54 protein-coding genes (2 of these 54 running past the window's edge) are annotated in these 55690 nt (G+C 67.8%); 29 read left to right on the top strand and 25 right to left on the bottom strand.

Annotated features, from left to right (window positions below; genetic code table 11):
* The 9 genes from RXV88_RS07790 to ftsA all read left to right on the top strand — a co-directional run.
* Positions 1 to 1146 carry the 3' portion of a UDP-N-acetylmuramoyl-tripeptide--D-alanyl-D-alanine ligase gene (locus RXV88_RS07790; RefSeq protein WP_316291733.1) on the top strand. It extends 288 nt beyond the left edge of the window, so only the last 1146 of its 1434 coding nucleotides appear in the window; its start codon lies off the left edge, out of view; the stop codon is at positions 1144 to 1146.
* Between the two features lie 12 nt (positions 1147 to 1158).
* Positions 1159 to 2241: a phospho-N-acetylmuramoyl-pentapeptide-transferase gene (gene mraY, locus RXV88_RS07785; protein WP_316291730.1), complete on the top strand. Its 1083-nt coding sequence runs from the start codon at positions 1159 to 1161 to the stop codon at positions 2239 to 2241.
* A gap of 238 nt (positions 2242 to 2479) precedes the next feature.
* On the top strand, positions 2480 to 3703 hold the full coding sequence (locus RXV88_RS07780; RefSeq protein ID WP_316291728.1) for a Coenzyme F420 hydrogenase/dehydrogenase, beta subunit C-terminal domain: 1224 nt from the start codon (positions 2480 to 2482) through the stop codon (positions 3701 to 3703).
* A gap of 68 nt (positions 3704 to 3771) precedes the next feature.
* Entirely contained in the window at positions 3772 to 4206 is a 435-nt protein-coding gene (locus RXV88_RS07775) for a hypothetical protein (RefSeq protein ID WP_316291726.1), read from the top strand.
* A 60-nt stretch (positions 4207 to 4266) separates the two neighbouring features.
* Positions 4267 to 5673 (top strand): UDP-N-acetylmuramoyl-L-alanine--D-glutamate ligase, encoded by a 1407-nt coding sequence (gene murD, locus RXV88_RS07770; protein ID WP_316291723.1) that lies wholly within the window; start codon positions 4267 to 4269, stop codon positions 5671 to 5673.
* Positions 5674 to 6038: 365 nt separating this feature from the next.
* A complete protein-coding gene (gene murB, locus RXV88_RS07765) occupies positions 6039 to 6968 on the top strand; it encodes a UDP-N-acetylmuramate dehydrogenase (RefSeq protein WP_316291721.1) in 930 nt (309 codons plus the stop codon).
* A gap of 87 nt (positions 6969 to 7055) precedes the next feature.
* A complete protein-coding gene (locus RXV88_RS07760) occupies positions 7056 to 7970 on the top strand; it encodes a D-alanine--D-alanine ligase (RefSeq protein ID WP_316291719.1) in 915 nt (304 codons plus the stop codon).
* Positions 7958 to 8866, top strand: a complete 909-nt coding sequence (locus tag RXV88_RS07755; RefSeq protein WP_316291717.1) for a cell division protein FtsQ/DivIB — start codon at positions 7958 to 7960, stop codon at positions 8864 to 8866. The genes RXV88_RS07760 and RXV88_RS07755 overlap by 13 nt, the downstream gene beginning before the upstream one ends.
* Entirely contained in the window at positions 8866 to 10197 is a 1332-nt protein-coding gene (gene ftsA / locus RXV88_RS07750; RefSeq protein WP_316291715.1) for a cell division protein FtsA, read from the top strand. The genes RXV88_RS07755 and ftsA overlap by 1 nt, the downstream gene beginning before the upstream one ends.
* 3 nt (positions 10198 to 10200) lie before the next feature.
* Here ftsA and RXV88_RS07745 read toward each other — a convergent pair whose 3' ends face one another.
* Positions 10201 to 11079 (bottom strand): LysR family transcriptional regulator, encoded by an 879-nt coding sequence (locus RXV88_RS07745; protein WP_316291714.1) that lies wholly within the window; start codon positions 11077 to 11079, stop codon positions 10201 to 10203.
* Between the two features lie 156 nt (positions 11080 to 11235).
* Between RXV88_RS07745 and RXV88_RS07740 the strand changes: the two genes are divergently transcribed.
* The 6 genes from RXV88_RS07740 to RXV88_RS07715 all read left to right on the top strand — a co-directional run bounded on the left by RXV88_RS07740 (position 11236) and on the right by RXV88_RS07715 (position 19139).
* On the top strand, positions 11236 to 11499 hold the full coding sequence (locus RXV88_RS07740; protein ID WP_316291713.1) for a DUF4242 domain-containing protein: 264 nt from the start codon (positions 11236 to 11238) through the stop codon (positions 11497 to 11499).
* A gap of 372 nt (positions 11500 to 11871) precedes the next feature.
* Positions 11872 to 13494, top strand: a complete 1623-nt coding sequence (gene ftsZ, locus RXV88_RS07735) for a cell division protein FtsZ (RefSeq protein ID WP_316291712.1) — start codon at positions 11872 to 11874, stop codon at positions 13492 to 13494.
* Between the two features lie 223 nt (positions 13495 to 13717).
* Positions 13718 to 14647 carry a UDP-3-O-acyl-N-acetylglucosamine deacetylase gene (gene lpxC, locus RXV88_RS07730; RefSeq protein ID WP_316291711.1) on the top strand — a complete coding sequence of 310 codons (930 nt, stop codon included), beginning with the start codon at positions 13718 to 13720 and terminating at the stop codon, positions 14645 to 14647.
* A 131-nt stretch (positions 14648 to 14778) separates the two neighbouring features.
* Complete coding sequence (locus RXV88_RS07725) at positions 14779 to 15639, top strand: outer membrane protein assembly factor BamD (RefSeq protein ID WP_316291709.1); 861 nt, start codon at positions 14779 to 14781, stop codon at positions 15637 to 15639.
* 42 nt (positions 15640 to 15681) lie between these two features.
* Positions 15682 to 17334, top strand: a complete 1653-nt coding sequence (recN, locus tag RXV88_RS07720) for a DNA repair protein RecN (RefSeq protein WP_316291708.1) — start codon at positions 15682 to 15684, stop codon at positions 17332 to 17334.
* A gap of 131 nt (positions 17335 to 17465) precedes the next feature.
* Positions 17466 to 19139 (top strand): chloride channel protein, encoded by a 1674-nt coding sequence (locus RXV88_RS07715; protein ID WP_316291705.1) that lies wholly within the window; start codon positions 17466 to 17468, stop codon positions 19137 to 19139.
* Positions 19140 to 19191: 52 nt separating this feature from the next.
* Here RXV88_RS07715 and RXV88_RS07710 read toward each other — a convergent pair whose 3' ends face one another.
* From RXV88_RS07710 to RXV88_RS07690, 5 genes are all read right to left on the bottom strand, one after another.
* Positions 19192 to 19356, bottom strand: a complete 165-nt coding sequence (locus tag RXV88_RS07710; protein WP_316291704.1) for a hypothetical protein — start codon at positions 19354 to 19356, stop codon at positions 19192 to 19194.
* A 169-nt stretch (positions 19357 to 19525) separates the two neighbouring features.
* Positions 19526 to 20212 (bottom strand): hypothetical protein, encoded by a 687-nt coding sequence (locus RXV88_RS07705; RefSeq protein ID WP_316291702.1) that lies wholly within the window; start codon positions 20210 to 20212, stop codon positions 19526 to 19528.
* 18 nt (positions 20213 to 20230) lie between these two features.
* Entirely contained in the window at positions 20231 to 20575 is a 345-nt protein-coding gene (locus RXV88_RS07700) for a DUF427 domain-containing protein (protein ID WP_316291700.1), read from the bottom strand.
* A 61-nt stretch (positions 20576 to 20636) separates the two neighbouring features.
* Complete coding sequence (locus RXV88_RS07695) at positions 20637 to 22412, bottom strand: aminopeptidase P family protein (RefSeq protein ID WP_316291698.1); 1776 nt, start codon at positions 22410 to 22412, stop codon at positions 20637 to 20639.
* Between the two features lie 78 nt (positions 22413 to 22490).
* Positions 22491 to 23687, bottom strand: coding sequence for an alpha/beta fold hydrolase (locus RXV88_RS07690; protein ID WP_316291695.1), 1197 nt, complete (start codon positions 23685 to 23687; stop codon positions 22491 to 22493).
* Positions 23688 to 23828: 141 nt separating this feature from the next.
* Here RXV88_RS07690 and RXV88_RS07685 point away from each other — a divergent pair, with 141 nt between their 5' ends.
* Positions 23829 to 24005 carry a hypothetical protein gene (locus RXV88_RS07685; protein ID WP_316291693.1) on the top strand — a complete coding sequence of 59 codons (177 nt, stop codon included), beginning with the start codon at positions 23829 to 23831 and terminating at the stop codon, positions 24003 to 24005.
* Here the strand turns inward: RXV88_RS07685 and cobT are convergent.
* The 3 genes from cobT to cobS form a co-directional block, all read right to left on the bottom strand.
* Positions 23989 to 25866 carry a cobaltochelatase subunit CobT gene (cobT, locus tag RXV88_RS07680; protein WP_316291691.1) on the bottom strand — a complete coding sequence of 626 codons (1878 nt, stop codon included), beginning with the start codon at positions 25864 to 25866 and terminating at the stop codon, positions 23989 to 23991. The genes RXV88_RS07685 and cobT overlap by 17 nt on opposite strands.
* Positions 25867 to 25927: 61 nt before the next feature.
* Positions 25928 to 26308 (bottom strand): hypothetical protein, encoded by a 381-nt coding sequence (locus RXV88_RS07675; protein ID WP_316291689.1) that lies wholly within the window; start codon positions 26306 to 26308, stop codon positions 25928 to 25930.
* 230 nt (positions 26309 to 26538) lie between these two features.
* Positions 26539 to 27525 carry a cobaltochelatase subunit CobS gene (gene cobS / locus RXV88_RS07670; RefSeq protein ID WP_316291687.1) on the bottom strand — a complete coding sequence of 329 codons (987 nt, stop codon included), beginning with the start codon at positions 27523 to 27525 and terminating at the stop codon, positions 26539 to 26541.
* A gap of 217 nt (positions 27526 to 27742) precedes the next feature.
* On the opposite strand from cobS, the gene RXV88_RS07665 reads away from it, so the two are divergent.
* From RXV88_RS07665 to msrB, 4 genes are all read left to right on the top strand, one after another.
* The gene (locus RXV88_RS07665; RefSeq protein ID WP_316291685.1) at positions 27743 to 28291 is read left to right on the top strand and encodes a sigma-70 family RNA polymerase sigma factor; all 549 of its coding nucleotides are present in this window, start codon (positions 27743 to 27745) and stop codon (positions 28289 to 28291) included.
* Complete coding sequence (locus tag RXV88_RS07660; RefSeq protein ID WP_316291684.1) at positions 28288 to 28983, top strand: anti-sigma factor domain-containing protein; 696 nt, start codon at positions 28288 to 28290, stop codon at positions 28981 to 28983. The genes RXV88_RS07665 and RXV88_RS07660 overlap by 4 nt, the downstream gene beginning before the upstream one ends.
* Positions 28984 to 29107: 124 nt before the next feature.
* Complete coding sequence (locus tag RXV88_RS07655; protein WP_316291683.1) at positions 29108 to 29677, top strand: fasciclin domain-containing protein; 570 nt, start codon at positions 29108 to 29110, stop codon at positions 29675 to 29677.
* Between the two features lie 123 nt (positions 29678 to 29800).
* Complete coding sequence (msrB, locus tag RXV88_RS07650) at positions 29801 to 30259, top strand: peptide-methionine (R)-S-oxide reductase MsrB (protein ID WP_316291681.1); 459 nt, start codon at positions 29801 to 29803, stop codon at positions 30257 to 30259.
* Between the two features lie 307 nt (positions 30260 to 30566).
* On the opposite strand, the gene RXV88_RS07645 is transcribed toward msrB, so the two are convergent.
* The 5 genes from RXV88_RS07645 to RXV88_RS07625 form a co-directional block, all read right to left on the bottom strand.
* Positions 30567 to 31337 carry a fumarylacetoacetate hydrolase family protein gene (locus RXV88_RS07645; protein ID WP_316291680.1) on the bottom strand — a complete coding sequence of 257 codons (771 nt, stop codon included), beginning with the start codon at positions 31335 to 31337 and terminating at the stop codon, positions 30567 to 30569.
* An 87-nt stretch (positions 31338 to 31424) separates the two neighbouring features.
* Entirely contained in the window at positions 31425 to 31727 is a 303-nt protein-coding gene (locus tag RXV88_RS07640; RefSeq protein WP_316291678.1) for a hypothetical protein, read from the bottom strand.
* Positions 31724 to 32410, bottom strand: coding sequence for a helix-turn-helix domain-containing protein (locus RXV88_RS07635; protein ID WP_316291676.1), 687 nt, complete (start codon positions 32408 to 32410; stop codon positions 31724 to 31726). Before RXV88_RS07635 ends, RXV88_RS07640 begins: the two co-directional genes overlap by 4 nt.
* The gene (locus RXV88_RS07630) at positions 32403 to 32768 is read right to left on the bottom strand and encodes a hypothetical protein (protein WP_316291675.1); all 366 of its coding nucleotides are present in this window, start codon (positions 32766 to 32768) and stop codon (positions 32403 to 32405) included. The genes RXV88_RS07635 and RXV88_RS07630 overlap by 8 nt, the downstream gene beginning before the upstream one ends.
* A gap of 146 nt (positions 32769 to 32914) precedes the next feature.
* On the bottom strand, positions 32915 to 33538 hold the full coding sequence (locus tag RXV88_RS07625; protein WP_316291674.1) for a J domain-containing protein: 624 nt from the start codon (positions 33536 to 33538) through the stop codon (positions 32915 to 32917).
* 73 nt (positions 33539 to 33611) lie between these two features.
* On the opposite strand from RXV88_RS07625, the gene RXV88_RS07620 reads away from it, so the two are divergent.
* Positions 33612 to 33869 carry a BolA family protein gene (locus RXV88_RS07620; RefSeq protein WP_316291673.1) on the top strand — a complete coding sequence of 86 codons (258 nt, stop codon included), beginning with the start codon at positions 33612 to 33614 and terminating at the stop codon, positions 33867 to 33869.
* A 24-nt stretch (positions 33870 to 33893) separates the two neighbouring features.
* Here RXV88_RS07620 and RXV88_RS07615 read toward each other — a convergent pair whose 3' ends face one another.
* The 3 genes from RXV88_RS07615 to RXV88_RS07605 form a co-directional block, all read right to left on the bottom strand.
* Positions 33894 to 34280 (bottom strand): hypothetical protein, encoded by a 387-nt coding sequence (locus RXV88_RS07615; protein ID WP_316291671.1) that lies wholly within the window; start codon positions 34278 to 34280, stop codon positions 33894 to 33896.
* Positions 34281 to 34690: 410 nt separating this feature from the next.
* Positions 34691 to 36205, bottom strand: a complete 1515-nt coding sequence (gene gatB, locus RXV88_RS07610; protein ID WP_316291670.1) for an Asp-tRNA(Asn)/Glu-tRNA(Gln) amidotransferase subunit GatB — start codon at positions 36203 to 36205, stop codon at positions 34691 to 34693.
* A 68-nt stretch (positions 36206 to 36273) separates the two neighbouring features.
* Positions 36274 to 37506 (bottom strand): hypothetical protein, encoded by a 1233-nt coding sequence (locus RXV88_RS07605; RefSeq protein WP_316291668.1) that lies wholly within the window; start codon positions 37504 to 37506, stop codon positions 36274 to 36276.
* 198 nt (positions 37507 to 37704) lie between these two features.
* Between RXV88_RS07605 and RXV88_RS07600 the strand changes: the two genes are divergently transcribed.
* Positions 37705 to 38400 (top strand): transglycosylase SLT domain-containing protein, encoded by a 696-nt coding sequence (locus RXV88_RS07600; RefSeq protein WP_316291667.1) that lies wholly within the window; start codon positions 37705 to 37707, stop codon positions 38398 to 38400.
* A gap of 84 nt (positions 38401 to 38484) precedes the next feature.
* On the opposite strand, the gene RXV88_RS07595 is transcribed toward RXV88_RS07600, so the two are convergent.
* The 4 genes from RXV88_RS07595 to pepN all read right to left on the bottom strand — a co-directional run bounded on the left by RXV88_RS07595 (position 38485) and on the right by pepN (position 43220).
* Entirely contained in the window at positions 38485 to 39348 is an 864-nt protein-coding gene (locus tag RXV88_RS07595; protein WP_316291665.1) for a lysophospholipid acyltransferase family protein, read from the bottom strand.
* Positions 39349 to 39488: 140 nt separating this feature from the next.
* Positions 39489 to 39908 carry a hypothetical protein gene (locus RXV88_RS07590; protein WP_316291664.1) on the bottom strand — a complete coding sequence of 140 codons (420 nt, stop codon included), beginning with the start codon at positions 39906 to 39908 and terminating at the stop codon, positions 39489 to 39491.
* 1 nt (position 39909) lies between these two features.
* Positions 39910 to 40650, bottom strand: coding sequence for an SDR family oxidoreductase (locus tag RXV88_RS07585; protein WP_316291662.1), 741 nt, complete (start codon positions 40648 to 40650; stop codon positions 39910 to 39912).
* Positions 40647 to 43220, bottom strand: a complete 2574-nt coding sequence (gene pepN / locus RXV88_RS07580; RefSeq protein ID WP_316291661.1) for an aminopeptidase N — start codon at positions 43218 to 43220, stop codon at positions 40647 to 40649. Before pepN ends, RXV88_RS07585 begins: the two co-directional genes overlap by 4 nt.
* Before the next feature lie 129 nt (positions 43221 to 43349).
* On the opposite strand from pepN, the gene RXV88_RS07575 reads away from it, so the two are divergent.
* The 4 genes from RXV88_RS07575 (at position 43350) to RXV88_RS07560 (ending at position 45574) form a co-directional block, all read left to right on the top strand.
* Positions 43350 to 43478, top strand: a complete 129-nt coding sequence (locus RXV88_RS07575) for a hypothetical protein (protein ID WP_316291659.1) — start codon at positions 43350 to 43352, stop codon at positions 43476 to 43478.
* Positions 43479 to 43553: 75 nt separating this feature from the next.
* Positions 43554 to 45071: an FAD-binding domain-containing protein gene (locus RXV88_RS07570; RefSeq protein WP_316291657.1), complete on the top strand. Its 1518-nt coding sequence runs from the start codon at positions 43554 to 43556 to the stop codon at positions 45069 to 45071.
* 81 nt (positions 45072 to 45152) lie between these two features.
* Positions 45153 to 45299 (top strand): DUF2256 domain-containing protein, encoded by a 147-nt coding sequence (locus RXV88_RS07565; RefSeq protein ID WP_316291655.1) that lies wholly within the window; start codon positions 45153 to 45155, stop codon positions 45297 to 45299.
* 83 nt (positions 45300 to 45382) lie between these two features.
* Positions 45383 to 45574: a hypothetical protein gene (locus tag RXV88_RS07560; RefSeq protein WP_316291653.1), complete on the top strand. Its 192-nt coding sequence runs from the start codon at positions 45383 to 45385 to the stop codon at positions 45572 to 45574.
* Positions 45575 to 45628: 54 nt separating this feature from the next.
* Here the strand turns inward: RXV88_RS07560 and RXV88_RS07555 are convergent, their stop codons facing one another.
* Both RXV88_RS07555 and RXV88_RS07550 read right to left on the bottom strand, forming a co-directional pair.
* Positions 45629 to 49378: an efflux RND transporter permease subunit gene (locus tag RXV88_RS07555; protein WP_316291652.1), complete on the bottom strand. Its 3750-nt coding sequence runs from the start codon at positions 49376 to 49378 to the stop codon at positions 45629 to 45631.
* Positions 49375 to 50703: an efflux RND transporter periplasmic adaptor subunit gene (locus tag RXV88_RS07550; RefSeq protein ID WP_316291650.1), complete on the bottom strand. Its 1329-nt coding sequence runs from the start codon at positions 50701 to 50703 to the stop codon at positions 49375 to 49377. Before RXV88_RS07550 ends, RXV88_RS07555 begins: the two co-directional genes overlap by 4 nt.
* A 269-nt stretch (positions 50704 to 50972) precedes the next feature.
* Between RXV88_RS07550 and RXV88_RS07545 the strand changes: the two genes are divergently transcribed.
* From RXV88_RS07545 to der, 3 genes are all read left to right on the top strand, one after another.
* The gene (locus RXV88_RS07545) at positions 50973 to 51623 is read left to right on the top strand and encodes a hypothetical protein (RefSeq protein ID WP_316291649.1); all 651 of its coding nucleotides are present in this window, start codon (positions 50973 to 50975) and stop codon (positions 51621 to 51623) included.
* A 48-nt stretch (positions 51624 to 51671) separates the two neighbouring features.
* Positions 51672 to 52997, top strand: a complete 1326-nt coding sequence (locus RXV88_RS07540; protein WP_316291646.1) for a PQQ-binding-like beta-propeller repeat protein — start codon at positions 51672 to 51674, stop codon at positions 52995 to 52997.
* A 317-nt stretch (positions 52998 to 53314) separates the two neighbouring features.
* Entirely contained in the window at positions 53315 to 54769 is a 1455-nt protein-coding gene (der, locus tag RXV88_RS07535) for a ribosome biogenesis GTPase Der (RefSeq protein WP_316291644.1), read from the top strand.
* A gap of 168 nt (positions 54770 to 54937) precedes the next feature.
* On the opposite strand, the gene RXV88_RS07530 is transcribed toward der, so the two are convergent.
* Together RXV88_RS07530 and RXV88_RS07525 are read right to left on the bottom strand one after the other, a co-directional pair.
* Positions 54938 to 55276, bottom strand: coding sequence for a hypothetical protein (locus tag RXV88_RS07530; RefSeq protein WP_316291643.1), 339 nt, complete (start codon positions 55274 to 55276; stop codon positions 54938 to 54940).
* Positions 55277 to 55338: 62 nt separating this feature from the next.
* Positions 55339 to 55690: the 3' portion of a hypothetical protein gene (locus RXV88_RS07525; protein ID WP_316291641.1), read on the bottom strand. It continues 350 nt past the right edge of the window; 352 of the gene's 702 nt are visible here — the last part of the coding sequence; the start codon falls outside the window, past its right edge; it ends in the stop codon at positions 55339 to 55341.

Genomic DNA, 55690 nt, shown 5'->3' with positions numbered 1-55690 from the left:
GCCCGCGCGGCGGCACAGGTGGTGGCGGTGACCGGGTCGGTCGGCAAGACCTCGACCAAGGAGATGCTGCGCACGCTGCTGGGCGCGCATGGCAGCGTGCACGCCGCCGAGAAAAGCTACAACAACCATTGGGGCGTGCCGCTGACGCTGGCGCGGATGCCGGCGGAGGCGGAATTCGCGGTGATCGAGATCGGCATGAACCACCCCGGCGAGATCGCGCCGCTGGCGCGCATGGCCGCGCCCGATGTGGCGATGGTGACCATCGTGGCCCCGGCGCATCTGGCGGCCTTCGAGAGCATCGAGGGGATCGCGCGCGAGAAAGGCTCGATCTTCGAGGGGCTGGGGCCGGAGGGCGTTGCGGTGCTGAACGCCGATCTGCCGGTCAGCGGCATTCTGCGCGAGGCGGCGCGGGGGGCGGCGCGGACGATCGGCTTCGGCGCGTCCGAGGCGGCGGAGTACCGGCTGACGAACGTGCAGGTGGGTGACGCCACGACGGTGGCGCGCGGGCTGATCGGGGAGGAAAAGGTGCTTTTCAAGGTCTCGGTGCCGGGGCGGCATTTTGCGCAGAACGCCATGGGCGCGCTGGCGGTGGCCGATGCGCTGGGGCTCGACCGGGCGCTCAGCGTGGCGGCGCTGGGGCGCTGGTCGCCCGGCGCGGGACGCGGCGCGCGCGAGGTGATCCACCTCGACGCGGTCGAGACCGACCTGACCATCGAACTGATCGACGACGCCTACAACGCCAACCCCGCCTCGGTCGCGGCGGCGCTCGAGGTGCTGGCGGGGGCCGAGCCCAAGCACGACATCGGCCGTGTCAGCAAGGGCCGCCGCATCGCCTATCTGGGCGACATGAAGGAGCTGGGCCGCACCGAGGCCGCGCTGCACGCCGCATTGGCCGCGCATCCCGGCATGGACCGGATCGACGTGGTGCATTGCGTGGGCCCGCTGATGCGGCACCTCTGGGAGGCGCTGCCCGAGGCGCAGCGCGGCCGCTGGTGCGACAACAGCGCCGAAATGGCAGAGCGCGTGGTGCACGATTTGGATGCCGGCGACGTGGTGCTGGCCAAGGGCTCGTTGTCGATGGGGCTGGCGCGCGTGGTTGAGGCGATCCGCAAAATGGGGCAAACGCCGCTGGAAGGCGACGGATAGAGAGGAAAGACGATGCTGTACTGGCTGACCGAGCTGTCGGACGGGGGCGATGTGTTCAACCTCTTTCGCTATATCACCTTCCGCGCGGGCGGGGCGTTTCTGACCGCGCTGGTCTTTGGCTTCATCTTCGGGCTGCCGCTGATCAACGTGCTGCGCCGCCGCCAGGGCAAGGGTCAGCCCATTCGCGACGACGGCCCCGAGGGGCATTTCGTCAAGGCGGGTACGCCGACCATGGGGGGGTTGCTGATCGTGGGGGCGCTTTTGACGTCGACGCTGCTCTGGGCGCGGCTGGACAACCCGTTTGTGTGGATGGTGCTTTTCGTCACCGTGTCCTATGCCGCCATCGGCTTTGCCGACGATTACGCCAAGGTCAAAAAGCAGAACACCGCCGGCGTGTCGGGCAAGGTGCGGCTTTTGCTGGGATTTCTCATCGCCGGGATCGCGGGGTTCTGGGCGGCACAGTTCCATCCGCCCGAGCTGAGCTATCAGCTGGCCTTTCCGATCTTCAAGGACACGCTGCTGAACCTTGGTGTGCTTTTCGTGCCTTTCGCCATCATCGTCATCGTCGGCGCGGCCAATGCGGTGAACCTGACCGACGGGCTCGACGGGCTGGCGATCATGCCTGTGATGATCGCCACCTCGGCGCTGGGGGTGATCGCCTATGCGGTGGGGCGGGTCGACTTTACCGAATATCTCGACGTGCATTACGTGCCCGGCACCGGCGAGATCCTGATCTTTGCCGCCGGGGTCGTGGGTGGGGGCCTGGGGTTTCTGTGGTACAACGCCCCGCCTGCCGCGGTTTTCATGGGCGACACCGGGTCGCTGGCGCTGGGTGGTGCGTTGGGGGCGATCGCGGTGGCCACCAAGCACGAGCTGGTGCTGGCCATCATCGGCGGGCTTTTCGTGGTCGAGGCGCTTTCGGTGATCATCCAGGTGCTCTATTTCAAGCGCACCGGCAAGAGGGTCTTTCTGATGGCGCCGATCCATCACCATTACGAGAAGAAAGGCTGGGCCGAGCCGCAGATCGTGATCCGGTTCTGGATCATCTCGCTGATCCTGGCGATCATCGGGCTGGCGACGCTGAAGGTGCGCTGAACCGACCGTGAGGCTGGTATGATGTGCGCGTTCCGCGCGCTTTATATCTCGTCCTCTGCGCTGCGCGCGCCGTCCTCGGGTTTGCTTGTGCGCGGGTTCGGGCCCCGGTTTTCGGGTCCGCGGCGCGGGTGGCGGGTGAGGGAGCCTCCGGCGGGAGTATTTTTGCCAAGAAGAAGATGTGGTCTGTTCGGGCAGGATGTGTCAGTCTGGGTTGACATGTCAACCTGGAGTGACGGCTATGGATGGATCGCGCGTGGGATTGGCGGCGCCCCGGATCGGGGGGGCGCCGAGGCCCGGGCTCTGCACCGATTGCGGTCTTTCGCGGATCGGCGATGGCAAGGCGTGCGGGCGCGCCTGTCAGTTCATCCAGCCGGATTACGATGGGCTCGAGCGCGCGGTGCATGGGCGGGTCGCCGGTGAGGGCGACGAGGCGTTCTTTGGTGTCACAAGGGCGATGCTGCGGGCGCGGCTGGAGCCGGCGGCGGAGGGGGCGCAATGGAGCGGGCTGACCACGGCGCTGGCGGCGGAGCTTTTGCGCAGCGGGGCGGTGGAGGCGGTGCTGGCGACCGCGCCCGACCCGGAGGACCGCTGGAAGCCCATGCCGGTGATCGTGACCGACCCCGACGACATGGCGCGCTGCCGAGGCATGCGCATGGGGTTTTCGCCGCTTTTGGCGCTGCTGGAGCCGGCGCGGGCGGCGGGGTATCGGCGCATCGCGGTGGTGGGTATCCCCTGCCAGGTCCATGCGCTGCGGGCGCTGGAGGCGGAGCTGGGGTTCGAGGCGATCACGGTGATCGGCACGCCCTGTTCGGACAACACCACCACGGACCGGTTTCACCGGTTTCTGGAGCGGCTGGACCCGCGGCCCGAGACGATTTCCTATCTGGAGTTCCGGGCCGATTACCGGGTCGAGCTGCGCTTTGACGACGGGCGCAAGCCGCGTTTCATCCCGTTCCTTAAGCTGCCGCTGAGCGATCTGCCGGCGGATTTCTTTCCGATGACCTGCAAGACTTGCGTCGATTACACCAACCGGCTGGCGGATATCACGGTGGGCTATATGGGTGGCGACGGGGATCAGTGGCTGATCGTTCGCAATGCGCGCGGGGCCGAAGTGCTGGGGCGGCTGGGCGACAGGGTGGCGGTGCGGGCGCTGACCGACAAGGGGCGGCGCGACGCGGCGGTGAAGGGGTTTCTGGCCAATACCGAGCGTGCGGCGGGCGGGCTGCCGTTGCGGCGGATGCCGGATTGGGTGCGGCCCATCGTGGCCTGGCTGCAGCCGCGCACGGGGCCGCGGGGGCTGGAGTTCGCCCGGGCGAGGGTCGAGATGAAGGCGATCGAGACGGTGCTGCATCTGCGGCGCGCCCATCCGGCGCGGATCAAGAACATGGTGCCGGGGCATGTCTGGAGGCTGGCGGCGCGCTATGGTCTGCGCCCGGGCGAGGGCGAAAACCGCGGCTCTTGACCCGGCGCAAGGCGCCCGATCTTTGAAAGTGGCATCCTTTCGGACAGAAGATCGCAAGAGGGCGCGCCATGGCAGAATTCGGATTTTGGCTGATACAGGGGCCGGGATGGGCGCTTGTGCTGTATCTGATCTGGGCGCAATGCCTGCCGGCATTGCGCTACGACCTGGGCGTGCGGTGGGGCACGCAAGAGCCCGCATCGCAGATCACCGAGGTGGGGGTGGCCTTTTGGTGGGCCTTCGCCTTTGCCGATCTGGTGCTCTATACGCCGCTGCTGGCCCTGGGGCTTTGGGGCCACGCGTTCGGGTTCGGCTGGGGCGCGCTTGTGCTGGCCGCGGCGCTGGGGATCACCTGCTATTGGCCGCTGACCTCTCTGGCCGCCGTCTGGGCGGCGCGGTCGGCTGACGGGTGGGAGCTGAGAAAAGAGCGCGATTACTGGATCGTGCTGCCGCTGTTGTCGTTTTGGGGGCTGGCCGGACTGATCGTGCTGCTGCTGGCGGCCTGAGCCCCTTGCTCCGGCGGCAGGATGCGCTAATCCTGAGCGCCAGCGGCAAGGGGGCGGCGGATGATCGAGGTTCGGGGATACGAAGGCCGCACGGTGGCTGTGCTGGGGCTTGGCCGGTCGGGGTTGTCTGCGGCGCGGGCCTTGGGCGCGGGCGGCGCGGATGTGGTCGTCTGGGACGACACGCCGCGGGCCCGGGACGCCGCCGAGGCCGAGGGTTTCGCGGTAAGGGACCTGAGCCGGGCCGGGGCCTTTGACGAGGTGGCGGCGCTGATCGTGAGCCCAGGGATCCCGCATCTTTATCCCGCGCCCAACCCGGTGGTCGCCGCCGCGCAGGCGGCCGGGGTGCCCGTGGACAACGACATCGGGCTTTTCTTCCGCTCGCTGGGTGATGGCGCGTGGGAGCGGTTCGACGTCGCGCCCAAGGTGATTGCGGTGACGGGGTCGAACGGCAAGTCGACCACCTCGGCGCTGATCCATCACGTGCTGACGGCGGCGGGCCGCGAGAGCCAGCTGGCGGGCAATATCGGGCGCGGGGTGCTGGATATCGACCCGCCGGGGGACGGCGGGGTGGTGGTGCTGGAGCTGTCGTCCTATCAGACCGAGTTGGCGCGCAGCCTGACGCCGGATGTGGCGGTCTTTACCAACCTCAGCCCCGATCATCTGGACCGGCACGGCGGGCTGGGGGGGTATTTCGCGGCGAAACGGCGGCTCTTTGCCGAGGGCGGGCCGGATCGCGCTGTGATCGGCGTGGACGAGCCCGAGGGGCGGTTCCTGGCCGGCCAGCTAAGCGAGGGGCCGGGGGACGACCGGGTGATCCGGGTGTCCTCGGGGCAGAAGCTGGGCGGACCGGGCTGGGTGGTCTTTGCGCGCAAGGGGTTCCTGAGCGAATGGCGCAAGGGGCGGCAGGTGGCGTCGATCGACCTGCGCGAGATCGCCGGGCTGCCGGGGGCGCACAACCATCAGAACGCCTGTGCGGCCTATGCCGCGTGCCGGGCGCTGGGGCTGGCGCCGCGGCAGATCGAGGCGGGGTTGCGCAGTTTCCAGGGCCTGCCGCACCGCAGCCAGATCGTCGCCGTGCGGGATGGGGTGAGCTTTGTCAACGACAGCAAGGCGACGAATGTGGATTCGGCGCTCAAGGCGCTTTTGGCCTTCCCGCGCATCCGCTGGATCTGCGGCGGGCTGATGAAGGAGGGCGGGCTGGGCGCGCTGGCGCCGGGGCTGGGCCACGTGGCGCGGGCCTATGTGATCGGGCGCGAGGCGCAGGGCTTTGCGCTGGAACTGGGCGCGGGGGTCGAGGCCGAGATCTGCACCGACATGGCCACGGCGGTGGCGCGCGCGGCGGCGGATGCCGAGCCCGGGGACACGGTGCTGCTGGCCCCGGCAGCGGCGAGCTTCGATCAATACGACAATTTCGAAGAGCGGGGACTGGATTTCATGGCCGCGGTGGAGAAATGTCAGCAAGGCTGACGCAATGTTTCGCGCGCGAAACAATTGGGCAGTGGTTATGACGTTTAAGATGTTGTTTAGGTTGGTTTAAATTTGATTTCGGCATAGTCAGTTCGAGTCGCCCCCAAGTCGCGGAATCAAGGCCGAAGGCCGCCGCGACCAGCGCCTGCCCGTCCCGGCGGGCTGGCGCTTTGGCTGGTGTTGGCGCGCCGATCGTTCATTGCGATGACTTGGTGGGGATAAAGCGCACTGAACACAGGTAGCTGCGCCACCCCACGGGCAGGCGCCGGTCGCGGCGGCCTTTATTCCGGGACTTGCGGGCGCGGAATTGCCTGCCACAGCACCGGCCCCTTGCCTCCACCGCCCCCGCGCAATAGCAGAGGCCCATGACCTATGACCTTCCTCAGGTGCGCGGGCGGTTGACGCCGGACCGGGCGCTGTCCGATCTGACCTGGCTCAGGGTGGGCGGGCCGGCGGACTGGCTGTTCCAGCCGGCCGACGTGGCCGATCTGCAGGCCTTCATGGCGGCGCTTAACCCGGCGGTGCCGGTCTTTCCGATGGGTGTGGGCAGCAACCTCATCGTGCGCGATGGCGGCATCCGCGCGGTGGTGATCCGCATGGGGCGCGGGTTCAACCATATCTCGGTCGAGGGCACGAAGGTCACCGCCGGTGTTGCCGCGCTGGATGCGCATGTGGCGCGGCGTGCGGCGGAGGCGGGGGTGGACCTGACCTTTCTGCGCACCATCCCCGGCAGCATCGGCGGCGCGGTGCGCATGAACGCAGGCTGCTATGGCGCCTATGTGGCGGATGTCTTTGTCAGCGCCCGTGCGGTCACGCGGGCGGGCGAGCTGGTGGAGCTGAAAGCCGAGGACCTGAATTTTCGCTACCGTCAGAGCGATCTGCCCGAAGGCTGGGTTCTGGTCGAGGCCACCTTCGAGGGTGCGCCGGGCGATCCGCAGGCGCTGGCCGACCGGATGGAGGCGCAGCTGAAAAAGCGCGACGAAACCCAGCCCACCAAGGACCGCACGGCGGGCAGCACCTTTCGCAATCCGGCGGGCTTTTCCAGCACCGGACGGGCCGACGACAGCCACGAGCTGAAGGCCTGGAAGGTGATCGACGACGCCGGGATGCGAGGGGCCACGCGCGGCGGCGCGCAGATGAGCCCCAAGCATTCCAACTTTCTGGTGAACACCGGGCAGGCCACCGCCGACGATCTGGAACAACTGGGCGAATCGGTGCGAAAAAAGGTTTTCCAACACAGCGGAATAACGTTAGAGTGGGAAATTATGCGCGTGGGGGAACCCGCCGCAGAATGAGGGCGGAAAACGCCCCTCCGCGGCCACAGGCAGGCCGCATCCAATAACAAGGGGCCTCAGCCCCGGCACATGATAGGCGGTTTTGGGATGTCGAGCAGGGCAGCCCAAAAAGTGGCGGTTTTGATGGGCGGCGCCTCGGCCGAGCGAGAGGTGTCGCTGAGCTCTGGGCGTGAATGCGCCGCTGCTTTGAGGGATCAGGGATTTGACGTGACCGAGGTCGATGCCGGCCCGGATCTGGCGCAGGTGCTGACCGCGCTGGCGCCCGATGTGGTGTTCAACGCGCTGCATGGCCGCTGGGGCGAGGATGGCTGCGTGCAGGGGCTGCTGGAATGGCTGCGCCTGCCGTACACGCATTCGGGGGTTCTGGCCTCGGCGCTGGCGATGGACAAGGAACGCTCTAAACAGGTGTACCGCGCGGCGGGGCTGCCGGTGGTCGAAAGCGTGCTGGCCCCGCGTGATCATGTGCGCGCGCGGCATGTGATGCCGCCGCCCTATGTGGTCAAACCCAACAACGAAGGATCGAGCGTCGGGGTCTACCTGGTGCAGGAGGCCGCGAACGGGCCGCCGCAGCTGTCGGACGACATGCCCGAGATCGTGATGGTCGAGACCTACGCGCCGGGGCGCGAGCTGACCACGACCGTCATGGGCGACCGGGCGCTGGGAGTGACGGATATCCTGACCACGGGCTGGTACGATTACGACGCGAAATACAAGCCCGGCGGGTCGCGCCACGTGATCCCGGCCGAACTGCCCGAAGAGATCACCGCCGCCTGTCTGGATTACGCGCTGCGCGCGCATCACGCGCTGGGCTGCCGGGGCGTGTCGCGCACCGATTTCCGCTGGGACGAGGCGCGCGGGCTGGACGGGCTGATCCTGCTCGAGACCAACACCCAGCCGGGCATGACGCCCACGTCGCTGTCGCCCGAGCAGGGCGAACACGCCGGCATTCCCTTCGGCGAGATGTGCGCCTGGATGGTGGAGGACGCCTCATGCGACCGCTGACGCGCGCGGGCCGGACCCCGGACGAGACTGTCGCGACGATGCGGGCCGATCCCGCGCCCTCGAGGCTGAAATACCGGCTGGAGCGGCTGATGCTGACGCCGCTTTTCCGGCTGGCGCTGCGGGTGGGTCTGCCCTGCGCGCTGGGTTTCGGGGCGGTGACCTGGTGGGCCTCGGTGCCCGAGAACCGAGAAGCCTTTAACCTGATGCTGTCGGACATGCGCGCGCAGATCGAGCAGCGCCCGGAATTCATGGTCAACATGATGGCGATCGAGGGTGCGGGCGTCGGCGTGTCCGAGGACATCCGCGAGATCCTGTCGGTGGATTTCCCGATCAGCTCGTTCGATCTGGATCTCGACGCCATGCGCGAGACGGTGGTGGGGCTCGACGCGGTGCGGACCGCGTCGCTCAAGATCCGGCAGGGCGGGGTTTTGCAGGTCGATGTGGCCGAGCGGGTGCCGGTGCTGCTCTGGCGGCACGAGGCGGGTCTGGAACTGCTGGACCGCGAGGGCGTGCGGGTGGGCCCGGCCGCGCGCCGGACGGATCATCCCAAGCTGCCGGTGGTGGCCGGGGACGGCGCCGACCTTGCGGTGCCCGAGGCGCTGGCGCTCTTGCGGGCGGTGCGGCCCTTGCAGCCGCGGCTGCGCGGGCTGGTGCGGATGGGCGAGCGGCGCTGGGACGTGGTGCTGGACCGAGGTCAGCGCATTCTGCTGCCCACCGACGGCGCGGTGCAGGCGCTGGAGCGCGCCATCGCCATGGATCAGGCGGTGGACATGCTGGCGCGCGATCTGGTGAGGGTCGATCTGCGTCTGCCGCAGCGGCCGACCATTCGGCTGACGGATCACGCGGTGCAGGAATTGTGGCGTATCAAGGCGATAGAGGTTGGAGAAGAAGAATAATGATCGAGCTCTACGAATCCCAGCGCGCGATGCGCAACATGCGCCGCGCGGCGATGCAACGGGGGGTCATCGCGATCCTGGATGTGGGCAGTTCCAAGATCGCCTGCCTGGTGCTGCGCTTCGACGGCACCGACGGCGGCTTTGACGACGGCGTCGGGTCGCTGGCCGGGCAATCGGGCTTTCGGGTGATCGGGGCCGCGACCACGCGGTCGCGCGGCGTGCGCTTTGGCGAGATCGAGGCCATGGGCGAGACCGAGCGCGCGATCCGCACCGCGGTGCAGGCGGCCCAGAAGATGGCCGGCATCCGGGTCGACCACGTGATCGCCTGTTTCTCGGGCGCCGGCCCGCGCAGTTACGGTCTGGCGGGGCAGGTGGATATCGCGGGCGTCACGGTCGACGAACAGGACGTGGCACGGGTGCTGTCGGCCTGCGACGTGCCGGATTTCGGCGAGGGGCGCGAGGTGCTGCACGCGCAGCCGGTGAACTTCGCGCTGGATCACCGGTCGGGGCTGAGCGATCCGCGCGGGCAGATCGGCCAGACGCTGGCGACCGACATGCACATGCTGACGGTCGACCACATGGCGATCCAGAATCTGGCGCATTGCGTGAAGCGCTGCGATCTTGAACTCGCGGGGATCGCCAGCAGCGCCTATGTCAGCGGCATCTCGGCGCTGGTCGAGGACGAGCAGGAACTGGGCGCGGCCTGCATCGACATGGGCGGCGGCGCGACCGGCGTGTCGATCTTCATGAAAAAGCACATGATCTATGCCGATGCGGTGCGCCTGGGCGGCGATCACGTGACCGGCGACATCTCGATGGGCCTGCAGGTGCCCATGGCGATGGCCGAACGGATCAAGACATTCTATGGCGGCGTCGTTGCCACCGGCATGGACGACCGCGAAATGATCGAGATCGGCGGCGACACCGGCGATTGGCACCACGACCGCCGCACCGTCAGCCGGGCCGAGCTGATCGGCATCATGCGCCCCCGGGTCGAGGAGATCCTCGAAGACGTGCGCGCGCGGCTCGACGCGGCGGGGTTCGAACATCTGCCGAGCCAGCAGATCGTGCTGACGGGCGGGGGCTCGCAAATTCCCGGGCTGGACGGGCTGGCGTCGAAGATCCTGGGCCAGCAGGTGCGGCTGGGGCGGCCCTTGCGGGTGCACGGCCTGCCGCAGGCGGCCACCGGGCCGGGCTTTGCCAGCGCCGTTGGGCTTTGCCTTTTCGCCGCGCATCCGCAGGACGAATGGTGGGATTTCGAGATCCCGGTCGACCGCTATCCGGCGCGGTCCTTGCGCCGCGCGGTCAAGTGGTTCCGCGACAACTGGTAAGCCTCAGCCCGGCCAGGCGAAGCTGCGCGTGGCGCGCATCATCGCGTCGACCGCCGGGGGAAACTTGCGCCCCGGCATGGTCACTGCGGCGACCTGGCGGGTGACCTCTGGCTCGATCAGCGGGCGCTGGATCAGGCCGGGCAGGGTGACGGAATATTCGGGCATGAAGGCGCAGCCGATCCCGGCCAGCACCATGGCCTGCACCCAATCCTCGCGTTCCGACCGGAAGCGGGCGTAAAGTTCGACGTTCCGCGCCTCGCAGACCGCCATCACCGTATCGCGCATCTCGCAGGCCAGCCGGTCGACGTAAGGTTCACCCGAGAGGTCCGCCAGCGGCACCGCGTTGGTGGCCCCCAGCCGGTGATCGGGCGGAAAGACGACCACGTAACGTTCCGAATAGAGCGGATGGACGCGGAACCGCTCGGCGGTGTCGTCGTCCACCGTCATCACCACCACGTCCAGCGCATCGTCCTCAAGCAGGCGCTTGAGCTCGGCCGCCGGGGCTTCGCGCACGGCCAGTTCCATCCCCTTGTGCGCGCGCTCGAACGCAGCCAGGAACCGCGCCAGCCGCAGGTGGCCGATGGTCGACAGCACCCCCAGCCGGATCGGCACCTTTTCCAGCAGGCGAAAGTTCTGCGCCAGCGCGCGGGTCGCAGCGGCCTCGTCGAGGATATGTTCCAGATGCGGCAGCATCGACCGGCCGAATTCGCTGAGCAGGATGCGCCGGCCTTCGCGGTGAAAGACCTCTGCGCCCAGCTCTTTTTCCAGCGCCTTGATGCCCTTGGTCAGGGCGGGCTGCGAGACGTCGCATTCCTGCGCGGCCTTGGTGAAATTGAGGTGCTGCGCGGTGGCCAGCACATAGCGAATCTGGGACATTTCCATCTGAAAACCCCGCTTATCAATGCGGCCAGTATAGCAAGACCGAGCCAAACCGTGGGTTATGAATCGATAACGCCGCCCGGCTTTTCCGGGGCGGGCGGGACGTGCTTCAATCGAGACTGTTGGAGGGACCAACGCATACAACCAGGAGGATGAACGATGCCGGTCTACATGGTCGAACGGGAACTGAAGGGAATCAGCATGGAGGATCTGGCGGGCGCGCAGCAGGCCGCCATCGCCACGGCCGCGGACATGCGCGGCAAGGGCGAGGACGTGCGCTATATCCGATCGACCTTTGCACCCGAGGACGGGCGCTGCATGTGCCTCTTCGAGGGCACCTCGGCGGCGCAGGTGCAGGGGCTGAACGACACCGCCGGGCTGCCCTATACCCGCGTGGTCGAGGCGCTGGATCTGACGCCCTGAGCGGCCGCGGCGAAGGGCGGCAGGCCTGCCGCCTTTCGCGAATTCTGGCGGTGACAGGCCTGATTTCCTTTGATATTGTCTTGGCATCGCCCCGCAAGAGGGCGCGCAAACCGAGGGTCGAGCAGGGACCCCGACATCAAAAGCCCCCAACGCAGCCGCCCGCGCGGTCTGCGCTTTTGCCGTTTGTGTGCGCTTTGGCCCATTTCCGCTATATCTGGAGAGCTCGGCGAAATCCCGCGTGCCAAGCCCGCGAATTTGCCATATTTGGTGGTTTTTTGCGTGACGCCGGGGTGGGGATTCGGTAATACTCCGGTAATCAGGCGCAAAAAACGGCCCCAAATCGGGCGGCATAAAAGACAGGCGGACAGATCCATGACATTGAACCTTTCGGTGCCCGGACAGGAAGAGCTGAAACCCCGTATCACGGTGTTCGGCGTGGGCGGTGCAGGCGGCAACGCGGTCAACAACATGATCGAGAAAGAGTTGGAGGGCGTTGACTTTGTCACCGCCAACACCGACGCGCAGGCGCTGCAGCAAAGCCTGGCCAACAACAAGGTGCAGCTGGGCGTGAAGGTGACCGAGGGTCTGGGCGCGGGCGCGCGGGCCACGGTTGGCGCCGCCGCCGCCGAGGAAAGCATCGAACAGATCGTCGATCATCTGGCAGGGGCGCATATGTGCTTCATCACCGCCGGGATGGGTGGCGGCACCGGCACCGGCGCGGCCCCGATCATCGCGCAGGCCGCGCGCGAGCTGGGCGTGCTGACCGTGGGCGTCGTGACCAAACCGTTCCAGTTCGAGGGCGCCAAGCGGATGCGCCAGGCCGAGGACGGCGTGGATGCGCTGCAAAAGGTCGTCGACACGCTGATCATCATTCCGAACCAGAACCTCTTCCGTCTGGCCAACGAAAAGACCACCTTTACCGAGGCGTTCAGCCTTGCGGACGACGTGCTTTACCAGGGGGTCAAGGGCGTGACCGACCTGATGGTGCGCCCGGGTCTGATCAACCTCGACTTCGCCGACGTGCGCGCGGTGATGGACGAGATGGGCAAGGCCATGATGGGCACCGGCGAGGCAGAGGGCGAGGATCGCGCCATCCAGGCCGCCGAAAAGGCCATCGCCAACCCGCTGCTGGACGAAATCAGCCTGCGCGGCGCCAAGGGCGTGCTGATCAACATCACCGGCGGGCACGACCTGACGCTGTTCGAGCTGGACGAGGCCGCCAACCGCATCCGCGAAGAGGTGGACGCCGACGCCAACATCATCGTGGGCAGCACGCTGGACGACGGCATGGCGGGCGTCATGCGCGTGTCGGTCGTGGCCACCGGCATCGACGCCTCGGATGTGCACAGCGACATCCCGGTTCCGCGCCGGTCGCTGGCTCAACCGCTGAGCCAGTACGTTTCGGCCGAAGAGCACGCGCCGGAGCCGGCCCCCGCGCCCGTGGCCGCCCGCGCGGCCGAGCCGGAATACGAAGACCAGGAGCCGTCGCTCTTTGAAAGCATGGAAGCCGAGCGCGCCGCCGCCGAGGACCAGATGGAAACCATCTTCGAGGACGAGGCCGCCGAGGCCCAGAGCGACGACGGTCTGCCGCCCCCGGCCTATCAGCCGCAGGTGGCGCAGTTCCAGCCGCGCCCCGATGCGATCGAGGCCGATGCGGAAAGCTTTGTCGCCCCGCGCGCGCCTGCGCCCGGCACCCCATCGCCCGAGGCGATGGAACGTCTTCGCAACGCGGCCAGCCAGGCCCGTGGCGAACAGCCCGCCCAGCGTGCGCCCGCCCCCGCGCCCCGCGCGGCAGAGGGCGACCGCCCGCGGTTCGGCATCAACTCGCTGATCAACCGCATGACCGGCCATTCCGGCGAAGCGCAGCCGCAACAGCAGCGCCGCCAGCAGCCGCCCGTGCAGGCGCATCGCCCGGCGCCGGTGGATGAGCCCGAGGCGGATCCGGACCAGGAACGCATCGAGATTCCGGCCTTCCTGCGGCGCCAGGCCAACTGAATCGGTGACATATCCCAAAAAGCGCCCCCGGTTTCCGGGGGCGTTTTTCGTTTTGGATCAGCGTGTTATGGTCGGTTCTTCGGGTCTGGGCGAAAGCCCGCGCAAGCGGTGCCGGGCATGTTTCATAAAGTTGCAATGTTTGATTTGAGGCATATGCCGTGCAGGTTTATGTCGATGCCCAGCGGTGCAGACGGGTGAACTGTGCGCCGAGAATGGGGCCAATGTGCAAACGACCATACGATCCGCGATCACGTTCCAGGGTATCGGCATCCATTCGGGCAAGCCTGCCCGGATGACGATTCGCCCTGCCGGGGCCGAGCATGGCGTCTGGTTCAAGCGCACCGATATCCTTTTTGGCGACACGCTGGTGCCCGCCCGTTGGGACGCTGTCGAGGCCTCGGCGCTGTGTACGCATATCGTCAACGGCGCGGGCGTGTCGGTGTCGACGGTCGAACATGTGATGGCGGCGCTGGCGGGCTGCGGCGTGCACAACGCCCTGGTCGAGATCGACGGCCCCGAAGTGCCGATCCTCGACGGATCCTCGGCGCCTTTCGTGCGCGGCATTCTGGCGCGGGGCCTGCGGGTTCTGAACGCGCCGGTGCGCGCCATCGAGGTTCTGACGCCGGTGTCGGTGCACACCGCCAACGGCTGGGCGCGCCTGTCGCCGGGCCGGGGGGCGGGGCTGACGATGGCCTTCCACATCAGCTTTCCCGACGCGGCCATCGGCACGCAGGACCGCGCGATGGATCTGGCCAACGGGGCCTTCGTGCGCGAGCTTTGCGACAGCCGCACCTTCTGCCGCCAGGCGGATATCGAGGCGATGCAGGCGGCCGGAAAGGCGTTGGGCGGCAATCCCGGCGAGAACGGCGTGGTCTTCGACGGTGACCGGGTGGTCAGCCCGGGCGGTCTGCGCCATGCGGACGAGCCGGTGCGCCACAAGATGCTGGATGCGCTGGGCGACCTGGCACTGGCGGGTGCGCCGATCCTGGGCCACTACGACGGCCACAAGGCCGGCCACGCCATGACCAACGCGCTGCTGCGCGAGCTTTTCGCCAATCCCGACGCGTTCCGCATGGTCGAATGCGATGCGCGCATGGCCGCGGGCCTGCCCGGGGCGGGTGTCGACGCGGATGAAATCCCAGCCGTGGCGTGACCATTGGGCGACCGCCGCCGCGTGACCTTTCCAAAACGCGGTTAAGACATTTTGCCCCGGAATTTTCTGTGCTAGGACAGGCGCAATGCCGCGGCGCGGGCGCTGCGGACGGGCAACGAGGAACGGCGAGCATGGCAGTCGGCAAGTCGCGGTATGCAGGCATCGGGGCGGTTTTTGTGGTCCTGGCGCTGTCCGGCTGCGGTGAGGGTTTCGGGGAGCGGCCCGGATTCGGCCCGAGCGGCGTGCCGATCGAGAACTTCACCGCGGAACAGATATTCGAGCGTGGCGAATACGAGCTGTCGCGCAGCTCGCCCGATGACGCGGCCTTTTACTTTGCCGAGATCGAGCGGCTTTATCCTTATTCCGAGCTGGCCAAGCGCGCGCTGATCATGCAGGCCTATGCCTACCATCAGGACCGCGATTACGAGAACAGCCGGGGTGCGGCGCAGCGCTATATCGACTTCTACCCGCTCGACGACGACGCGGCCTATGCGCAATACCTGCTGGCGCTCAGCTATTACGACCAGATCGAGGAGGTGGGCCGCGACCAGGGGCTGACCTTCCAGGCGCTGCAGAGCCTGCGCACGGTGATCGAGCGCTATCCCGACAGCGAATACGCCCGCTCGGCGATCCTGAAGTTCGATCTGGCCTTCGACCATCTGGCCGGCAAGGAGATGGAGATCGGGCGCTATTACCTGCGCCGGGATCATTACACGGCGGCGATCAACCGGTTCCGCGTGGTGGTCGAGGATTTCCAGACCACGACCCAAACGCCCGAGGCGCTGCACCGTCTGGTGGAGGCCTATCTGTCGCTAGGCCTGACCGAAGAGGCGCAGACGGCGGGCGCGATCCTGGGCTACAACTACCAATCCACGGATTGGTACGAGGACAGCTACAAGCTTTTGACCGGGCGCGGGCTGGAGCTCGAGGCGGCGGGCGACAACTGGCTGGCGCAGATCTATCGTCAGATGGTCAAGGGGCAGTGGTTGTAAGGAAACGGTGCGCCGTGAAGGCGCACCCTACGGGCACGGGCCATGCTGCGGGCGCTTGAAATACGGGACATGCTGATCATCGACCGGCTGGAACTGGCGTTCCAGCCCGGTCTGAACGTGCTGACCGGGGAAACCGGGGCGGGCAAGTCGATCCTGCTCGATTCGCTGGGTTTCGTGCTGGGCTGGCGCGGGCGCGCCGAGCTGGTGCGCAGCGGCGCCGCGCAGGGCGAGGTGACGGCGGTGTTCGATCTGCCCGAGGGTCACGCGGCCTTTGGTGTGCTGGAAGAGGCGGGGCTGCCCGCCGACGACGGGCTGATCCTGCGCCGGGTGAACACCGCCGACGGGCGCAAGAGCGGCTGGGTCAACGACCGGCGCGCCAGCGGCGAGGTGCTGCGGGCGCTCTCTGCCACGTTGGTCGAGCTGCATGGCCAGCACGACGACCGGGGGCTATTGAACCCGCGCGGGCACCGGGCGATCCTTGATGCCTATGCGGGGAACGCGGGCCTCTTGGACGAGGCGCGGGCGGCGTGGTCGGCGCTTGGCCAGGCGCGCAAGGCGCTGGTGGCCGAAGAGGCGGCGCTGGCCAGGATCCGCGAAGAGGAGGATTTTCTGCGGCACGCCGTGGCCGAGCTGGAAAAGCTCGACCCGCAGCCCGGAGAGGACGCCGAGCTGGACACCCGTCGGCGGCTGATGCAATCGGCCGAGCGCATAAGGGACGACATCGCGCATGCCTCGGCGGCGTTGGGCTATGACGGCGCCGAGGGCGCGATGGCCAATGCGCTGCGCTGGCTGGAGGGCGCGGCGGAGCGCGCTGACGGGCGGCTCGATGCGCCGATGGCCGCGCTGACGCGCGCCATGGCCGAGCTGGACGAGGCCGCGCGCGGGGTGGCTGATTGCCTGGATGCGCTGGAGTTCGACCCGCTGGAGCTGGAAGAGACCGAAGAGCGGCTCTTTGCCCTGCGCGGCCTGGCGCGCAAGCATCAGGTCGGCCCCGAAGAGCTGCCCGAACTGGCGCAGGGCCTGTCGGCGCGGCTGGCGGAGCTGGATGCGGGCGAGGAGCAGATCGCCGATCTGCGCCGCAGGGTCGCGGAGGCCGAGGCGCGCCATGACACCGCCGCCCATGCGCTGGCCGAGGCGCGCCGCGCCGCGGCGGCGCGGCTGGATGCGGCGGTGATGGCCGAGCTGGCCCCGCTGAAGATGGAGCGTGCAGTCTTTGCCACCGAGATCGCCCCCGCCGATCCCGGCCCCGAGGGCCGTGACGCGGTGGCCTTTACCGTGGCCACCAACCCCGGCGCGCCGGCGGGGGCGCTTAACAAGATCGCCTCGGGCGGCGAGCTGAGCCGCTTTCTGCTGGCGCTGAAGGTCTGCCTGGCCGAAGAGCAGAACCGGGGCGTCACCATGATCTTCGACGAGATTGACCGCGGCGTCGGCGGCGCCACCGCCGATGCGGTGGGCCGCAGGCTGGCGGAGCTGGCGACGGGCGGGCAGGTGCTGGTGGTGACGCATTCGCCGCAGGTGGCGGCATTGGGCGCGCATCACTGGCGGGTGGAAAAGCGGGTGGATGCGGGGCTGACCACTTCGACCGTGACACCGCTGGCCGCGCCCGACCGCGAGGCCGAGATCGCCCGGATGCTGGCGGGCGATACGGTGACCGAAGAGGCGCGGGCCGCGGCGCGCGCTCTGCTGGCGGGCTGAGCGCCGCTGACGGTTTCGCAGGCACGGGGCCGGGCGGCACGGGTAAGCCCGCGCTTTCGGGGTTCAAGCCCGGCGCGGCTTGACCTAGGAAGGGACCAGGCAACAACGCGACATCGGGGACCGATCGGCACATGCCAGCCCTGCTGCTGAAGCAATGGCAGAAGACAAGCACCGCCTTCGCGCGCGGCTGGGATCTCTTGCGCCACGAGGGGCCGGGACAGATCCAGTTCTGGTTCATCGCGCTGATGGTGGGTGCGGCGGCAGGTTTCGCCGCTATCGGTTTTCGCGCCGCCATCGACCTGCTGCAATCCACGGTCTACGGGATCGACGACCCGAACCTGCTGCACAGCTTTGCGCTGACGCTGCCGTGGTATCTGCTGATGAGCATTCCGATGCTGGGCGGGATCGCGGTGGGCGTCATCCTCTATTTCTTCACGCCGGACGGGCGGGTGCGGTCTGTGGCCGACGTGATCGAGGGCGCGGCGCTGAACGACGGGCGGGTCGAGAAGAAGGCCGGCATAGCCTCGGCGGTCTGTTCGTGGATCACGCTCTCGACCGGCGGGTCGACCGGGCGGGAGGGGCCGGTGGTGCATATCGCCGCCATGCTGTCGAGCTGGGTCAGCAACTTCTTGCGGGTGGACGGTGTCACCGGTCGCGACCTTTTGGGCTGCGCGGTGGCGGCGGCGGTTTCGGCCAGCTTCAACGCGCCCATCGCCGGGGCGCTGTTCGCGATGGAGGTGATCCTGCGCCATTTCGCGCTGCACGCCTTTGCGCCCATCGTGGTGGCCAGCGCCGCCGGAACGGTGATCAACCGGCTGACATTCGGCGATGTGACCGAGTTCACGCTGCCCGGCACCACCACGGTGGAGTTCTACCTCGAGCTTCCGGCGTTCTTTCTGCTGGGGCTGGTCTGCGGGCTGGTGGCGGTGCTGACGATGCGCGCGATCTTCTGGTCGGACGACCTGGGGACGGCGCTGCAAAAGCGGCTGGGCCTGCCGTCCTGGTTGCGCCCGGCGGTGGCGGGGGCGCTGCTGGGCGGGCTGGCGATCTTCTTTCCGCATATCATCGGGGTCGGCTACGAGACGACGTCGCTGGCGCTGACCGGCGGGCTGATGCTGCACGAGGCGATCGTCTTTGCGGCGCTCAAGGTGGTCGCGGTGGCGATCACCATGGCGGGGCGCATGGGGGGCGGTGTCTTTTCGCCGTCGCTGATGGTGGGGGCGCTGACCGGGCTGGCCTTCGGGCTGATCGCGACGGGGCTCTTTCCGGACCAGTCGGGGACCTTCACGCTTTATGCGCTGGCGGGCATGGGCGCGGTGTCGGCGGCGGTGCTGGGCGCGCCCATTTCGACCACGCTGATCGTGTTCGAGCTGACGGGCGACTGGCAGACCGGGCTGGCGGTGATGGTGTCGGTGTCGATGTCCACCGCGCTGGCGTCGCGGCTGGTGGACCGGTCGTTCTTTCTGACCCAGCTCGAGCGGCGCAACGTGCATCTGGCCGCCGGTCCGCAGGCCTATCTGCTGGCAATGTTCCGGGTGCAGGGGGTGATGCGCAAGCCGGGCGATCCAGGCTTCGCGGACGAGGAGGCCTGCGCGCGGATGATCGAGCAGGGGCTTTTCGTCAAGGCGGGCGCCACGCTGGAGACCGCGCTGCCGCTTTTCGACAAGTCCGGCGTGGCCTTCCTGCCGGTCGTGCAGGGCGGCGAGGACGGTGCCCCGGTGCTGCAGGGGGCGCTGTTTCACGTCGATGCGCTGAAGGCCTACAACCGCGCGCTGGCGGCGACGGTGGAGGAAGAGCACAGCTAGGGCGGAACGGTGACGTTAGCCGCGACCGGCGCCTGCCCGTGGGGTGGCGCTGCTACAAAGCTTCTGCGCGCTTTATCCCCGCCAGATCATCGCACCGAATGAACGGCGCGCCGTCCTCGCCAAAGCGCCAGCCCGCCGGGACGGGCAGGCGCTGGTCGCGGCGGCCTTCGGCCTTGATTCCGCGACTCTGGCGCTTGAAAGACATCAGCAGCGCCATCCCACGGGCGGGCGCGGGTCGCGGCCATGGACGCTGGCCGAGCGTCGCTGTCGCCCCAACCCGTGGAACATCCTGCGGCGCTCTCCGGTTTGGCAGCGCCACCCCACGGGCAGGCGCTGGTCGTGGCCATGGACGCTGGTCGAGCGTCGTAGTTGCCCCATCCCACGGGTCAGCCCGCCGCCTGACCCCGCCGGTCGCCCGTATCGGCCGCCGAATAGCCGTTCTGTTCCAGCTCGGCCTTGATCCGGTGCAGGTTGCCCTTGAGCGCCAGAAGCTCGGTCAGGTCATTCAGAAACCGCCCCGGGTTGGCCTTGGCGGCGTCCATGTTGATCAGCACCACCGGCAGATCGGCCTGGCGCAAAAGCCAGCTCAGCGCGCGTTGATAGGCGGTGGCGTGGCGGTACATCCGGTCAAAGCTCATGGCCTTCTTCGCCTCGCGCCGGCTGATCGAGGACACGGTGCCCAGCGGGTTGCGCACGCAGACCACGAAAACCGGATTGCGCAGGCGCCGGCGCAGCACGGGTGCGTAGAAGATCGCATGGGGCAGTTTGAAACCCCAGCGCGGATACGCGGCGTTGCGGGCCCGAACCAGCCGCCGCAGCCCGCGCAGGGGCCGCCAGCGCGACTGCAGGCGCAGGGTTTCCGGCAGGCAATCCAGAAATTCCCGATCCTCGTAATTCAGTGGCCCCAGCCGCTCGCCCAGAGGATAGTTCAGCGCGTGCAGCGCATAGCTGACCATCGAAGTCATGCCGCGCGCAGCACCGCAGATCACGAGCGTCTCGGCCCCGCGGACCTCGGCAAAGCGGTCCGGGTTGAGCACAAAAAGCGTGCGGTGGGCGTCATAGGCCGCTGTCATGGAGCGCAGCCTGCGGGGTCAGACCTGTTCGACGGTCACGCCGTCCTGCTCTTGGAATGCCAGATAGCCCTTGATCCGCTCGACCTCGGGCTTGGGGTCCTCATAGGACCAGACAGCGTTTTCATAGGTCCGCGATTTCGACATGATCGAGAAATACGACGCATCGCCCTTATGCGGGCAATGGGTGCTGTGGTCGGAGCGGTCCAGAAAGGCCATGGCGATGTCGCCGCGCGGGAAATAGATCACCGGGGGCAGATCGCCTTCGGTCAGCTCCAGCGCCGCGTCGGATTCGCCAAGCACGGCGCCGCCGGCGCGCACGGTCCAGGTGCCCTCGGCGGGGCGGATGGAAATGGTCTTTTGCATCTGTCTCTTCCCTCGTTGGTTCGGCGGCATATCATGCGCGCCGAACTGTAACGTTCCCGAGTCAAATAACGCGACAGGCCTGCAATAGCCAGTCCCGGGCCGGTCCCTCGACCAGCGGCGCGATCTTTGCCACGACCTCGGTGTGATAGGCGTTGAGCCAGTCGCGCTCGGCCCCCGTCAGCAGTTCGGCCACGATCAGGCGGCGGTCGATGGGCACGAAGGTCAGCGTTTCGAACCGCAGCATCCGCGCCACGGTCTGGCCGGGCAGGGCGGGGGCCTCTTCCACGGCGATCAGATTCTCGATGCGGATGCCGTATGCGCCTTCGCGGTAGAAGCCGGGCTCGTTCGACAGGATCATCCCCGGTTCCAGCGGCACGAGGCCCGTGCGCGCGATCCGCTGCGGGCCTTCGTGCACCGACAGATACGCGCCGACCCCGTGGCCGGTGCCGTGGCCATAGTCGAGCCCCGCCTCCCAAAGCGCCACGCGCGCCAGCGGGTCGATGTCGCGCCCCGCTAGACCCGGCGGAAAGCGCAGCCTGGAAAGCGCGATCATGCCCTTGAGAACGCGGGTGAAATTGGCGCGCTCTTCGTCACCGGGCGCGCCGATGGCGACGGTGCGGGTGATGTCGGTCGTGCCGTCGACATATTGCCCGCCGGAATCCACCAGCAGCAGCTCGCCGTCCTTGACGGGGCGGTTGGTGGCCTCGGTCACGCGGTAATGCACGATGGCGCCGTTCGGCCCCGCCCCGCTGATCGTGTCAAAGCTGATGTCGCGCAGGGCGTTCGACTTGCGCCGCTCGGCCTCAAGCCGCTTGACCACGTCGATCTCGGTCAGGGTGTCCGCGGGCTGCGCGTCGAGCCAGGCCAGGAAGCGCACCATCGCCGCCGCGTCGCGCAGATGCGCGGCGCGGGTGCCGCCCAGCTCGGCGGCGTTCTTGCGCGCCTTGGGCAAAAGGCAGGGGTCGGGGGCCTCGACCACCTCGGCCTGCGTCAGCGCATCGGCCACCGCCGCGGGGCAGGTGGCGGGATCGATCTGCACCGTGCCGCTCAGCGCGGCCAGCGCCCCGGCGAATTCGCCGGGCGCGGCCAGCGTGACGTTCGGGCCCAGGTGATCGCCGATCTCGCGCAGCTTTTCGGCCGCCATGAAGAGCGTGACCGTGCCGCCCCCGTGCAGCAGCGCAAAGCCCTGCGGCACCGGGTTGCGCGGGATGTCCGAGCCGCGGATGTTCAGCAGCCAGGCGATGGAATCGGGTAGGGTGATCACCGCCGCATCGGCCTGCAGCGCGGCTGCCAGCCGCGCGATCTTGTCGCCATGCGGCTCGCCTGCCAGCTCCAGCGGATGCACCGCCACGGGGCCCAGCGGCGGCGGCGGGCGGTCCTCCCATATCCGGTCGACGAGGTTGGCAACCGGGACAAGCTCGACTCCTTTCAGTGCGCCGCGCAGGCTGCGGAGCTGTTCGACCGGGTGCAGCCAGGGGTCGAAGCCGACGCGCCCGCCGTCCGGCAGGGCATCGTTGATCCACTCGGCCAGCCCGACCTCGGGCCAGTCCACCGGCGTGAAGACATCGGCCAACTGCGCGCGCACCTGCACCCGGTAGCGCCCGTCGACGAAGACGCCCGCCCGGTCGCGCAAAGCCACGCAATAGCCCGCCGATCCGGTGAAGCCGGTCAGCCAGGCCAGCCGGTCGTCGCAGGGGGCGACGTATTCGCCCTGATGCGCATCGGCACGCGGCACGACGAAGCCGTCCAGCCCCTCGGCCACAAGCGCGCCGCGCAGTGCGGCCAGCCGCGGCGGTCCCTGTTCGGGCCGCGCCGTTTCCTCGAATGTCTGGAACATGCTTGCCTCCTTTTCGGCGGAGAGTAGCGATCCTGTCGGCGGGCGCCAGAGGCTTCAGCCCCCGAGCCTCGGGTTCCGTCAATCCGGGTCGCGCCCATGTTCGGCCAGGAAACCCTTGGTGGTGTCCAGATAAGGCGCCAGCAGCCCCGATCCCTCAAGCGGCAGATGGTTCGCGGAATCCAGAACGTGCAGCTCGGCCCTGGGAATGCCGCTGGCGAGCCGCTGTGCGCCAGAGAGCGGATGCACGCTGTCGCGGCGGCCATGGATCAGCAGGACGGGGCATTGTACCGACCCAAGGTAGTCGACCACCGAGGCGTTGTTCTGCAGGTCGCGCTGGTGCAGCATGTTGTCCCGCTTGGCCGCGGCGCGCATCATCTCGGCCACCTCGTTGGCGGCCTCATACGGGCCGTCGGGGCAATAGGCGGTCAGGTAGGTGCGGGTGAAGGGGCTGCCGGGCCGGTCCCAGCCGGCAGAGATCAGGGCGCGGATATAATCGGTGTCGCTGTCGTCGCCGCGCCGGGCGTGGCCTTCGGCATAGCCGCCCGAGATCACTATGCAGCGCACCCGGTCGGGATGGGTGGCGGCCAGAATGATCGCCGGCAGGGCGCCGCCGGATTCCGCGAAGATCGAGAAACTGCCGAAGCCCGCCGCATCGGCGGCGGCCAGCGCGTCCTCGGCCTTGCCGGGATAGGTGACCCCGGTCATGTCCGGGTCCGACAGGCCGGATCCGATCTCGTCGTAACAGGCTACCTCGTGATCCTGCGCCAGGCTTTCGAGTATCGTGCGGCGCGTGCCGACGTGCCATTCGCGTTCGATGGAGCGGGCGAAGAACGACACGTTGAGCACCGGCGGGCCGGTCCCGAAGAGGGTATAGGCCAGCATCTGACCGCGCGGATTGCTCGTATAGCGCACCCGGGGCGGGGTGACGGGCTTGGGCTGGCTTGTCCCGTTTGGCGCCGCGTCGGTGGGATAGGCGATCTCGGCCACCATCTGCAACCCGCGCCGGGCCACGGTGCGGATCACTTTTTGCGCCTTGCCGTCATCCCCCACGGCCTTGCGGGCGGCGGCGATGCGGGCCGAGATGGCCGACTCGCTGACGATGCGCCCGCCCCAGACGGCGGCGACGATCTCGTCGCGGGTCACCACGCGGCCCGGGTTCTCGACCAGCAGGCGGATCAGGTCGAAGACCTGAGGCTCGACCGCCACCGGCTGGCCTGACCGGGTGAGGGTCAGAGCGTCAATGTCCAGCAGGCAATCGGTAAAGCGGTAATGCATGGCATGAGTTAAGCCGCGTCCACGCGTTTCCGCAAGCTTCGGGTCGTTTCACAGGGGTTTCCAAGGATAATCACAGGGAAAGCCTCAAGCGGCGATATCCGCGGTCCGGCAGGATGAGGTCACCAGCTTAGGAGAGAGCCCATGATCAGCCCCATCGACACCCGCATCCTGACCGCCCGTCCAGATCACCTGCAACCCTGCGGCACCCATGAGCGCAATGCCGACAAGGCGCTGGTCACCCGTCGCCGCACCTGGATCGCCCGGCGCATTGACGCGGTCCTGCGGCTTTTCGCCCGACAGGTCAGCTCGCGCGTTTGAGGCCCATGAACCGCGCCCGCGCCCGCGGGTCGCTGTCGAAGAGCGCAGCCAGCTGTTCGGTCATCGCGCCCGCCAGCTGCTCGACATCGGTGATCGTCACCGCGCGCTCGTAATAGCGCGTCACGTCGTGGCCGATGCCGATCGCCAAAAGCTCGACCTGCTTGCGCCGCTCGACCATGGCGATGACGTCGCGCAGGTGCTTTTCCAGGTAGTTGGCCGAGTTCACCGACAGAGTGCTGTCGTCCACTGGCGCGCCGTCGGAAATCACCATCAGGATCTTGCGCGCCTCGGCGCGGTGAACCATCCGGCGATGCGCCCATTCCAGCGCCTCGCCATCGATGTTTTCCTTGAGCAGCCCCTCTTTCATCATCAGACCGAGGTTGTCGCGGGTGCGCCGCCAGGGCGCATCGGCCCCTTTGTAGATGATGTGGCGCAGGTCGTTGAGCCGCCCGGGCTGCTGTTCGCGCCCCTCGTTCAGCCACTTTTCGCGCGCCATGCCGCCTTTCCACGCCTTGGTGGTAAAGCCGAGGATCTCGACCTTGACGCTGCAGCGTTCCAGCGTGCGCGCCAGCACGTCGGCGCAGATCGCGGCGATGCTGATCGGCCGCCCGCGCATCGAGCCGGAATTGTCCAGCAAGAGCGTCACCACCGTGTCGCGGAACTCGGTGTCCTTCTCGACCTTGAACGACAGCGGCGTCGTCGGGTTCGCCACCACCCGCGCCAGACGGCCGGCATCTAGGATGCCTTCCTCGCGGTCGAACTCCCACGACCGGTTCTGCTGCGCCTGCAGGCGGCGCTGCAGCTTGTTGGCCAGCCGGCTGACAGCCCCCTTCAAGGGCTCCAGCTGCTGGTCGAGATAGGCGCGCAGGCGTTCCAGCTCGACCGGTTCGGCCAGCTCTTCGGCGGCGATTTCCTCGTCGTTCGTGGAATCGTAGACCGTGTAATTGGGGTCGGCGTCGGATACCGGCTGCGGGGCAGGGGGTTCGAGCGGGGCCTCGCCCTCGGGCATCTCGGCCTCTTCGCCCAGCTCCTGATCGGCCATCTCGTCCATCGAGACCTGGGCCTGCGACGGATCCATCGTCTCTTCCTGGCTCGATTCAGCGCTGGCCTCGCTCTGGTCTTCGTCCTGATCGTCCTGGCCGGTGCTGTCGGGCTCTTCCTGATCCTCGGCGCCGTCCTCGGCCTGGTCCTCGGAATCCTCGTCGATCTCGTCCGGGTCGTCGCCCAGCTGGTCGCCGTACCCCAGATCGGTGATCATCTTGCGCGCGAATTTGGCAAAGGCCGCCTGGTCGCGCAGCGTGTCCTCAAGCCCCGCCAGAGTGCCGCCGGCCTGTTCCTCGATGAAGCCGCGCCAGAGCTCCATCACGTTGGCCGCGCCGTCCGGCAGGTCGCGCCCGGTGGCCAGATGCCGGATCAGATAGCCCGCCGCATTGGCCAGCGGCGCCTCCGAGGCGTCCTTGATCTGGTCAAAGCCGCGGCGCTGCGCCTCGTGCCCGATCTTGGCGTCGATATTGCCGGCGGTGCCGGGCATGTCGCGCGCGCCCATCGCCTCGCAGCGGGCAGTCTCCATCGCCTCGTAAAGCTCGCGCGCCATGTCGCCCGGCGGGGCATAGCGGGCATGGGTGTTCGCATCGTGATAGCGCCGGTAAAGCGCCAGCGCATCCGCCGTGCCGCGCGCCAGCATCACCTCGTCGCGGGTCATCCGGCGACTGATCTGCGGCAGACGCATCGCGTCGCCCGACACGCCCGACGGGTCGACGGTATAGCTGACCGTCAGCTCGGGATCGTCGGCCATGACCTTGGTGGCCTCGGCGAGGGCTTTCTTGAACGGATCGGCGGGGTTGTCGGCAGGCTTGGACATGGTGTCAGATGTCGTCTTTCAGCGCCGAAATGGCAAGAGGGAATGCACCTTCGGGGGCCGCTTAGCCCAGCAGGGCCGCGTCGCATTGCGCCAGGCGGCGGCGGGCCTCGGCCTCGGCGCGGGCGGCCGTCCGGGCGTCGACGTGATACTCGCCCTGGATCAACAGCCGCTCCTGCGCCTCCTGGCTGCGGCGGCGCTGCTGCCAGAGCAGGTCCGCCTCGGGCCCCTGCGGCGGGGCGACGGCGGCATAAAGATCGTCATATTGCATGCGGCGCACCTCTGCCTCGCGGGTGGGCACGCCGGTGTTGAACCGCTGATAGTGAAAGACCGCCGCGGAGCGCCCCGCGCAAGAGGCGAAAAAGAGCGCCTGGTCCATCGCGCCCGAGGCCCCGCCCGGCGCCGGACCAAGACAGGCCAAACATAGTGCATATGCGATCATCATCCGCATACCGTTGTATACGACCTTGGCGGCGGTCTGCTGGATGAGACAGATTGCCGCTGTGTCGCAAAACAAAAGCGGGCGCGCAGCGCCCGCCCGGGTCGGATCGGCGCAGCCGATCCGATGGTAAGTCGCGCCGGAGGCGCGCGGCTCCCGCCGGGCGCAGCCCGGTGGGAGCTTACATAGAGCCGCCGAAGGCGCGCGGGTCGGACCGGGCGCAGCCCGGTTCGAAATCAGGCCATCGAGAGCGACGCCGCGCTTTCAGGCAGTTCCTCGTCAAAGCAGCGCTGGTAGAATTCGGCCACTGTCTGGCGCTCCAGCTCGTCGCATTTGTTAAGGAACGACACCCGGAAGGCATAGCCCACGTCGCGGAAGATCTCGGCGTTCTGGGCCCAGGCGATCACGGTGCGCGGGCTCATCACCGTCGACAGCTCGCCGTTCATGAAGGCGCGGCGGCTGAAATCGGCCACGGTGACCATCTGGCGGATGGTCTTGCGGCCTTTCTCGGTGTTGTAATGCGGCGCCTTGGACAGCACGATCGAGGTCTCGGCGTCGATGGACAGATAGTTCAGCGTGGCCACCAGCGACCAGCGGTCCATCTGGCCCTGATTGATCTGCTGGGTGCCGTGGTAAAGCCCGGTCGTATCGCCCAGACCCACCGTGTTGGCGGTGGCGAAGATGCGGAAATACTTGTGCGGGGTGATGACCTGGTTCTGGTCGAGCAGCGTCAGCTTGCCGTCGGTCTCCAGCACCCGCTGGATCACGAACATCACGTCGGCGCGGCCGGCGTCGTATTCGTCGAAGACGATGGCGCAGGGGTTGCGCAGCGCCCAGGGCAGGATGCCCTCCTGGAATTGCGTGATCTGCTTGCCATCGACCAGCTTGATCGCGTCCTTGCCGATCAGGTCGATCCGGCTGATGTGGCTGTCGAGGTTCACCCGCACCGCCGGCCAGTTCAGCCGGGCGGCGACCTGCTCGATATGGGTCGACTTGCCGGTGCCGTGATAGCCCTGGATCATCACCCGGCGATTGTTGCGGAACCCCGCGAGGATGGCCAGCGTGGTGTCGGGGTCGAACTTGTAGGTGCTGTCCATGTCGGGCACCCGGTCGCTGCCGTCGGCAAAGCCGTGCACCACCATGTCGGTGTCGATGCCAAAGACTTCGCGAACCGAGATTTCTTCGGTGGGTTTTGCATTGATGTCCATCGTGCCATCCGCCATGGGAAATCCTTTCCGTCTCGCGCGTCTTGTATTGACGCGTAGGTGCCTCAAATCGCGCCGGGGGGCAAGAGCGGCGGGGCGGGAATCTCGGGTCATGGCGGCGGCACGCGGCGCTTGCCGGGCAAGGGAGGGCGTTGCCCGCTTGCAAAAGCCGCCGCGCTGGGGTGTTGTGGCCTGGGTGCCGGGCGGGGCCCGCCAAGAGGCCGGATCGGGCAGCATGACAGCGCAGACGGACATCGAAGACCTGATCGCCCGCGTCGCCATGGGCGACCGCGGCGCCTTCCGGTCGCTTTACGATCGCACGTCGGCGAAACTTTTCGGCGTCTGCCTGCGTGTCTTGTCCGACCCCGCCGAGGCCGAGGAGGCGCTGCAAGAGAGTTTCGTGCGCATCTGGGACAAGGCGGGGCAGTATCGCGTCAACGGATTTTCGCCCATGACATGGCTGATCACATTGGCCCGCAACGTGGCCATCGACCGCCGCCGCCGCCTGTCGGGCGCGGCCCGTCCCGCGCCGATCGAGGCAGCGGATCTGGTGGCCGATACGGCCCCCGGACCGGAACGTCAGGCCATGGCGCGGGCCGAGGCGGCGCAGCTGGCCGAATGCCTGCGCGAATTGCCGCCCGACCGCGCGGCGATGGTGCGCCGCGCCTATCTGGACGGTGACACCTATGCCATGCTGGCCGAGGCGACCGGGGTCAAGCTGAACACCGTGCGCACTTGGCTCCGCCGGTCGCTGATGCAACTCAGGGAGTGTCTGAGCCGATGACGGGTCCCGAGGATACGGCCGATCTGCCCGGCGGGGCCGAGGCGATGGCGGCGGAATACGTGCTGGGCCTGCTGTCCGAGGACGAGGCGCGCCGGTTTGAGGCGCAGATGGCCCAGGACCCGGATCTGCGCCAGGACGTCGCGGCCTGGAGCACCTATTTCACCACCCTCACCGACGACATCGCCCCGGTCGATCCCGCGCCGCAGGTGTTCCGCCGCATCGAGGGCGCGCTCTTCGGACAAAAACGCCCGCCGCTCTGGCGCCAGCTTATGCCCTATCTCGGCGGCGCCGTGGCCGCCGGGCTTCTGGCCTGGGCGGTGTTGCAGACCGATATGCTGCAGCCCGAAGCGCCGCATCTCTACGCCGATCTGGTGGCCGAAGACCAGGGCTATACGCTGCTGGCGCATTGGGCGCCCGACAGCCAGACCTTCATGCTGCGACGCGACGCGGGCGTCTTTCCCCAGGACAGCGCGCTGGAGATCTGGCTGATCCCGGGACCTTCGGCCGCGCCGATCTCGGTCGGGCTGATGCAGCCCGACACGCTGACGCAGATCCCCGTGCCCGACGAACTGGTGGCGCGCATGAGCCCCGGCGCCACTGTCGCCATCTCGCGCGAACCGCCCGGCGGGTCGCCCACCGGCGCGCCCACGGGGCCGGTTCTGGCGGTGGGGTCGCTCGGGGTGCGCGGCTGAGCGCCGCCACTCACGCCCTCGTGACCGGTTTGTGATCCAGTCGGCGAAACTCTGTCCTTCCGCCTCCCGTGTCTGTGCCTGACCGCCGCGACAATCGCGCCGGAGCATCGAGGAGAGACACGATATGAAAACGATCCCCACTTTGAACGCCGCCGCCGCCCTTTGCCTGGTCGCGGGCCTGGCCCAGGCCGAAAGCCATGCGCAAACCGGCAACCCCATGGTCGGCGGCGCGGCAATGTTCGCCGACAAGACCATCGTGGAAAACGCGGTCAACTCCGCCGATCACACCACGCTGGTGGCCGCCGTCAAGGCCGCCGATCTGGTCGAAACGCTCAGCTCTGAGGGCCCCTTCACGGTCTTCGCCCCGACCAACAGCGCCTTTTCCTCGCTGGCCGCGGGCACGGTCGAGACCCTGCTTGAGCCTGAAAACAAGGCGGCGCTGCAGAAGGTGCTGACCTGCCATGTGGTGTCGGCCAGCGCCATGTCCGACGCCATTGCCGGCATGATCGCCGACGACGGCGGGATGCACCCGGTGCCCACGGTCGGCGGCTGCACGCTGCAGGCCCGGATGGAGGGCTCGAATATCGTGCTGACCGACGAACGCGGCCGCTCGTCGACGGTGGTCGTCGCCGACGTCATGCAATCCAACGGAGTCATTCACGTGGTCGACCGCGTCCTGCTGCCGTCCATGTGACCCCATGCGGCTCTGTGGGGGGCGTTATCCCCTAATGCTTTCCTCACGCAGAGTTGCGCGCCCCTGGCTTGTGTTCACCAGGCCGGGGGCGCATCTTTTCCACACAGCCACCGGAGGACCGGAATGAAAAGACGCAGCTTTCTGGCAGGCCTCTGCGCCGCCACGGGCCTGACCGACCGCGCCGCCGCCGCGCCCTACGAGGTCACCCGCTCGGATGCCGAGTGGAAGGCGATGCTGAGCGATCTGGAATACCGGGTCATGCGCAAGGAGGGCACCGAACGCGCCTTCACCTCGCCGCTCAACGACGAAAAACGCGCGGGCCTCTTTCATTGCCGCGGCTGCGACCTGGCGCTTTACGCGTCGCAGACCAAGTTCGACAGCGGAACCGGCTGGCCCAGCTTCTACGACGCCCTTCCCGGCGCCGTCGCCACCAGCCGCGACTTCAAGCTTCTGATCCCACGCACCGAGGTGCATTGCTCCCGCTGCGGATCGCACCTTGGTCACATCTTCAACGACGGCCCAAAGCCCACCGGCAAGCGTCACTGCATAAACGGCGTGTCACTGGTCTTCCGACCGGCCTGACCCCCCGCCCTCCCAATTCCATTGCAGCGCCGCGCAACAGCCAATCGCTGAAATCCCCCCCCTTCTTCTTGGCAGAAATACTCCGGGGGGTCTGGGGGGCTGGCCCCCCAGCCGGGGGGGGGGCGCCCCAACGCTATTGGGTAGAACAATGTTGGCCCGCCCACACGGGCGCCCGGCGCCCCCCCGGGTGCCCCCCCCCCCCCCCCCCCCCCCCCCCCCCCCCCCCCCCCCCCCCCCCCCCCCCCCCCCCCCCCCCCCCCGGTCGCCAAACGCACCAGCGTTTGGCGAAACCAGATTGTCCCGCCCCTCAGGCTTCCGACGGCGCGACCGTGGTCACAGACACCGCCCCGATGCCCTCGATGACCACCTCGATCTCCTGGCCCGCGCGGATCGGGCGGGCGCCCAGCGAGGTGCCGCAGGCGATCACGTCGCCGGGGCTGAACGTCACGTCATGGCTCAGCTTCGACACGATCTCGGCGGGCGACAGGATCATGTCCGACGCCGCGTAGGATTGCCGCTCGCGCCCGCCGACCAGCACCTTCACCGTCAGCGCGCGCCAGTCCACATCGGTCTCGATCACCGGGCCCAGCACGCCGAAACCCTCGAACCCCTTGGACCGCGTCCACTGCGGAAACGCCGGGTCGGCGTTCAGCACGTCGAGCGAGGTGATGTCGTTCACGCAGGTATAGCCCAGGATCGCGGCCTCCGCTTCGGCCTCCGACCCCTGCCGGATCGTCTGCCCTATCACGATACCCAGCTCGCCCTCAAAGATGCAGCGCCCGGCGGCGGCGGGCAGTTCCACCTCCGACCCGTGCCCGGTGACCGAGCTGTCGGGCTTTAGAAACCACAAGGGGTGGTCGGGGATGGTGTTGCCGTTCTTTTCGGCGGCCGCGTGGAAATTGTTCCAGAGCCCGATGAACTTGCCCGGTTGGCAGGGCGCCAGCAGCCGCGCGTCCGCAAGCGGCAGCGGATCGCCCGCCGCCTCGTCAGAGCCGAGCCCCGCGCGCGGATGCAACATGCCGTCCGCGATCACCCCGGTCACGATGCCGGCCTCCGTTTCGATCCGTCCCCACTTCATGTCGCGCCTCCCCGCTGAATTCGATGCGGCGCAATCCATAGCCGATGTGCCGCGCCGGCTCCAGTTGCCAATCGCCCGGGCGCGCCGTCAAAGCAGCCGCCAGGCCTCGCGCCCAAGCGGCAGCAGGAAGGCGGCGAAAAGCATTCCCAGCCCGATCCATGTCCAGGTGCGGTTGGTGCCATAGCTGCCCAGAAGCTCTGTCAGATAGGTGCCCCGGGCCGCCGCAAAGCCCGTTTCGTCGATCAGCCCGTCTTTGTGATTCTTCAGCGCGGCCTCATAGCCGCGCCGGTCGGGCAGGCCTTTCCAGATCGGATAGGCCAGCGCGAGCGAACCCAGCACCCCGGCCCCCGACGAAATCAGCGCGACCCAATCCGTCGCGGTCCCGGTCATCCGGCCTGCGCCTTGCGCCGCGCGATCAGCGTCTCGCTTTCGCCGCCTTCGCCCAGGACCAGATACCGTTCGACGGCTTCGTCCTCTCCGGCGGGATTGGTCAGTCCCAGCCTTTCGACCACCTGGTCGATGATCAGGTATTTCGTTTCCTTCACCTGGCGCAGATCGCCAATCCATTCGGTCGAAAACCCCAGCGGGTTTTCCTGCGCCCGGCGCACCAGAAGATACGCGCTCCCCAGCAGCGCCGCGCCGAAGGTTGCCGTCGCAAGGTTCTGAGACACCATCGCGAAGATCTGCGCGCGCACGTTGGCCGGTGCGTCGAAGACCGCGGGGTCGAGCGCCACCTTCGGCGGCTCTTGCTCGAGCGCCCGCAACCCGTCGTGATCCAGCGCGTCCGCCAGCTGCGACATGGTGCGAAAGCGCGGGCCGTCGCGCATGCTGCCGCCCTCGATCTCGGAGATCTGCGGCTGTTTCAGCCCGGCCTCGCGCGCCAGTCGGGCTTGGGTCCATCCCAGCGCCTTGCGCCGCGCGCGGACCGCGTCGCCGTAGCGCAGCAGCTGACGGCGAAAGACCATGTCGTCATGGTCGAGCGCGGAATCGGTCTCGTAGCGCTCGAACACATCGGCGAGCGATCCCTTGACGGCATCCGAGGCCGGGGGGACGAATTCGGGCATGTCAGCCATGAGCGAGCAAAACCTCCAGCCGGGGTTTGACGGTGCCGCGCCACCAATCCGACAACCCCTGGTCGGGTGCGTGCCGGGTGACCGCCATGAAAAACAGCTCGGTTTCCTCGGTGGTGGGGCGCAAGTACATCGCCAGCGCGGCCCCGTTTTCGCAGCGTACGCGGCAGATGTGCCGTCGGCCGCCGTGGCCTATCGCGCCCAGATGCGTCTCGTCCTCGAACTGGCGCAGGGTCTTGGCGCCGGGCAGGGGCGCGTAGATCGCATTCACCGATTGCAGAAGGCCCATGATGGCGTTCATCGCGTGCACGTCCCGGCGCGCGCCGCGGTCTGAATAAGGGTCGATGTCGTCACTGATCACATTCCGCCCTGTCGCCGGATCCCTGAACGGGTAAACTCTTACCACCAAAATATACTTTTAACCGGATAAATTCAACCTTCGCCCTCGGGACGGTCAGGACCGGTACGATTGCATTTGTGCAAAATCGAACCGGTCTCGATCAACCCTTACTTGAAATTCCGGCTTTCCTTGATCTGGTCCCAGGCCCAGACGACCTCTTGCAGCTGTTCTTCCTGGCTGCGGTCGCCGCCGTTCATGTCGGGGTGCAGCACCTTGATCAGCGCCTTGTAGGCCTTGCGGACCTCGGCCTTGGTCCAGTGGTCCTTGGCCTCGAGGATCTCGATCGCGCGGCGTTCGGTGGGGGGCAGGCGGCGCGTGCCGCCGGCGGATTTGCCGGGATTGCGCGTGGCCTTGTCGCCCAGCACCTGATGCGGATCCTCGATGCCCAGCCGCGCCCAGGCGCGCGCCTCGGGGTCGCGCCAGTCTTTGGTCTTGCGCTCCCACACTTTGTCGGCGCTTTCCTGGGCGTTCATCTCGGCCTCGGTCTTGCCGTCGAAGAAGTTCCACTTGAGATTGTACTCGCGCACATGGTCCTTGCAGAACCAAAAGAAGTCGTCCAGCACGTCCGGCGCCTTGGGCGCGCGGAACTTGCCCGGCTCTTCGCAGCCGTCGTGATCGCAGATGCGGGTCGAGGTTTCGGATTCGCCCGACATGCCCCGCCGCCCGCGTGGATTCTTCTTCTTCGACGACCTGACAGACATGTCAAAACCGAAGGGATCTGATTTGCTCATGGGAACACCTTTTCGACTCGGACGCCGGAGTTTAGACTAACATGCGGCAGTTTACAGGGGTGGACGGGGAAAAATGTCGAGAACGCAGGAAATTGAGGACCGGCTGCGCGCCGCCTTCGCGCCAATCGAGCTTATGGTGCGCGACGACAGCGAGCGGCACCGGGGGCACGCGGGCTATCAGGAGGGTGGCGAAAGCCACTTTTATGTGGTGATCCGCTCGGCGGTTTTCGAGGGGCAGAGCCGGATCGCGCGTCATCGTGCGGTGCATGACGCGCTGGGGACCGATCTGATGGGCCGGATTCACGCCTTGTCGATGAAGCTTTCCACCTGATCCGTCGTCTGGCGGAGGGTGCGGTCACTCCGGCCGGTGCAGGCTTTCCGCGCGCAGGCGCAGGGCGATGCCGGGGCCGCCGTCAGTGCCGCGCTCTTCGTCCGCGTCTTCGCCGTTCTGAGGCGGTTGGGCGTCGGGGGCGGTCAGCATCCGGGGCTGAAAGGCCGACAGGTCGTCGGCGCGGGCGCGGCGAAAGACCAGCAGGCTGCGCGGCGTCGTGACGAATTTCGTCAGCCCGGCGCGCTCCTCGCTGGGCAGGGTTTCGGCGCGCTGAAACTCCCATCCTTCGGCGGCCATGTCGTTGAGCAGTTGTTCGACGGCAAAGGCAAAACGGCCTTCGGCGCCCTTGACGCCCTTGGCCTTGCGGCCTTTGGCGGGGGCGGGAACGACCTTGTATTCGTAATGCGGCATGAGGGGCCTGTTTTTCGCTTCAATGTCAGAACCGTAGCAATCGGAGTGCCGCGCGTCAGCCCCACAAAAATCGAGGGGCCTGCTTGCGCAACCCCCTCGATGGTCTTGCTAAAAACCAAACGGAAGCGACCCCCCCCGTTCCAATCACGTGTCTGACGCCCCGAACATCCTGGGACTGCGGCAAATATCGCGCCGTTATGAAGAGGTTAACGCTACGGAAGCTTATCCGTCGAGTATCGGATTCCATACTTCCCGATATGCGTGAGCGGATGGCCGGATTTCGCGTTGGCAAAACCATGAGGCGACAAGGAGTTGGCAGATATATGCCTAATGAGAAGGCTGCGCCCAAAGATTCAGCGGTGGGGCTGAAACGGACCGAATCGTGGCGAATCGGTCCGAATCAGCGGGGCTCAGAGCCCCAGCTTGGCGCTCACGATCTCGTTCACGGCCTTGGGGTTGGCCTTGCCGCCGGTGGATTTCATGACCTGACCGACGAACCAGCCCGCCAGCTTGGGGTTGGCCTTGGCCTTTTCGACCTGCGCGGGGTTGGCGGCGATCACCTCGTCCACCGCGGCCTCGATCGCGCCGGTGTCGGTGACCTGTTTCAGCCCCTTCTCCTCGACGATAACCGCCGGGTCGCCGCCATCGGTATAGACGATCTCGAACACGTCCTTGGCGATCTTGCCCGAGATGTCGCCCTTCTTGATCAGCGTGATGATCCCGGCCAGCTGCGCGGGTGACACGGGGCTGTCATTGATGTCGTGATCCTCTTTCTTCAGGCGGCCGAAAAGCTCGTTGATGACCCAGTTCGCGGCCAGCTTGCCGTCTGAGCAATGGCTCACAACCTCTTCGAAATACTGCGCATTCGCCGTTTCTGCCGTCAGCACGCTGGCGTCGTATTCCGACAGGCTGAAATCCTTGACGAAGCGCGCCTTCTTCTCGTCGGGCAGTTCGGGCAGCGAGGCGGCGATCTCGTCGACCCAGGCCTGTTCTATTTCCAGAGGCAGCAGGTCGGGGTCGGGGAAGTAGCGGTAATCATGCGCCTCTTCCTTGGACCGCATCGAGCGCGTCTCGCCCTTGTCGGGGTCGTAAAGCCGGGTTTCCTGGTCGACCTTGCCGCCGGATTCCAGAATGGCGATCTGGCGTTTCGCCTCATAATCAATGGCTTGCTGGATGAACCTCATCGAGTTCATGTTCTTGATCTCGCAACGCGTGCCCAGATGCGAGAAATCCTGCGTTTCCTGATAGCGCTCGTAATCGCCGGGGCGGCAGACCGATACGTTCACGTCGGCGCGCAGGTTGCCGTTCTGCATGTTGCCGTCGCAGGTCCCCAGATAGCGCAGGATCTGGCGCAGCTTGACCACGTAGGCGGCGGCCTCTTCGGGGCCGCGGATGTCGGGGCGGCTGACGATCTCCATCAGCGCGACGCCGGTGCGGTTGAGATCGACGAAGGACATCGCCGGATCCATGTCATGGATCGACTTGCCCGCGTCCTGTTCGATGTGGATCCGCTCGATCCGCACGCGGCGGGCGATGCCCGGCTCTATGTCCACGATCACCTCGCCCTCGCCGACGATGGGGTGGTAAAGCTGGCTGATCTGATAGCCCTGCGGCAAGTCGGGGTAAAAGTAGTTCTTGCGGTCGAAGGCCGACACCAGGTTGATCTGCGCCTTCAGCCCAAGCCCGGTGCGCACCGCCTGCTCGACGCAGAATTCGTTGATGACGGGCAGCATGCCGGGCATGGCCGCATCGACGAAGGAGACGTTGGCGTTGGGTTCCGCGCCGAATTGCGTCGAGGCGCCGGAAAAGAGCTTGGCCTTAGACGCGACCTGCGCGTGCACCTCCATCCCGATGACCAGTTCCCAATCGTGCTTGGCCCCGGCGATCACCTTGGGTTTGGGGGCCTCGTAGCTCAGATCCAGCATCGGTCGCGTCCCTTGAATGGCGTGGTTGGGCAGGGTCTACCCAAGCCGCCGTTCCGGGGCAAGAGGGCCTAGCCGTCAGACAGGACGCGCAGACCTTCGGGGTGAAATTCGATCCGCTGGCCCGCCGCGATTTCGAGCGCGAAGTGATCGGCCAGCGTCGACAGCGCACGGGATTTGCCGCGGGCGATCTGCCCGGCCAGATCCTGGGGCCCCGCGTCGGCGGTGCCGGGCGTCGGCGCGGCGTCCCAGACCAGGGGGTGCACTTCACGCAGGTGATCGCGGGCGATCCAGTCGAAACAGGCGGCGATGCGGATGCGGGCGGGGCGGCGGTCGCCCTTGCTCGACATGCTGAGCCCGGTGAAGGCCGCAAGGACGTTGATCGTGTGCTGGTCGCCGCAGCGCTCGACGATGTCGTGCAGCCCGGCCACGAACAATTCCGCGTCGATCCGGCGCAGCGCGCCCGGATCGAGCGCCAGCGCATCGAGATAGACCCAGGCATAGCCGCCCTGGCCCCAGACGTCGCCGGTGCGGGCGGCGCTGCGGCGCGCCTCGGTGTCGAGCATCTCGTAATTGCCGAACCGCCGCGGCAGCAGATCGCGGCCCAGCGCGCGCAACGGGCCGGGCGTGTTGGGGGCGAGGTCGATCAGATCCTCGTAATCGTCGGCGACGCGGTCGCGGGGGCGCAGATCGGCCGCCAGCAGACGGCAGCGCAGGCTGGCCAGCAGAGGGGAATCGAGTTCGAGCGGGTCGAAGGGCGCGATCAGCCGGGCGGCGTCGGCGAGATGACCGGAATAGGCGCGGTGCTGGTCCTCGATCACCGGCGGCAGACCGTCGGCGCCGCACCAGAGCCGCGCCACGTCGATATGGGCCAGCGCCAGGACCAGCGCCAGCGCGACATCGGACGCGTCGTCCTCGATCGCCGCCTCCAGCGAGGACACGGGATAGCGCGCGCCCAGCGGGTCGCTCCTCGACACGGCCTCGCGGGCGGCCTCCATCGCATCGGCGCGCGCCCCCGCGGCCAGCAATTCGGCGACCAATGCGCCGTCGCCCACCGCCAGACGGCGCCGGTCGGCGGTGCGGATCAACTTGGCCAGCGTGTTCCAGCTTTCCTGCCGGGCCAGGTGGCGGCCCTTTTTGACATGCGCTGCACGGGCACGCAGGGTTTTCGGCTGCGCAACGACCGGGATCGAAATCGCCGGGCTGTCGTGCCGGTGTCTCGGCCGCGAGGGGCCATCGGTCCGGTCGCGCGTCTGCGCCGCGTTGGCGACCGTCGGTATTGCGCGGGAGAGCAGGGAGGGCATGGGGTGATCGGACCTTTGCAACTGTGTGTTGCATATGTGAATGAACGCCAAATCTGTCTCAAAAGCGGCAAGAGCGGGGATTTGCAGAGCCATCTTCGCGACCGGAGCCGGGTTCGATCCCAATTCGTAAACGATCCGTTAACCGGAGGCGGGACTGGGCGCTTGCGAATTTGGGCAATTTTGAGGCATTATGCCCGGATGCTGCGCGTTTTCTGCTGTATCGCGGTCCTTTTCGGGGCCGCCGAAGGGGGTCTGGCCAATACGCCGGCCGCGCTGTCGCCGCGCGCGGTCGAGGCGTCCCCGCGCCCCGTGGCCCGGACCGAGAGTCTGCCGCCGGCGCGCTGGGGCGACAGCGGCCCGGCGGCGATCTGGTCGCGCGCGGCGCTCGCGGCGCTGCGCAGCCACGCCGGCGTCCTGCCGCGGACCGTGCCCCGCGATATCGAGACCTGGTGCCCGGCCTACGAATCCGGCGACCGCGAACAGCGCGAAGCGTTTTGGATCGGCCTTGTCTCGGCGCTGGCGAAACACGAAAGCACCTTTCGCCCCCACGCCGTGGGCGGCGGAGGCAAGTGGTTCGGACTGTTGCAGATTCTGCCCGCGACGGCGCGCGGCTACGGCTGCCGCGCGCGCAGCGGCGGCGCGTTGAAGGACGGGGCGCTGAACCTCAGCTGCGCGTTGCGCATCATGTCGGTGACGGTACCGCGCGACGGGGTGATCAGCCATCGCATGCGCGGCGTGGCCGCTGATTGGGGCCCGTTCCACAGCCGGTCCAAGCGGCAGGACATGGCGACCTGGATCCGCAAGCAGAGCTATTGCACGGGCCTTGCCCGGTCGCTGCGCCCGGTGGCGCGGCCGGCGACCCGGCTGGCGCTGAGGACGGTCGGCGCGCGCTGATCTTTTGGCGGCGCCGGTGGCGGGCGCCAGAGCCTCCGGCGGGGATATTTGGGGATCAGTGAAACGGGGTGTGGGGCCTTGGCCTCAGGCCTTGCGCCATCCGGGGCGGCGCGTCACGTCGACCAGCGACACCGCCGGGGCCTTGGGGCCGCCGAGCGCGAGGGTGGCGCGGCGCAGCATGTCGATCCCGTCTTCGGAGCGCGCGGGCAGGGCGGCAGCGGAAATCGGCTCGCCTATGGTGATGCGATAGGGTTGGCGGTCCTTGTTCAGTGTCTCGTGGAACAGGGTGATGTCGCGCAGCGTCGGGTGGATCAGGTCGAAGAGGTAGAACAGCGCCGAGTTGCGCGCCCGGATGTTCACCGGGATCACCGGCAGGTCGAACTTGCGCGCGATCATCGCCGCCGAGGCCATCCAGGGGCGTTCGTGCAGGCTCAGCCCGCGCCGCTTGGCCAGGCGGCCCGAAGGAAAGATCACCCCCAGCCGCCCGTCCTTTACCGCCTGGCGGGTATAGGCCATGGTCGCGCGGGTCTTTCCATGGCTGCGTTTTTCGGCGCGCCATTCCACCGGGGCGATCATGCGCTCCATCTGCGGCAGCACGCGGCAGATGTCGTGATTGGCAAAGTAATAGGCGTCGGGCCGCAGGGGCGCGATCAGGTGGTGCAGGATGATCCCGTCGGCGATGCCCGTAGGGTGGTTCGCCACGATCAGCGCGGGCCCGTGGCGGGGCAGGTGCGAGCGGCCGCTGACCGTTACATCGCGGGCCAGCAGGACGCCCATCCGGTGCATGATCTCGGCCGGGTCCCTGTCGCGGAATTGCGCGGCCAGTTCGAGTGTGCGGTCATAGCCGAGAAGCCGGTTCAGCGCCGCCCGCGCGAGGCGCGCACCGGGGTGCGGCGCGAAGAGCCAGGGCGCGCGTTCCTCGATCAGCGGGTCGATGCGGTGTTTCATGCAGCACCTTTTGCACAGAATATGCAACGTCCGGGTGACATTTCTCAACGCCGCCCGCGCCGCTGTCAAAGATCTGTGTCGCCGTGGGCCCGGACGGGCTGAGTTCCGCTTAAAACGCGGGCAGGCGTCGGCGGGTTCCGTCACAAAAGCGAAAAGGGATGGCGTTCGGTGCGGATGGAGGCGGCCTCGAGCGCCGCTTCGAAGCGCGCGAGCGGCGGCACGCATTCCTGCGGCAGGCGGATTCGGCGGCCCTCGGTCGTGACCAGCGACACCCGGGTCGTCATGTCGAGCCGCCGGTCCAGACGCACGTGGTCGAGCTCGGCCCGGCGCACCTCGCCGCGCATCCGCCCGCTGAACCAGGCGATCCCGTCGTCATCGAGCGTCAGGCCCGCGCGGCGCCCGGCGGCGAAGTCCCAGGCAGCGGGCAGGCTCAGCGCCAGCAGCGCGGCGACGATCCAGCCCGCCGCCGCCAGCATCAGGTAGGCCGCAAAGAGCCCCGCCCAGACGCCCAGCAGCACGATCAGCGCGGTCCACGACCGGCCGGTGCGTTCGAAGCGCATCTCAGCGCCCGCCGGAGACGTCCAGCACGGCGCGCGTGACGTAGGACGCCTTGTCGGAGAGCAGCCAGAGGATGCCCTCGGCCATTTCCTCGGCCGTCCCGGGGCGGCCGAGCTTTGGCATGTGGCCCAGCCGTTCCAGCCGGTCGGGCTGGCCGCCCTTGGCGTGGATGCCGGTGTCGGTCAGGCCGGGGCGCAGGGTGTTGACGCGGATGCCCTCGGCGGCCAGTTCGTCGGCCAGTCCGGTGGTAAAGCTGTCGATGGCGCCCTTGCTGGCGGCGTAGTCGATATATTCGTCGGCCGACCCGGTGCGCGCGGCGACCGAAGAGACGTTGACGATGCCGCCGCCCTGATGCGCGCGCATGTAGGCGACCGCCTGACGGGCCACCTCGATGGCGCCCAGAACGTTGACGGCAAAGACCTGGGTGACGCGCTCGGGCGTCAGATCGGCGATGCCGCCCTTGGGGGCCACGATGCCGGCGTTGTTCACCAGATCGAGCGGGCCGGGGGGCAGGGCGGCGATTTCGCCGAACATGGCCGCGATGGCGGTGGGATCGGCGACATCGGCCTGGACCACATGCGCCTCGGCGCCCTCGGCGCGGATATCCGCCGCCACGGCCTCGGCCCCGGCAAGGTCGCGGCCGTAATGGACGATGACCCGGCCCCAGCCATGCGCGGGGGCGAGCCGCGCGGTGGCCGCGCCGATCCCGGCGCTGGCCCCGGTGACGAGCAGCAGCCGGCTCATCCGAGGATCCGCCCGACCATCTCGCCGGTGTCGCGGCTGAGCTTGGGTTTGGCCATGATCCGCTCCAATTCGGCCCGGATCAGCGCCTGGCGGGCGGCGTCGTAGCGCTTCCAGGTCTGGAAGGCGCTGCACATCCGCGCGGTCGTCTGCGGGTTGAGATCGTCGAGCGTGATCAGCCAGTCCGCCAGCAGCCGGTAGCCCGCACCGTCGGCGCGGTGAAAGCCCGCGTGGTTGCCCGCAAGCGCGCCCAGAACCGCGCGGAAGCGGTTCGGGTTCTTGAGCGTAAAGAGCGGATGCGCGGTCAGCGTGGCGGCCACGTCTGCGGCGTCTTTCGGCGGGGCCACGGCGACCTGAAGGCCGAACCACTTGTCCATCACCAGCCGGTCGCCCTGCCACTGGTCGTGGAACCGGGTCAGAGCGGTTTCGGCGGCGCCGGCCCTGATCAGGCAGGTCAGCGCCGAAAGCTGCAGCGTCATGTTGTCGGCGCTGTCGAACTGCGCCTGCGCCGCCGCGCCGCCGTCAAGCCGGGACTGCATCGCCAGAACCGCGGCGCCGAGCGCGCGTTTGCCAGCCTGATCGGCGTCGGGGCTGAAGGGCGCATCGACCCGCGCCTCGGCCATGAGACCGGGCAGCGCGTCTTTCCAGCGCGTGGCGCGGGCGGTGGCGGCGCGGTCCTTGGCGTCCCAGATCGCCTGCGGGTCGGGCACCACGCCCTGTTCGAAAAGCACCTGCGCCAGCTCGGAATCGGACGGGGTATTCAACATCAGCGCGCGGTAGGCCGGGTCGAGCGTGCTGTCGGCCACCACCCGGTAGAGCCCGTCGAGCCAGGCGCCGTCCACCTCTGCGCCGTCGCGGATCATGGCGATCAGCGCATCGCGCGCCAGGTCGCGGCCCGCCTCCCAGCGGTTGAAGGCGTCGGTGTCATGGGCCAGCAGAAAGGCGCGCTCCTCGCGGCTGCTCTGCCGTTCCAGCACCACCGGCGCCGAGAACCCGCGCAGGATCGAGGGGACGGGTTTCGAGGCCAGCCCGTCGAAGGTGAAACTCTGCTCGGTCTCGGTCATCTCGAGCATCCGCGTCGGCACGATCTCGTCGCCGTTGGGGTTGAGCAGACCCACGGCGATGGGCAGCACCTGCGGTTCCTTGACGTCCTGTCCCGGCGAGGGCGGGGTGTGCTGGCGGAAGGTGAGCGTGTAGCTGCCCCCTTGCGCGGCCTCGCTTGTGCCCGGCTGCCAGTGTTCCTCGACCGACAGGCGCGGCGTACCGGCCTGGCTGTACCAGCGTTTGAACTGCGTGAGGTCGCGACCGGTGGCGTCTTCGAAAACCTTCAGCCAATCCTCGATCGTGGCGGCGTCGCCGTCGTGCCGGTCGAAATAAAGCGCCAGCGCGCGGGCATAGCCTTCGTCGCCCACCAGCCGTTTGAGCATCCCGATCACCTCGGCGCCCTTTTCATAGACCGTCGCGGTGTAGAAGTTGTTGATTTCCTGAAAGCTTTCGGGCCGCACGGGATGCGCCAGAGGGCCCTGATCCTCGGGGAACTGGCGCGCGCGCAGGTCGATCACGTCCGAGATCCGCTTGACCTCGGCCGACCGCATATCGCTGGTGAACTGCGCATCGCGGAACACCGTCAGCCCCTCTTTCAGGCACAGCTGGAACCAGTCGCGGCAGGTGATGCGGTTGCCGGTCCAGTTGTGGAAATACTCATGCGCGATGATCGCCTCGATCCGTTCGAAATTCATGTCGGTCGAGGTTTCGGGGCTGGCCAGCACGGCGGCCGAGTTGAAGATGTTCAGCCCCTTGTTCTCCATCGCGCCCATGTTGAAATCGTCCACCGCGACGATGTTGAAGACATCGATATCGTATTCGCGCCCGTAGACCTCTTCGTCCCAGGTCATCGACTTCTTCAGCGCCTCCATGGCAAAGGCGCATTTGTGCTCGTCCCCCGGGCGTACCCAGATGTTGAGCGCCACATCGCGGCCGGACATCGTGGTGAAGCTGCCGGGGTGGTTGACCAGCCCGCCTGCTACCAGCGCGAAAAGATAGGCCGGTTTCGGCCAGGGATCGTGCCATTCGGCCCAGCCCTCGCCGCAGCCGGTCGGGTTGCCGTTGCTGAGCTTGACTGCCTCGTCGCCCTCGATCCGGACGGTGAAAGTGGCCATCACGTCGGGCCGGTCGGGGTAATAGGTGATCTTGCGGAACCCCTCGGCCTCGCATTGGGTGCAATACATGCCGTTCGACATGTAAAGCCCTTCGAGCGCGGTGTTGGTTTCGGGGCTGATCTCGACCTCGGCCTCCCAGGTGAAGGGGCCGTCGGGCACGTCGCAGGTCAGCCCCTCGGGCGTTACCGTGGGCGTCACCGGCTGGCCGTCGATCCTGGCCGCGATCAGCCGCAGATCCTCGCCATGCAGGAAAAAGTCCTGCCTGGGCGCGCCGGAGGTCGGGGCGAACCGGATCTGGCTGATCACGCGGGTTGCGCGCGGGGCCAGGCGGAAGGTCAGCCGCACCTCTTCGATGGTCCACCCGAACGCGGTGTAATCTTTAAGATAAATCGTTTTCGGCGCGGCGTCTTTCATCGGGTGTCGTCCTTCGTCTGGTGGCATCGCGGCCGGCGTTGATGGAACAGCGCCGCGCCCTAGAGTGTTAGGTCCGTGAGTGAGGGCCTGCAAGCGCACGGCCCGGAAACATTTGCGAAAGGACAGCCCATGTCGGCACCCGACACGAATATCGAGGAACAGAAACGCAAGCATAAACCGGCCCTCGTGGGCATCAAGGGCGTGGTCCTGCTGGCCGCTCTGCTGCTGGTCGCGATGGTGGCCTGGCTCTTTGTCTAGAGCGACGGGCCCGAGGGCGCGGAAACCCAGACAGAGGTCGGCCCGGCCCTGATCGAGACCGAGTAACGGAGGCGCATGAACACGCTTCTGTGGTTCAAACGGGATTTGCGGCTGGCCGATCATCCGGCCCTGCATCTGGCGCAAGAGATCGGCCGCCCGGTCCCGGTCTACATTCTGGAACCCGAACTCTGGCGGCAGGACGATGCGTCCGGCCGCCAATTCGCGTTTCTGCGTGAGAGCGTGTTGACCCTGCGCGAGGCCTTGCGCGCCAGAGGCTCCGATCTGGTGATCCGCCTGGGCGACGCGGTTGAGGCGCTTGAACGCCTGCGCCAGGAGACCGGCGCGCGCCATCTGGTGAGCCATGAGGAGACCGGCAACGGCTGGACCTATGCGCGCGACCGCAGGGTCGCCGACTGGGCCCGGGCGCAGGGTGTGGACTGGGCGGAATTGCCGCAAAGCGGCGTGGTGCGCCGCCTGAAAAGCCGCGACCGCTGGGCCGCGGCGCGCAACCGCTTCATGGCGGGCGATATGCTGCCAGCACCCGTTGCGCTGCCGCCGGTCACGCTGTCGTCGGACCCTTTGCCGGATGCGGCGGCGCTAAGCCTGGCCGAGGATTGCCCGCAGCGCCAGCCCGGCGGGCGGGGCCATGCCGAGGCGCTGCTGGCGTCGTTTCTGGAGACCCGCGGGCGCGATTATCGCCACGCCATGTCCTCGCCTCTGGCGGGCGCTGCGGCCTGTTCGCGGCTCTCGCCGCATCTGGCCTTCGGCACCCTGTCGGTGCGCGAGGCCGTGCAGGCCACCGCCGCGCGCCAGCGCGACGTGCGCGGGCGGCGGGACGGTTGGGCCGACAGCCTCAAGAGCCTGCAATCGCGGCTGGCCTGGCGCGACCACTTCATGCAAAAGCTCGAGGATGAACCGGCGCTGGAACGCCGCTGCCTGCACAGCGCCTACGAGGGGCTGCGGCCCCGGGAACCGGATGCGGCGCGTCTGGAGGCCTGGCGCAAGGGCGAAACCGGTCTGCCCTTCGTCGACGCCTGCATGCGGTCGCTGATCGCCACGGGCTGGCTGAATTTCCGGATGCGCTCGATGCTGATGTCGGTGGCGAGCTATCACCTCTGGCTGGACTGGCCCGCCACCGGTGCGCATCTGGCGCGGATGTTCACCGACTATGAACCGGGCATCCACTGGAGCCAGTGCCAGATGCAATCGGGCACCACGGGGATCAACACCCTGCGCATCTACAATCCGGTCAAACAGGGCCGCGACCAGGATCCCGAGGGCGCCTTCACCCGCCGCTGGCTGCCCGAGCTGGCCGAGGTTCCCGACACCTTCCTGCAGGAACCCTGGCGCTGGGAGGGCGCGGCGCGGCTGCGTTATCCCGCGCCGGTGGTCGACGTCGCCGAGGCCGCCCGCGCCGCGCGGCAGGCGGTCTGGGCGGTGCGCGCCGACCCGTCCTTTCGGTACGAGGCCGCGCGGGTGGTGGAAAAACACGCCAGCCGCAAGGACCCGCAGCGCCATTTCGTCAACGACCGCGCCCCGCGCCGCAGAAAGCCGCGCCCGGGGGACGACGCGCAGCTGACGCTCGACCTCTGAGATAGGCGCGGCACAGCCCCGGGCTTGACCCGGGGCCCCGGCGGCGCAGGTCCCGGGTCAAGCCCGGGATGAGGGACCGCGATGCCGACGCACAAAAAGAAATCCGACCTGCCGACCAAGACCTGCGCCACCTGCGGTCTGCCGTTCACCTGGCGCAAGAAATGGGCGCGGGTCTGGGACGAGGTGCGCTATTGCTCGGAACGCTGCCGCAGGGGCAAGAAAGCTTGAAAGCGCGCCATCGAGCAGGCATCCTTCCGCCTATGGGCATGGATTATTTTGGTGCCTGATCATTTCATACAAGGGGTTTTCAGATGACGCGAAAAACCAAAGGCTTCAGCTTGGGAACGTCGCACGCAAAAACGAGCAAGCGGGGCAAGGGAACCAAGGTGACGACCCATAAGGGTGGGAAGGCGAAAGAGGTCGACCCCAGGAAAGGAAATAATTCCAAACGCGCGCGGATGCTCGCGGCGAATGTCGCGAATTCCCAGAAGAAAGACAAATAGCGGCGGCCATCGACCGTTTGTGGGCGGCAGCCACCCACACCGGCTTGCCGCGCATCACTCCGCCGCGCGCAGAGGTACCTCCGGTTCCGGCAGGCGCGCCGGCGCTGCGACATCGTCGTCCCAGATGATCTCGGGCGAGCGGACCTTGCGCGCCTGACGTTGCAGCGCCCAGTCGCGGGCCAGGCGGCTCGACCGGCCCAGCGACAGCCGGCCCAAGAGCCGCGCGAACCACAGCATATAGGTCACGAACCACACCCGCAGCGCCAGCATCGACGGGGTGAAGACCAGCGTCAGCACCGTGGCGATGCCCAGACCGAACACCACCGCCGTCGCCAGCTGTTTCCACCAAAGCGCGGTCGGGCTGTCGACGGAATAGCCGCCGCCGAAGAAGTCGAGCGACAGCCCGAACATCATCGGCGCGAGGCCCGCCATGGTGGTGATCGTGGTCAGCAGCACCGGGCGGATGCGGTCCTCGGCGGTGCGCACGATGGCCTCGATCCGGGGCATGTAGCGGGCGTAATCCTGGTAGGTGTCGATCAGCACGATGTTGTTGTTCACCACGATCCCCGCCAACGCGACGATCCCCGTGCCCGTCATGATGATCGAGAACGGCTGCTGCATCACCAGCATCCCGATCAGCACGCCGGTGGTCGACAGCACCACCGCCAGCAGCACCAGCGCCGCGTTGTAGAACGAGTTGAACTGCGCCAGCAGGATGATGAACATCAGCCCCAGCGCGCCCATGAAGGCGTTCGACAGGAAGGCCTGGCTTTCGGCCTGTTCCTCTTGGTCGCCGGTCCATTCCCAGTCGATCGTGCCCTGGAAGGGCGCGGCGTCCAGCCATTCGGTCAGCGCCGCGATCCGTTCGGTCGGGTTGACCGGCACGGCGCGCAGATCGCCGTCCGCCAGCGCGGCCTCGACGGCGCCGGTCGCCTGTCCTTCGGCCAGGGCCACCAGCTCATAGCGCGCATCGGCGGGGCCGGTCAGGATCGCGCCTTCGCCGGTGGCTTCGACCTCGTCCGACAGGGTCCGAACTGTCGCGACCGGCATGTCGTCGCCGTCCACCAGCTTGGCCAGGTTCGGGGCCACATCCGCCTTGACGTCGAAATAGCGCTTTTGGTCGACGCGGCTGATCTCGGCCAGCTTGGCGACCGGCTGGCGGGTGACGAAGTTCGACAGCGGCACCAGCCCGTCGCGGGTGCGCACCTTGAGCGTGTCGAGCGTGCTGAGAACGCGGTCGTCCTCGGGCAGGCGGACGCGGATGTCGATCTCTTCGTCCGAGCTGTCCACCCGCATCGTGTCAAGCAGGATACCCCGCGTCACCAGCTGCACCATCGCGCCGACCGTGGCCACGTCGGCGCCATAGCGCCCGGCCTTTTCCACATCCACGTCGATCTGCCAGTCGATGCCGGGCAGGGGCAGGCTGTCCTCGATCAGGGTCAGGCCGGGCGTGTCCTCGAACCGCGCGCGGGCGGTGCGGGTGGCGGCCAGCAGCTCGTCCCAGTCGTCGCCCTTGAGCCGCAGATGCACGGGCTTGCCGCTGGCGGGGCCCTGCGCCAATTCCTTGACCTCGGTCTGGATGCCGGGAATCTTCGCCAGCTCAACCGCCAGCTCGTCGATCACCACGTTGCCGTCCAGATCCTCGACCGTCACGCCGTCCATCCGCGCGGCGGCCTCGGCGCGGTCGTCCCAGGGGATGGTCTCGAACTGGATCTGGCCGATGGTGTCCTTGGGGATGGCCGCGCCGCTGGCGTCGGTGTTCAGCCCGCCGTCGCCGGCAAAGGCAAAGGCGGTGATCACCCCGCGATGGTCCAGCACCACGGCCTCGGCGCGGCGCACCAGCGCGTCCTTCTCCGCCAGGCTGAGGTTGCCACGGGCGCGGACATAGACGATGGCCTGCTCGGGCTCGGATTCGACAAAGAATTCCACACCGCGGTTGTTCTGCCCGAAATATCCGAAGACCGAGACGACAAAGAAGATCACCGCGCCGATGGTCACGACGGGCATCACCGGGTTGCCGGCGATGGCCTTGATCACCCAGCCGAAGGGCGTGCGGCGATAGCGGCCCTCGACCCGCTTGGGTTTACGCCGGATCGCGGCGGCGTCGAGCACGATCGAGGCCGACACCGCGAAGGCCAGGAAGACGACGATACCGGGGATCAGGCCGACGATGCCCTCGCCCACCGGGGGGAAGATATAGGCGGGGTTCAGCACCATCATCGCGCCCACGAAAAGCCCCATCAGCACCACCGGAACCAATGCCGCGCGCACGACCCAGGGCAGGGCGTGGCGCATCGCCTCGGTCGCGCGGGTCAGCAGCCGCGAAAAGCGGCCCGTCACACCGCCCATGACCGGCAGGTAAACCAGCGCCACCACCAGCGAGGCCGACAGCACGAAGATCAGCGTCACGGGCAGCATCCCCATAAACTCGCCCGGAACGCCGGGCCAGAAGAGCATCGGCAAAAAGGCGCAGAGCGTCGTCGCGGTGGAACTGACCACCGGCCAGAACATGCGCTTTGCCGCCTCGACATAGGCGTGCATCGGCCCGACGCCTTCGGAGATGCGCTTGTCGGCGTATTCGACCACCACAATCGCGCCGTCTACCAGCATCCCCACCGCAAGGATCAGGCCGAACATCACGATGTTCGAAATGCTGACCCCCATCAGCGCGAGAAACGCAAAGCAGAGCAGGAAGGACGTCGGGATCGCGAAGCCCACCAGCAGCGCGGGGCGGGTGCCGAGCGCGGCCAGGATCACGATCATCACCAGCGCCACGGCGGTCAGCACCGACCCTTCGAGCTGCTTGACCATCGAATCGACCTGGCGGGACTGGTCGTTAGACGTGCCGGCCTGAACCGCCGCCCGCAGTTCGGGCGGCCAGGCGGTCTGGGCGTCGGCGACGGTTTGGTTGACCAGCGCCACCGTGTCGATCAGGTTGAACCCCTTGCGCTTGACCACCTGCAACGCGACCGTCTGCTCGCCGTTGAAGCGCGCGGTGCCGGTCCGGTCCTCGAAGGTCAGGTTGATCGTGGCCAGATCGCCCAGCGTCACCACCCGGTCGCCGTTCACCTTGACCGGCAGGTCGTAGACATCGCGCTGGTCGTCGAAGGACGAGGGGATCTTGACGCTGAAGGTGCCCTGATCGGTCTCGACCTCGCCCGCCGCGATCAGCTGGTTGTTGTTGCGCACGACGTTGATCAGCTCGCTCGCCGTGACGTTGTAGGATTCCAGTCGCAGCGGGTCTATCACCACCTCGAGCATTTCGTCCCGGCTGCCCGCCAGCCCCGCCTCGAGCACCGCATCCAGCGCTTCGATACGGTCCTGCAAGTCCTTGGCAACACGGATCATTGTGCGTTCCGGCACCGGGCCGGACAGGTTCACGATGATGATCGGGAATTCGCTGAAATTGATCTCGTTGATCGAGTATTGCTCGGCGCCCTCGGGAAACTTGGCCTGCGCCTTGGTCATGGCGTCGCGCACATCGGCCATGATCTTGGTCTTGTCCCAGCCGAATTCGAATTCCATCGACACGCCGGCGAATCCCTCGGCGGCGGTGCCGCCCAGCGACTTGAGCCCGTCGAGATCGGCCAGCTCGGTTTCCATCGGCTTGACCAGCAGCGTCTCGGAATCCTCGGCCGAGATGCCCGGGAAGGGCACCGTCACGAAAAGCGCGGGGATCTCGATGTCCGGCTCGCCTTCCTTGGGCAGCATGGCATAGGCAAAGGCGCCCACGGCCAGAGACAGGATGATGAAGGCAATCACCATCCGCGCGCGTTCAGAGGCCCAATCGACTATTCCGGTCATTGCATGACCTCCTCGTAACTCGGCGAAACGGGCACACCGTCGGTGACATATTCCTGTCCGACCGTGATGACATTAACAGTGTCAGGCAGGCCTGTCAGCCACACGCCCTGCCGTGTGTCCCGCAGCAGGGTGACGGCCATGAACTGCGCCTCGCCCGCGTCGTTGACGACGCGCACGCCCAGGGTGCCGTCGTCGTTCAGCGTCAGCGTGGATTGCGGCAGCAAATGCGCCATCGCGCCGTCGGCCTCGATGCCGATTTCGGCGGTCTGCCCGTCGCGGATCGCCAGATCGGCGTTGGGCACCTCGATCTCGACGCGGAAGGTGCGGGTCACGGAATCGGCGCTGCGCGACACAAAGGTCACCTGGCCCATCACGGTCTCGCCCCCGGTCAGCCGCGCCCCGGCGCGTGCACCCAGAGCGACCCGCGCCACATCGGTTTCGGGCACGAAGCCCACCAGCTTGATCGGGTCGAGCTGCAGCACGGTCGCACAATGCGCCCCGCCGGGGCCGCCCGCGCTCAGCAGCGCGCCCAGCTCGGCGGTGTCGGATTCGAGCACCCCGTCGAAGGGGGCGACGACGGTCAGGCGGTCGATCTCGGTCTGGGCGCGGGCCACGGCGGCCTCGGCGCTTTCGATGTTGGCCTGCAGACTGTCGAGCCCCGAACGCGCCGCTTCGACCCCGGCCTCGGCGCTGCTGACGGCGGCCTCGGCGCTGCGCAACGACGCTTCGGAGGCGGCGACGCGGGTGGTGCTGGCAAAGCCGTCTTCGCTCAGCTTGGACGAGGCGTTGAGGTTGATCGTCGCTTCCTCCAGCCGCGCGCGGGCCTCTTCGAGCCGCGCTTCGGCCTCGGGGATGCGGGCCTGGGCCTCGGGGCTGCGGGCGCGGGCTTCGGCCAGACGGGCGCGGGCCTCGGCCAGGCTGGCCTGCCGCGTGCCCGGGTCAAGCTCGCAGAGCGTCTGGCCCGCGGTGACGAACGCGCCCTTGCGCAGCGGCGTCGAGATCACCTTGCCGGTGGTTTCGGCCTGAACGTCGACCTGGCGCAGCGCCTCGGTCTCGCCGCGCAGCACGACGGCGCTGTCGATCACTTCGGCCACCGAGCGCTTGGCCATGACCCGCACCGCGCCGTCGGCGGGCGCGGTTTCGGCCTCGGCCGTCGCGTCCTCGGCGGCACTGTCCACGGGCGGCGCAGCGGCGGCCTCGGCATCGCCGGTCAGGGCGGCGGGGCTGACCTGGCGGGCAAAGTCCAGCAGCCGCTCACGCTCGATGATCACGCCGTAAAGAAGTGCCGCCACGAGCAGCGCGGTGATGATCGGAACGATACGCATGGGTCTGTCCTGCTTTGTACTGGGCCGGTGCGGCGGCGTTTCGGTGGCGCCGGGGCCGAAATGTGCTGTCGTGTATACGGTGAACCGCTTAGTTCAGATTAGTGTCCGCCTATACTTTCTTCAAGGTAAACTCAACAGTTCAGTTCAAGCAAAGTCCGGATTGTCCGAAATTGCGGCAGCGCGGTCGCGCCCGCTCTGTGCCGATGCGCCTTGGCACGCCATGCCCGGCGCGTTAAGAGGGGGCGAAATCGACAGAAAAGAGGCCCCGCGTGAGCGATACCGACAGTTTCATCGACGAAGTCAGCGAAGAGGTCCGCCGCGACCGGCTGTTCGCCCTGATGCGCCGCTATGGCTGGATCGCCGTGCTGCTGGTCGTCCTGGTCGTCGGCGGCGCCGCGTTCCGCGAATACAGCAAGGCCAGCGACAGGGCGGCGGCGCAGGCCTTTGGCGATTCCATTCTTGCCGCGCTCGAGGCCGACGAACCTCAGGACCGTGTGACCGCGCTTGCCGCGATCGAAGCCGAGGATGCGGGCGCGCGCGCCGTGCTGCGCATGCTGATCGCCTCGGAAGAGGCGGCAGCGGGCAACGACGCGGCGGCGGTCGAACAGCTCAACACCGCCGCGCGCGATGGCGACCTGCCCGAGATCTACCGCGAGATTGCCAGCTTCAAGGCGCTGGTCCGCTCGGACGCCGGTGTCGACGAGCGCCGCATCGGGTTCGAGGCGCTGGCCATTCCGGGCAATCCCCTGCGGCTGCTGGCCGAGGAACAGCTGGCCCTGATCGCGGTCGAGACCGGCGACACCGACGACGCCATTGCGCGGCTGCAACGGATCATCGCCGATGCCGAGGTGACGTCAGGGTTGCGCCGCCGAGCATCTCAGTTGATTGTGGCGCTGGGCGGCACGCTGGAGGCGGGCTGAGCCATGCGGCGCGGCCGAATTGATCACGGGGGCTGAACGGGGGCTGATGTGCAGCGCAAACTGACCTTGGCCGCATTGGCGGCGATCCCGCTTCTGGCGGCCTGCGGCGAACGCGAGGAAATCCTGCCGGGCGAACGCCTGGGCATCCGCGAGGTGCTGCAATCCGCCGAACCGGCGGAGGACACAGCCGGGAACCGTGCGCTGCCGATCGCGCTGGGCGCGGCCACGGCGAATGCCGACTGGGCGCAAAGCGCGGTCAGCCCGGCCTTCCGCACGACCCACGCGGCGCTGTCGCTGCCGCTTGCGCCGCTCTGGTCGGTGCCCATCGGCGAGGGCGACAGCCGCCGCCAGCGGCTGAACACCGATCCGGTCGTGGCCGGCGGGCGGGTGTTCACCATGGACAGCGCGCATCTGGTGACGGCGGTCTCGACCTCGGGCGAGACGCTCTGGACCTTCGATCTGACGCCGCTGCGCGACGATCCTTCGCAGGCGCAGGGCGGCGGGCTGGCGGCCGCGAATGGGCGGCTTTATGTCGCCTCGGGCTTTGGCACGCTGACCGCGCTCGACGCGGCGACGGGTGCAGAGATCTGGACCCAGCGGCTGGGCGCCACGGCCACCGGCGCGCCGACGGTGCGCGGCGGCGTGGTCTATGTGGTCGGTGGCGATACCACCGCCTGGGCGATCGAGGCCGATGACGGGCGCATTCGCTGGCAATTGGACGGCAACGCCGATCTCAACAACATGGCCGGTGCGCCCGCGCCTGCGGTCAACGACGCTTTGGCGCTTTTCTCGTTCGGCAACAGCACGGTACAGGCGGCCTTCCTGCAGGGCGGGCTGCGGCGCTGGAACGCGGATATCGCGGGCGGGCGCAACGGCTTTGCCATCGCCAGCGTGAACGACATCACCGGCGATCCGGTGATCGACGGCAACCGCGCCTATGTGGGCAACCATTCGGGGCGGCTGGTGGCGCTCGACGTCAATTCGGGCGACCGGATCTGGACGCTCCGCGAGGGTGCGCTGGATGCGGTCTGGCCGGTGGGCGGGTCGCTCTTCTTTGTTTCCGACCGGCACGAGCTGGTCCGGGTCGATGCCGGGGACGGCACCAAGATCTGGTCGGTCGGTCTGCCTGGTTACGAGCCGACGCGGCGTCCGCAGGCCCGGCGCGACAGCGCCTATGCGCAGCACGGCCCGATCCTGGCGGGCGGGCGTCTGCTGGTGGCGGGCTCGGACGGGATGATCCGCGCCTTCAACCCAGAGGACGGCAGCCTGACCGGAACGACCGAGGTGCCCGGCGGCGCGACCACGCGGCCCGTGGTGGCGAACGGCACGCTCTACGTGGTGTCGACCCGGGGCATGCTGCACGCGTTCCGGTAATAGGGCCTCTGATACTAGAGAAGCTGCGAAAGCCGTTGCAGCGCCTGCCCGTGGGGTGGCGCTGCAACGGCCGGTCTGCACGCTTTATCTCCGCCAAGTCGTTGCTCGGAACGAGCGGCGCGCCCACGTGGACAAAGCGCCAGCCCGCCGGGACGGGCAGGCGCTGACAGCAGGCGGCCTGCGGCCTCGATTCCGCGACTTGCGGCGCTTCGAAGGGGGAAAGCGCCATATCGCCCCTTGCCCCCCAAGACCAAGCCCCTTTCGCGGCGGCCGCAAATAGGCTATCCGCCCGATCTGACTTCATGCCGGAGCGCAAGATGACCTTCTCTCTCGCCATCGTGGGGCGGCCCAATGTGGGCAAGTCCACGCTGTTCAACCGCCTGGTGGGCAAGCGCCTGGCGCTGGTCGACGACCAGCCCGGCGTTACGCGCGATCTGCGCGAGGGTGCGGCGCGGCTGGGCGATCTGCGCTTTACGGTCATCGACACCGCCGGGCTGGAAGAGGCCACGGACGAGTCGCTGCAGGGGCGGATGCGGCGGCTGACCGAACGCGCCGTCGACATGGCCGACATTTGCCTCTTCATGATCGACGCGCGCGCGGGGGTGACCCCGGCGGACGAGATTTTTGCCGACATCCTGCGCAAACGGTCGAAACACGTGATCCTGGCGGCCAACAAGGCCGAGGGTGCCGCCGCCGATGCCGGTGTGATCGAGGCCTACGGGCTGGGCCTGGGCGAGCCGATCCGGCTCTCGGCGGAACATGGCGAGGGGCTCAACGATCTTTACTCGGTGCTGATGCCGCTGGCCGACGCCTATGCGGAACGTGCCGAGAAGGACATGCCGGAGACGGAAATTTCCGTCTCCGAAGAGGCCGACGAGGCGATGCCCGTGCCGACCGTGGCCAAGCCCCTGCAGATCGCCATGGTGGGGCGCCCCAACGCGGGCAAGTCGACGCTGATTAACCAGATCCTCGGCGAGGACCGCCTGCTGACGGGCCCCGAGGCCGGGATCACCCGCGACGCCATATCGGTGCAGACGACCTGGGGCGGCGTGCCGATGCGCATCTTCGACACGGCGGGGATGCGCAAGAAGGCCAAGGTGCAGGAAAAGCTGGAAAAGCTGTCGGTCGGCGACGGGCTGCGCGCGGTCAAGTTCGCCGAGGTCGTGGTCGTGCTGCTGGACGCGGCCATCCCCTTCGAGCAGCAGGATCTGCGCATCGCCGATCTGGCCGAGCGCGAGGGGCGTGCGGTGGTCGTGGCGGTGAACAAATGGGACGTGGAGCCGGAGAAACAGCAAAAGCTGCGTGACCTGAAAGAGGCCTTCGAGCGGCTGCTGCCGCAGCTGCGCGGCGCGCCGCTGGTGACGGTCTCGGCCAAGACGGGGCGCGGGCTCGATCGGTTGCAGGCGGCGATCATGATGGTCTATGAGAAGTGGAACGCGCGGGTGCCGACGGCGGCGCTGAACCGCTGGCTGTCGGGAATGCTGGAACAGCATCCGCCGCCCGCGCCGCAGGGCAAGCGGATCAAGCTGCGCTACATGACCCAGGTCAAGACGCGTCCGCCGGGCTTTGTGGTGATGTGCTCGCATCCCGACAAGCTGCCGGACAGCTATTCGCGCTATCTGGTCAACGGGCTGCGCGAGGATTTCGACCTGCCCGGCACGCCGATCCGGCTGCATATGCGCGGCCAGTCGGACAAGAACCCCTACAAGGGGCGGCGGGAAAAGAACGCGGGCGCGCTGAAAAAGCACCTGGGCAAGGGTCGCAAGGGGTGATCCGGCGGAACGCGGGCGGGCTCTGCCCGCCTTCGCGTGCTGTGTTCTGGTGATCTTGTCGGCGCGATGAGCTTGCCCGGCGTCAGTGCGGGTGTCCGATGTGGAGGGGGCGCTGCCCCCGCTGCGAAGCAGCCCCCCGGGATATTTGAGGATCAGTGAAAGGGCGGGTCAGTTCTGCCGTTCGGCGCGTTCGAGCGCGCGGCCGTCGGCCCAGGTGCCGTGCAGGTTGCCGTTGGGCATGATGACGTAGACCACCGGGTCCGCAGACCCCCAGTCGATTTCGATCACGCGGCCGTCGAGGGTGCCGGTTCCGCTGTAGCTTTGGTTGCCGACGGTCCAGTTGACGGTGATCCGGTCGCCGGCATCGGTGAGCACCATCTGGCCGCTATAGGACGATCCGTCCGGGTTGCGGCCGTCGACGGTGTAGAGGCCCGTCAGGGTCTGGGCAAGGGCCGCGCCTGCGTAGAGCAGGCAGGCGGCGGTGGCGGCCAATGGGCGGAAGGGCATGGCGGCTCCGGGTTATGCGCGATGCGCAGGATAGCGCCGGAGGGCCGTGCCGGGCAAGCGCGCTATTCGGTGTCGGTGCCGCGCAGGGCGAGAATCGCCAGGATGCCCAGCGACGCGAGCCCCGCGACGGCGATGTTGAGCGGGCCGGTGTTGGCCACGATCACCCCCACCAGCGCCCAGATCACCGTGATGCCGTATTCCGGCGCGCGGTGCAGCCGGTATTGCGCCGTCACCGCGATGGCCAGCGCCAGCGCCAGCGCCACCAGCGCCGCGGGCGTTCCCGCCATCCAGCCGTAGCCGCCCAGCAGAAGGCCGATCGCCACGCAGGAGGCTGCGGTCAGCCAGCCCGCGTAGATCGCTACCGGGGCCTGTTGCAGCCAGCGGTCGGTGTCGCCCACGCGAAAGAGGCTCAGG

Origin of the sequence: Aestuariicoccus sp. MJ-SS9 (genome assembly GCF_032586235.1) — a bacterium.
GTDB lineage: Bacteria > Pseudomonadota > Alphaproteobacteria > Rhodobacterales > Rhodobacteraceae > Aestuariicoccus.
This window is presented reverse-complemented; position numbering and strand designations above follow the sequence as displayed.

Bases quoted from the DNA above. Each gene is read 5' to 3' on its own strand.
- mraY (WP_316291730.1), top strand. From the start codon at position 1,159: ATGCTGTACTGGCTGACCGAGCTGTCGGACGGGGGCGATGTGTTCAAC.
- RXV88_RS07780 (WP_316291728.1), top strand. From the start codon at position 2,480: ATGGATGGATCGCGCGTGGGATTGGCGGCGCCCCGGATCGGGGGGGCG.
- RXV88_RS07775 (WP_316291726.1), top strand. From the start codon at position 3,772: ATGGCAGAATTCGGATTTTGGCTGATACAGGGGCCGGGATGGGCGCTT.
- murD (WP_316291723.1), top strand. From the start codon at position 4,267: ATGATCGAGGTTCGGGGATACGAAGGCCGCACGGTGGCTGTGCTGGGG.
- murB (WP_316291721.1), top strand. From the start codon at position 6,039: ATGACCTATGACCTTCCTCAGGTGCGCGGGCGGTTGACGCCGGACCGG.
- RXV88_RS07760 (WP_316291719.1), top strand. From the start codon at position 7,056: ATGTCGAGCAGGGCAGCCCAAAAAGTGGCGGTTTTGATGGGCGGCGCC.
- RXV88_RS07755 (WP_316291717.1), top strand. From the start codon at position 7,958: ATGCGACCGCTGACGCGCGCGGGCCGGACCCCGGACGAGACTGTCGCG.
- ftsA (WP_316291715.1), top strand. From the start codon at position 8,866: ATGATCGAGCTCTACGAATCCCAGCGCGCGATGCGCAACATGCGCCGC.
- RXV88_RS07745 (WP_316291714.1), bottom strand. From the start codon at position 11,079: ATGGAAATGTCCCAGATTCGCTATGTGCTGGCCACCGCGCAGCACCTC.
- RXV88_RS07740 (WP_316291713.1), top strand. From the start codon at position 11,236: ATGCCGGTCTACATGGTCGAACGGGAACTGAAGGGAATCAGCATGGAG.
- ftsZ (WP_316291712.1), top strand. From the start codon at position 11,872: ATGACATTGAACCTTTCGGTGCCCGGACAGGAAGAGCTGAAACCCCGT.
- RXV88_RS07725 (WP_316291709.1), top strand. From the start codon at position 14,779: ATGGCAGTCGGCAAGTCGCGGTATGCAGGCATCGGGGCGGTTTTTGTG.
- recN (WP_316291708.1), top strand. From the start codon at position 15,682: ATGCTGCGGGCGCTTGAAATACGGGACATGCTGATCATCGACCGGCTG.
- RXV88_RS07715 (WP_316291705.1), top strand. From the start codon at position 17,466: ATGCCAGCCCTGCTGCTGAAGCAATGGCAGAAGACAAGCACCGCCTTC.
- RXV88_RS07710 (WP_316291704.1), bottom strand. From the start codon at position 19,356: ATGGCGCTGCTGATGTCTTTCAAGCGCCAGAGTCGCGGAATCAAGGCC.
- RXV88_RS07705 (WP_316291702.1), bottom strand. From the start codon at position 20,212: ATGACAGCGGCCTATGACGCCCACCGCACGCTTTTTGTGCTCAACCCG.
- RXV88_RS07700 (WP_316291700.1), bottom strand. From the start codon at position 20,575: ATGCAAAAGACCATTTCCATCCGCCCCGCCGAGGGCACCTGGACCGTG.
- RXV88_RS07695 (WP_316291698.1), bottom strand. From the start codon at position 22,412: ATGTTCCAGACATTCGAGGAAACGGCGCGGCCCGAACAGGGACCGCCG.
- RXV88_RS07690 (WP_316291695.1), bottom strand. From the start codon at position 23,687: ATGCATTACCGCTTTACCGATTGCCTGCTGGACATTGACGCTCTGACC.
- RXV88_RS07685 (WP_316291693.1), top strand. From the start codon at position 23,829: ATGATCAGCCCCATCGACACCCGCATCCTGACCGCCCGTCCAGATCAC.
- cobT (WP_316291691.1), bottom strand. From the start codon at position 25,866: ATGTCCAAGCCTGCCGACAACCCCGCCGATCCGTTCAAGAAAGCCCTC.
- RXV88_RS07675 (WP_316291689.1), bottom strand. From the start codon at position 26,308: ATGATGATCGCATATGCACTATGTTTGGCCTGTCTTGGTCCGGCGCCG.
- cobS (WP_316291687.1), bottom strand. From the start codon at position 27,525: ATGGCGGATGGCACGATGGACATCAATGCAAAACCCACCGAAGAAATC.
- RXV88_RS07665 (WP_316291685.1), top strand. From the start codon at position 27,743: ATGACAGCGCAGACGGACATCGAAGACCTGATCGCCCGCGTCGCCATG.
- RXV88_RS07660 (WP_316291684.1), top strand. From the start codon at position 28,288: ATGACGGGTCCCGAGGATACGGCCGATCTGCCCGGCGGGGCCGAGGCG.
- RXV88_RS07655 (WP_316291683.1), top strand. From the start codon at position 29,108: ATGAAAACGATCCCCACTTTGAACGCCGCCGCCGCCCTTTGCCTGGTC.
- msrB (WP_316291681.1), top strand. From the start codon at position 29,801: ATGAAAAGACGCAGCTTTCTGGCAGGCCTCTGCGCCGCCACGGGCCTG.
- RXV88_RS07645 (WP_316291680.1), bottom strand. From the start codon at position 31,337: ATGAAGTGGGGACGGATCGAAACGGAGGCCGGCATCGTGACCGGGGTG.
- RXV88_RS07640 (WP_316291678.1), bottom strand. From the start codon at position 31,727: ATGACCGGGACCGCGACGGATTGGGTCGCGCTGATTTCGTCGGGGGCC.
- RXV88_RS07635 (WP_316291676.1), bottom strand. From the start codon at position 32,410: ATGGCTGACATGCCCGAATTCGTCCCCCCGGCCTCGGATGCCGTCAAG.
- RXV88_RS07625 (WP_316291674.1), bottom strand. From the start codon at position 33,538: ATGAGCAAATCAGATCCCTTCGGTTTTGACATGTCTGTCAGGTCGTCG.
- RXV88_RS07620 (WP_316291673.1), top strand. From the start codon at position 33,612: ATGTCGAGAACGCAGGAAATTGAGGACCGGCTGCGCGCCGCCTTCGCG.
- RXV88_RS07615 (WP_316291671.1), bottom strand. From the start codon at position 34,280: ATGCCGCATTACGAATACAAGGTCGTTCCCGCCCCCGCCAAAGGCCGC.
- gatB (WP_316291670.1), bottom strand. From the start codon at position 36,205: ATGCTGGATCTGAGCTACGAGGCCCCCAAACCCAAGGTGATCGCCGGG.
- RXV88_RS07605 (WP_316291668.1), bottom strand. From the start codon at position 37,506: ATGCCCTCCCTGCTCTCCCGCGCAATACCGACGGTCGCCAACGCGGCG.
- RXV88_RS07600 (WP_316291667.1), top strand. From the start codon at position 37,705: ATGCTGCGCGTTTTCTGCTGTATCGCGGTCCTTTTCGGGGCCGCCGAA.
- RXV88_RS07595 (WP_316291665.1), bottom strand. From the start codon at position 39,348: ATGAAACACCGCATCGACCCGCTGATCGAGGAACGCGCGCCCTGGCTC.
- RXV88_RS07590 (WP_316291664.1), bottom strand. From the start codon at position 39,908: ATGCGCTTCGAACGCACCGGCCGGTCGTGGACCGCGCTGATCGTGCTG.
- RXV88_RS07585 (WP_316291662.1), bottom strand. From the start codon at position 40,650: ATGAGCCGGCTGCTGCTCGTCACCGGGGCCAGCGCCGGGATCGGCGCG.
- pepN (WP_316291661.1), bottom strand. From the start codon at position 43,220: ATGAAAGACGCCGCGCCGAAAACGATTTATCTTAAAGATTACACCGCG.
- RXV88_RS07575 (WP_316291659.1), top strand. From the start codon at position 43,350: ATGTCGGCACCCGACACGAATATCGAGGAACAGAAACGCAAGCATAAA.
- RXV88_RS07570 (WP_316291657.1), top strand. From the start codon at position 43,554: ATGAACACGCTTCTGTGGTTCAAACGGGATTTGCGGCTGGCCGATCAT.
- RXV88_RS07565 (WP_316291655.1), top strand. From the start codon at position 45,153: ATGCCGACGCACAAAAAGAAATCCGACCTGCCGACCAAGACCTGCGCC.
- RXV88_RS07560 (WP_316291653.1), top strand. From the start codon at position 45,383: ATGACGCGAAAAACCAAAGGCTTCAGCTTGGGAACGTCGCACGCAAAA.
- RXV88_RS07555 (WP_316291652.1), bottom strand. From the start codon at position 49,378: ATGACCGGAATAGTCGATTGGGCCTCTGAACGCGCGCGGATGGTGATT.
- RXV88_RS07550 (WP_316291650.1), bottom strand. From the start codon at position 50,703: ATGCGTATCGTTCCGATCATCACCGCGCTGCTCGTGGCGGCACTTCTT.
- der (WP_316291644.1), top strand. From the start codon at position 53,315: ATGACCTTCTCTCTCGCCATCGTGGGGCGGCCCAATGTGGGCAAGTCC.
- RXV88_RS07530 (WP_316291643.1), bottom strand. From the start codon at position 55,276: ATGCCCTTCCGCCCATTGGCCGCCACCGCCGCCTGCCTGCTCTACGCA.